This window comes from Aliivibrio wodanis, from assembly GCF_052920805.1.
In genome coordinates this window covers 1-57,671 of sequence record NZ_JBREXA010000011.1, presented here as the reverse complement: position 1 = coordinate 57,671, position 57,671 = coordinate 1, and the positions used below count along the sequence as shown (strand labels likewise).

The window sequence follows — 57,671 nt, the reverse complement described above, 5'->3', positions numbered from 1 at the left end:
TACAGGAAATCAGTAAGACAGTCTTTCATCAATTCCCATACGTCTACAAAAATTACTTTTATAATTGCTCTTTTAAACATCTTACTCTTTACAATCTTAGTGATTGTATTAATTAATAAATTAATCATTTAATTCCTTCCTTTGGTTTCTTATAACCACAAGAAAGGAGAACAAATACAAACAAATCTATTGCATTTTGCTTGTTCAGGATGTAATTTTGATACCGCGTTAAACGAAATAGTTTAAACTCTTGCACCGTAGGAAGTATTAGAATTTAAACATTTTGCTTAACAAAGAACATATCAAACTTTATCTGACTTCCCCATTATTGTGGTCGATTTCGGATTTCAAGAAAGCCCTGTCATCCATAAATTTGGAATCAGGGCTTTTTTGTTTTTAGCGTATTGAAAAACAAACCCTGTATTCCATTCCAATAAGATAGCACCATTATTTTTTTCAATCTACTCCTAACTGCTAAAACCCCAAAAAAACCCAGTATAACCCAACCTAAGCGGACATATAGTATAATTAACCAAACAGGTTAAGTTAATTGAATTAACTGCCGTATCAGCCATACAGCTCCAATTTGACAGCAAAAAGAAACATTACAAAGTAACTTTTAAAATACTGCATTTAATGATACCTAACAGCAAATGCGATAATAGTCGCCAAAAAAAACGGACAAATACCCTATATATAGTGCATTTAATTTTATTAAACACAACATAAGCAAATCCATAGTATTTACAAGGGTTATTAAGCTCGATCTATGGATAAATAACATTGATCTAGATCAATATAAAACTGAGGGTGATTCTACTTCCGCCACTGCTTTAATATAGTTCTCGATTTTGCTGCAATGTATAAAAATGAAACAATTTTTTGTGGGCTATACCTACATTTTCTAGCTACAGAACTTGTGGTTTAGCTGGGCCTTATAAATCAACGAATTGCTTATTTTTTAGTTTAATGTCTTCTTAAAAGCCCACTAACGAATCAAACAACGGGAAGACGTAATCTCTAGGCACATTAAAAACTACAGGGTAACGCGAATACTATTGTAAATAGTCGCTGTGAAACTGTAGGTTTTTAACTCGAAAAAGGTTGAGGGGCGTTTTCTCTGGGCTATCAGCGACCACTAACACAAACTTATTAATGCCGATGGTTGACGCACTTTGTTTGCGCTGTTTGCAAACAAGGTGCGCCGAAAATAGCTGGCACGAAGTGCGAGCGCCCCAAGCTTGGGGAAGGGGTTGGTAATAAAAAGCAACCCACGCTTTTGCGCCTCTTTGGAATGACGAACAAACAGGGACCATTGCTTTGCAAGCTGTCGCCGGTGTGCTTGCACACGTTGTTAGGCGATGGCTGTTTTGCAATGCAATGGTGGTGATGGGAATGGAAAAGTGGCGCAGTGGGTCACAATTAACGCAACATCACTTTCAGAAACTATTGTTGTTTATTTTAAATAGATAGCCGAGGGAATATAGCCCCCATTATCGGCGATCTCCGCTTTTATTCCTGACGTGATAACATCCCCACTAATTTTAAAAAATGCAAAGAGCATCTCTAACGTTGTAAAAAGGTGCTTCATATTGCTTATTCGTACGAGCAGCGTTCTCATAGTTAAAGCGTAATTTTCTCCCGCCTTTAAATTTACTTCTAAGTAATATTCGTAGTTTTCAGAAAGCAATAAAGCCATACTTACACTTTTAAACTGCCTTTGTCTGTAAATACCCTCTTCGCACGATCTTGGATCTACTCCCATTTCGCCTAGTATACTCTTTTCCATCCACTCCCCATGGACTTGAAGACGATCATTTGACTGCCATACTACTTTACCCACTATTACATATTCTCGATGTGGAGAGGCATTTTCAATTAACACAAGTTTACTCTCACACATCCATTCTTTAGGTGCCTGTACTAAGTGAGAATATCGACCAGATGTGACTAACTTTTTCACTTTATTTAACAGGTGTAAATGTCGTACTAATTTTTCTAGTTGGTGAGTAAATATACTAATACCGCTGTCTTGGCTGACATGTCGAAGTATGTCGTAAATAGTCCAATATTTATCTTGATGAACACTTGAATTACCGCAATTTATATCTATCTTGGTTGACAGTAGTATATTTTGAAAATGTTGACATTCAGATAATATATATTCTGCTGCTATCTTACTAAGAATAACTTCAATGGCGCTACACCATGCTGAAAAGTAATGAGAGTTGAGAAGCGCATTTATAGTTTTAAACTTTAAATCACGTATTAAACGTGCATTTTTATGCTCTATACCTTTGCGCCTATTCTCATCCGTAAAAATCGGATCTTGATAACCAGGAACGGAGATGCCATTAATGTTCAGGCTTTCGAGTATAAACGTTATGTTATCTTCATTATTCCAAGCATCCACTATCCTAAGTAAATGCAACTCGGAACTATTACTATCAAATTTATTTGTATCTCTCATATCCTCTGAATTGAATAATTCAGCTTCTAAATAGTAACCTTTGGAAGCCTCAGGTAAACCGAACTCTTGCTGTAAGATGTCAGCTTCTTCAAAAGTAAGTCTACGACGCCCTCCCTTTAGTTCACTAATGCGTGAAGGCTCTAACTTCAGTAATTCACCAACTAAATTGTTTCCCCCAATATTGCATGCGTGGTTTACATATAACATTGACTGTTGTTTATTGTATTTCTCGGCTTTCTGGTTCATAGCACTCTCCTTGTTTCAAAAAACAAGCTTATTATGATCTTAATTACAGATAAAGCGTAATTTATACGTAATAATTACGATTTAAGTAAGGATCGGAGGGTCTAATGCATTTTCTCTGGGCTTTCAGCAACCGATAAACCAATTTATTAATGCCGATGGTTGACGCACTTTGTTTGCGCTGTTTGCAAACAAGGTGCGCCGAAAATAGCTGGCACGAAGTGCGAGCGCCCCAAGCTTGGGGAAGGGGTTGATAATAGAGAGCAACCCACGCTTTTGCGCCTCTTTGGAATGACTAAATAAATAGGGACCATTACCTTGCGAGCTGTCGCTGGTGCGCTTGCACACGTTGTTAGGCGATGGCTGTTTTGCAATGCAATGGTGGTATGGGAATGGAAAAGTGGCGCTGTGGGTGGCTTAAACTATGTGATTGGATTCAATAATGTTCCCGTTCTCGCTTCATGTTCTACGCTATAGGCTTCAGAGTTAAATTTGAGTTACTAGAACAATATATAAAATACATACGTTTCAGGGTGATTATTGATTGAAATGAATCGAACATCATTTATCTATGATTTTGAGAAAAAAGTTTACGCTATTTGCTTATTATAGATATATAGAAAGGCTGCTAAATCTAGCGGGACTTTTCGCATCTGAACGTTATACGACCACGCGTTCTGAACTAATTTTAGGAATAAGTAATGAATTTAAAAAAAGAGATAGTTCAAAGAGCAAAAGAAAAGAACATTGACCCATATAAAGCACCATTTCGCCCAAGTTGCCTTGGTATAGATTCAAGTAAATATGGTTCATTTTCTGACTATTGTTCAAAAGAAGACACTTGCTCTGGAAAATGGAATGATAATGTTTTTTTAAAAGCAGTCGAATTTGATAAAGGAGGAAGACCAGTAAAATATGTCCTTCTTAAATAAAAGGTAGCAAGGTTTCTAGTTTAATTAACGTAACAGCCGTTATCTGCCCTGACAGCTAGAACAAAAAGGTCACCTATATTGGAGACCTTTTTATGCTACAACATCACCGCAACTGCACATCAATTTTTTCAATCCCCATTTCCCTGGCTTGGTTGACTAAAATATCTATTCGCCATACTCTTAACTCTGCTACCCGGCCATGACGCACGGCATAGCCAATGCCATTGACTTGATCGATACCAACCAGATGGAATTTATTTGGAAATTCAGTGGATTCTTGAGCAAGAATTTTCGTCATGGTTTTGGTTTCAGCTAACCGACGAAACTCCCCTTCTCTGACTTGATGAAAGACAATTGACATTCATAATGACCATTTGTAAATTACATATCGTCATTATGTATCGTTGTTAGCTCTAATTACAACGAATTATTTATACTTAGCTAACTGATCGTCTTTTTCAGATAACGACCTTTCATGACGTTTTATCGTCTCATTCTGTTGTGTAATGGTCGCTTTAAGCTGAGATAACTCATCTGTCGCCACACTCACTTTGTCTGACAGCTTTTGCTCACTGCTCTGCAGTGTAGTTAACGACGTTTGTAATCCATGACGCTCTTGGTTCGCACTTCGTAAATCTGCATCCATTACTTTATTTTGCTCAACCAATGTTGTTTTAGTTTCTTTAAGCTCAACAATTAACGCCTCTTGGCTCTCTTGTTTTGATTCAAGCTTGGTGATCTCTTTGGCATTTGATACCAATTCACTATTAAGCGATTTAATCTCTTCAGATAACTGAACGTTTTGCGCTTTAGTTGTTTCAACTAGCTCTTTATTACCATCAAGCAATAATTCATTTTTCGCTAAATCAGTTCGCAAGCGTTCATTACTGTCGCCTAATTCCGATACTTGTTTATTTAGTGATTCAATTTGCTGACGTAGCTCATTGGTTACCGCTTCTTGAGCTTTGGTGTTTTGGCTCATTTCAGATTGCAGTGTTTTGATCTGTTGCTCACGTTGTTCGAGCAATGCCGTTTGTTTATGTAAACGCTCTTCTGCACGTTCTAAATCTTCAATAGCTCGCATACTCTGATCTTTTGCATCTTCCGCAATATCACGATAACGACGCTCGGCCTCAGTAGCATGACGAGTGATTTCAGACATGAACACACGAGTAAACTCTTCTGAGAAGCCCATTTTTTCAAGCAATGACTTTTGATTAGCTTCTAATTCATCTTTCCATATTTTGTAGTATTTATGCACCGTACTAGTACTACTCACATCTGGAAGCATCGATAAGACAATACGAACACTTGTCTTCTGCCCTTTTGAATAAAGCTCATTACAAATTTCTGTGACTTTATCTTGAAGCTGATTACCCGTTAGTGCCGAACTCATAGCGATGCCTACATAATTAAGAAGAATTGGTTACATTATACACGATAAACGAACATAATCAACGAACGAACAGTGTTCGATTGTTCGTTTTTGTTAGGTATGCACACTTAATCCAAAATTAAAATGTTCCTTTATTTAGATCTGAAATCGTCTTTTTGAATCCTTAGTTGTGATCCATGGCTTCGCATTTAGCTTGGTTAAGCTAGCAACACGGCAATACCGTCGAGCAAAGAAGGAATAAACCATGAGTATTTACGTCACCATACGAGGTATTAATTACCATTTGGATAGCGACCATCCATTAGGCAATACCATTCATGATGGAAATGGGCTTATCGTGCATCAAAATGATGCTTTAGTAGATGGAAGAGAGTTAATGGATGAGTTTGTGGAGATGCTTTGTAATCAATTAGCAGAGTACTTTACCAGTTTTGAACCTGAAGATTTTTTAGAAGGTGATTTTCGCACATGGTAGTTAAAGAGTGGAACGGTGTTGGTTATCGTGCGTTCTACACACAAGATAAGTGGATCCATATTACCGATATGAATGGGATTATTTTGTGTGATATGACTCCTGATGAGTATGAATCACTTGAAGAAGCCTTACAGGGATACGTTGATTTTATGTCATCGCAAGGGCAAAGATATTTACATTAGTGGAAATGGTCTAATTGGGATTAAAACGCTCTGGTGGGAGCGTTTTATATGGATTCATAATCACTTGTTAGGTCTATTACCTTTTTATTCCATCAAACTCATCCGCAATTCTTAGGTATCGCTTAACACTCACTCGAACTGTTTGACTTGAATCTTGATTCCAGAATTCTGCAATAAATTGGTCAAGCAGATTTAATTCGATTAACTTTCGAATAACATATCCACGCCTTATAGATGATGAATAACTTTTTTCAGTCCAAGAATCAGTGTTTAATTCTTTAATATAGTGGATATTTACACCATGCCTTTCTAAGTATGGGTATGCTATTTTTAATGGTCATTGTATAGACAATTTAAATTCCTTTTCTGTAAAAACTAACGTACAACACTAATATAATGCAAATTAAAACTTTTTAAAATTTTGCCTAAATAATCACTTTGAATATCAAGTGTTATGTATAAACATTAAAATCTACTAATTAATTTCGTACATTAACCTTCCTTCAAAACACTATAAACCGTCGTCCGGCTGCACCCCAATTCTTTACTGATCGCGTTTTTATTCATCCCCTCACTCGCAAGCTCTTTAATGCGATTGTGAAGCGTCTTATTAGGAAAACGGCCGAGGTGTCTACCTTCTGCTTTAGCGCGCTCCCTACCCTCGTTACAGCGCTGTAGGATGCGTTTTCTTTCCATTTCAGCGAAGGCTGAAATGGTAGTATAAATCACTCGACCTACATCTGAATTTATATCGATGTTACCTAAATCATGAAACACCAAACCTGCGCCTTTAATTGAAAGCTGATCCGCGATTTGCAATGCATCAATAGTATTACGAGCAAGTCGATCTACTTTCATTACATGGATTACATCGCCATCACGCGAAAAATTGATCATCGCATTTAATTGGGTTCTCTCTGAATCTTTACCACTCGCGTTTTCTTGGAAGATTTTGTCACAGCCTAATTCTTGAAGCTGCTTTATCTGAATATCGACTGATTGTTCTTTTGAGCTGACTCGTGCGTAACCGATAAGCATAATTTGACCTAACTGTGTTCAAAAAGATATTAATTATATTATGGTCATGTTCAGTAATTATCAATGAGACTTTTTGAACGGATTTGGTGGGCGGTTGATAGAGTGCAAAAAAGTACACCTTTCTGAACATTGTAAATTTAGAAACACCTCTTAAGTAATTAACTTAATTGTAAGAGTTGATGTTTAGTTTATACACACTTCTTAACCCAGGTTTCATTTAAGTAATTTAAAGAATTAGCTAAGTTTAATTAATCTTGGAAATATCTCTGAAAAATTAAAAGCATTGATGGAATAAATCGATTCTCATTTTACTGTGTAGGTAATGACAGGAGAATGAAATGGAAAGAATAATGAAATGCCCAAACTACGGGCAACATAAAGAATGGTTTTATAATGAGCGACTTTCTATTTGGTTTTGCATTTGTGGCTCTGTCATTTTTACTGCTTGAGATCTTAGTTGGTGCCTACGAACATAATCACTTAATGTACTTGCTGATACTTCGAGTAACTTAGCAATTGATGCTTGGCTTAATCCCATTAATAAATATTCAGTTATCTTTTCTTTTTGTTTATCGAGTTTTAAATTTTTTGCTGGTCCTTTTGGTCTGCCACCAATGATCCCTAACTTTCGTTTTGCATCTAATGCTTCTTTTGTTCGTATAGAAATAAAATCCCGCTCTATTTCTGCAGCTAAACCAAGAACGGTTGCTATGATTTTAGACTGCATACTCCCATCCAATCTCATATTTTGTTTAATAATAAATACGTTAATCGATTTGTAGAGACAGAGCTCTAATACTTCTAGAACTTGAAGTGTTGATCTAGCAATACGACTTATTTCAGAAAACATTATTGTATCGCCAGCTCCCATTCCCTCAAGTAACTTGGCTAATCTACGTTTCTTCCATTTTTTAGTACCAGACAGAGTATCTTCGACAAATTGAATATCACAGATCCCCATTTGATTGGCGTATTCTAATATGCCGTGTTTTTGGTTTTGGACATCTTGTGCATCGGTTGATACACGAAGGTATGCATACGTTGTCATGGTTCTTCCTTGGTTGATTACCTTAGACAACATAACAAAGGTGGGAGTTATTCACTTATTCACATTGTATATAACAATATATATTCTCTATATGATCTATAAAGTATATAGAGTATATAGGGCGTTTTTAGTTCTTTATAATCAGCATGTTAATTAATGTTAGGTAACAAAAATTTCCGTAAAAAGATCATTTCTTTCCGTCAAATGATCTTTATCTTCCGTTTAAGGTAACAAAAATTTCCGGTTAATGATCAAATTTTTCCGTTTGTGGTATAAAAATTTTCCGGTGATTCTTATGTTATTAATGAATAACTTGGATTTATGTCTTAAAGATCATTATTTTCCGTACAGACCATTAAGGTAACACCTTTTTCCGTTATTTTTGATAATTAATCGATTATTCTTGCTTCTTTTTTCTGTAAGGTTACACTTATTTCTGTTATCTACGGAAAATGTTGTTACCATTATGAGATAACGGAATTTTATGTGACCTTTATCTCAATAACTGTTGTTGGTGAATATGACTAATCAAAATCAGACTGAAAATGAACAAAGAGTGATACGAACTGATGACAGTAAACAGTTACCAGGACAATTCTTTAAGAAATCTCATGAATTAGTTTTTAGTCAGCTAACGATGACACCAAAAGAACACGATATTATGGCTCTGCTGCTTACTCGTTTGCATAAAGACCATTGGGATTCATTTATTGATGGTACAGCTATTCGAGCACCTGTTTATCAATTTAACTCAGATGTACTAAGTGAATGGTTTGGTGTTAAGAAAGTCGATTTATACAATACATTAGTAGCGCCAAGTGAAGGTTTGAGTCGTAAACAAGTAGGGCTTAAAAATCCAGAAAAGAATGAGTTTGATTACATTAACTTGTTTAAACGCTTATCGTACAAAGATGCGACATTAACGATTATTCCAAATGATGAACTGTTGAATGAATATCTAGGGATCTCACAAGGCCATGCTCAGGTTGATCACCGTATTTTCCGGAAGTTAAAAAAAGAGCATTCAAAAAGACTCTACCCTCTTTTATGTAGATTTAAGAGTAAGAATACACAACTGCATACTTTTACTGTTGAGGAACTTCATCAATTCTTTGGATTGCTCGATCCAAAAGGAAATATGATTAAGAAGAGCTATGCCAGTAATAAAGTGTTTCTAGATCGATGTGTTCGTAATTCGATTGAAGAGATTGAAAAATTGGATTCTAACATTCGATTTTTAACGTGTGAGCAAACCGGTTCATTTGGTTATCAACCAATTAAGCATGGTCGGAAAATAGCTAAAATTAAATTCCTATTTACTTGGCATAAAGTGAAAGCAAAAGAAGAAATAGAACTAAGAGAAGAGCTATCTAAAGAGCAAGAAAGCCTGAAAAAATCGGAAATGATTTATCAATTAATTACTGACTTTGTTCCTAATGATGATGGTAACCCAACCGTTGAAGAACTAAATGAATTGATGGCAAATGCTTCTATGCTAACGAGCCAAGATTATAAGATGGATGGTGATTTTATGGTTAAGCTTGGTCAAGCAATGACTGAAGCACTAAGCAAAAAACCATAGATAAACTAAGGTTAATATTATGACTCATAATGCAAATGCTAATTCAATTTATGTAATTAATAATTTCCATATTAAATAAAGGATCGCAATGATCCTTTTGTTATCCCCCTTCCCCCTCCTTATCGTGCTAATCCTAAAAAAGAGTACCTTAGATAAATCAGTAGCGAGATAAGTCGTTTCTAGTTGTGGTATTCACTTAATAGGATTCATGCCTAGTCGATGCGGGTAAACCACGCCTACGACAATAAATAATAGGGTTGGCAATGAAGTTTTAAATATTCATTAAAGAAATTATGAATGACAATTCTCTTTTCGTCTGAGACGGAGACGTTCTGCATTGGCAGAGATAAACAAGTTAACGGTAATGATTTATTTTGGATGCGGTAGAGCATGAGGATGCGATAAATCATGAAGTGTGATTTAACCCAATGAAGAAATGAGTAAATGGAAAGGAGTTACGTCCTAACCTACAAATGGTGTGGCGAGCCATCAGTTATGCCCAGCCCTAACTAATACACTGATTAACTACGCGCTTGATAAAAAAACAGAATTGAAAAGCTACAATCTAATTTGGTCTTATCGATGGGATGAATTTTAGGTAGATGTTCACGTTTTAATGTGACATTACCCAGCCCGTCATAAGACCTTTTTTGCCTGAAGAAAATACGAATTAAACGATGGTTTTATTCGTATCATCAAATCATCAATCACTCATCATCTATCAATCAAATCATTTACCCCTAACTTCCGTTAAAAAAAATTTCCGCGTACGAAAAAACTCACGTGAGGCTCGGACGTTTTTTTCAACCTAGATCGCGGGGGAATTCTACTGTTAGAAAACGCAGTTACACGAAATGTTCGCGCTACTCGCAAAGCGCTACGCTGTCACACACTTTTAAAAATAAGCCACTAAGCTAATACTCATCGAATTAACGGAGGGCTCATGCGATTTTTAAAACTGCGAACTGATCATAAGCGTATTAGAAAAAATGGAAGCCCATACATAACCCCATTAATTGTCGATTCTCCGCGCCGCTTCGCTCCGTCTAAAGATCGAAAAGAAACTACGTTTAAACGAACTCAATGCCAGCTAATCACCGGCGCTCATGACTCAGGAAAAAGCCGGTGGGTTAGCCGACTAATTGAAAAACAAGATGGTATTTGGGGCAATAAAGCCAAGCCGGTGCATTTAGAAACTTTGCTACCAATGACGAGCTGGGTTGAAAATGAAGCGGTTGCAAAATGGTATGAAGCCAAGCGTAAAGCGCATGAAGATGGCCAATATCAAACAGAATGGCGAAAGTTAAATCTACAATTAAAAGCCGATGCCCTATCCGACTACTTACTTGATACTGGCGCACTATTGTTTGTCGATGATGCACACAAACTAACAGGCCGCAAAGCGCAAGTTGCTCGTGCTTGTTTGCTATCAAGTAAGATTTGGATCATGACATCGAGCGAAGAAGGAAGACTGCCGCCTTCAATACGTCCTGTTATCGAGCGTAGAAATCCACAACGAACCAATTTATTAACAGATGCCAGTTACGACACAACCAAAGCGCTGATTTGGTTTATTGTGGCCATGTGCGTCGTGTCTGGTGCATGGGAAGCAGGAGCTGTTGTCGGTGGGCTTCAAATGCTTGGAACTGGGCGGAGATCTGCCCGTGCCGAATAGACAAATACAATCGCTAAAAGCAACCTTCGTTTTGCTGTTGCTTGGGGCTACTTCAATGGTGAGTGCTACTGATTGGGGGATCAGCTCACCTTGGAGTGAACCTGAAGTTTTACCACCAGAAGCAAAGCCGTTCGAGCTGCCAACACTGCATGGTGATGAACCCCATTTTAATACCCCTATTCCTGCTATGCTGCCAGCGCCAAAAATTAACCCCGATGCTATTTTCAATTCTGTGCTGCATTGCTACCCAGAGAAAAGTAAATTCAAAATTGATATCGATATTGTTGCCGGTGTGAAATCTAACATCGATGAATACAATACCAGTGATTGGCCTGAGATCTCAGAGCACTACATTGGGATAGTTGGCAAGATGCCGCTGTACTCAACTACAGAGCAATCACGCGAACGCCAATGGGAATATCAACGCAGAACAGCCACGGCAACCGCTGTCGCTGCGTTTACCAAAGCCTTAGCGAGCAGAAACTACTCTTATCGAGCTATGGGGCTTTATCTAGCTTTAGAAGCGCGATCAAAAGCGCGAGTAATAAAAGGTATTGCTAATGTCGATGAGCAAATAGCTTTATTAGAAAAAGTGGCCACGTCACACCGTGATGTTTTAACCCACGAAGCCACTTTAGTTGAACAACGTTTGGCATTGGTTGCGATGTGTGAAGAAAGCCAAAGTGATGGTATGAATCGCTATCTTAAAAAAGTCGCTTACCTACCAAAACCTACACCTCAAGAAATAGCTCAATGAAATGGTTAAACCATACGTTAATTGCAGGAGCTATTTGTGCGGTGATTTCCCCGCCTCATGTCGCTGCGTGTGTCGCCGGTGCAACAGCACCCGATTGGATGGAGTATGTTTATAAACTTTCAGGGAAACATATTAAACACCGAGGCCCAACACATGTATTTACGCACTGGATCATAGCGGCAATTGCGTTTACTTTTATTTGGGATTATCACGGAATATTAGCGGCGTTTGCCTGGGGCGGAGTGAGTCATATTTTGACTGATGCCATGACGGTTTCTGGCGTGCCATTCTCTCCTTACAGTGACCGACGTTTTCATTTGTTTGGAGGACGATTTAGAACCGGTGACCCTGTTGAATATGCAATATCTGCAGCGGTAATTATTGCAGCTATTGGGTTTAACCATATAACTGGAGGCCAAGGCTTTGCGCCCTTTTTTTATGATTGGGGCGGATTATATAACCAAGGTTTGATTGATGGATTAGAGTGGAAAACCAACAGATTTAGGTTGATTTAAGTGATGGTTTCCAATTACAACCCCCATTGTCCCCAGAGTTTAGATATGGATGTTAACCATGGTTTCCAATTACAACCCCCATTGTCCCCAAAGTTAAATATGGGTTTTACGCTTTTTGAATTAATCATATCACTGACAATTATTAGTATTTTAGCTTCAGTCTCGGCCCCGAGTTTTACTGATTTTTTGAATCAAAGAAAAGTAGAACGATTCAGCTCTGAGCTAAATGGGATATATATGATGGCAAAATCAGAAGCGGTATTAAAAAATAAAGATGTCTATGTGCATTTTGTGAATTTAACAGCCAGTTATCAGCGTGGAACAGATTGGTGTATTGCTGTGACAACATCGCCAATATTCACTAACTGTAGTTCGAATACTGAATTGATATCAGTTATCGATGGTAGGTTGTTTAAAACATTACATATTAAAAGAGCCATGAATTATGGAAAAATTCGGTTGGATCCCGTTCGGTCACAACCTGAATTTGAACATGGTGAAGAATATGTAGATTTAATCAGTTTCTACATTAAAGACGAGAATAAAGTAAGGTCATTAAGAAGCCACTTTCTGGGAAGGTTTGGGATCGTTGGTAACTAGATTTTAGTGTTTATTTGTTGGTACTTTTTAATAAAAATGTCTTTTCTTAAAATATAGTTGTTATGTCTCACTTTTATTTTATGTAATTTATTACTGAATAATTACAGAAAGTTTGTAATTACACTTATCGCCTTTGGCTGATAGTATTTCCTGGTTAATTACTCAAAGGTGGCTATTATGAAAGTGAATAAAGAAGAATCAATTAGATGGATCAATCACGCAATTACGTTCTATAAAAATTTAGGTAAAACTCAAAAAGAATTGGCAGATTACTTGGGAATAACAGATACAAGAATTAGTGAATTAAAGAGTACTAATACATCTCTCAAAATCTCACCGAATCAAATGAAATTAATAATGGAGTTATGTGGTTCACCTAGAAGGGATCCTGGTCGATTTGAGTCAGCAGAACTTTATGACGATTTAGACAAGTTTTTCGAAAGTTATATACCTGTAACTATTAATCGATTTTATCGTGATGTTTACAGAAGCCTAACTAATAATGAAACGGTAAATAAAATTTTAAGTCGGTGTGACTTTGAAGAACAACTCAAAGAAAAGAAGCTTGAAAGTATTAATGGATTTGTTCGCTCGAAAGAATTTACTGAGTTATCTAACGATGGTGATTTTGCTAAAATAGTAAGAGGTGATTTAAAAGAGTTAACGAATAAATACGGTATAAAAAAAATCGAGCCAGACAATTTTTATATACTTCGTCAGCTAAATTCACTTGTTAGCGAAATCCCTGACTTTAAACTAGGTAGTAAAATTATTCATAGTTTATCCCCTGTTGTAGATACAATTCCGCTAGTAATTACAGGGGAGCGTATAGCTGCTTTTATGCCTGAACATACTACTCATAATTTCCCTATTAACACCTCTGTTAAGGATGTACTACAACAGTTTGTTCATAATCGGTCTTATTATAATCCTGAATTAGCTGTTTTGGATTTCTGGAGGGAGATCCGAGTTGAAGTGTATTTAAGTGAAAATATGAACTACCATATTTTGATTCACATGACTCATCAAAAGATGGAGCCTGAAGATTTTTTATATGAATCTACTTCTGTCGAAGGTTTTGAGTGGTGTAATTTTGATGCGATTGTTCGTAAGGAAGACCGAATTGCTATAATTCGAAATGTGAATACATTGGAATTATTTAACCAGATCGAGAAATTGAGAAAGTGGCAAGGACTAGAGCAAGATAATTTATATGAGCTAAAGAAAAATATTGCGAAAGCGGGTGGTTATATACCAGGGGCATTTGTTCTTATCTAATTAATTATTTCTAATCAGTTAACGTAATGAAACTCAGGCTATTCTGAGTTTCATTACTATATATTTAAGCTTTGTTATTAACCAATATTTTTCTAATCACACGAACCAATTCTGCCTGAATCTCTTTCAATAATACCCCAAACTCATACAAAAAATATTAGCCTCATCTTTTACAATTTGGTCCGCTTATACAGCTAAGGTTTGATGGATTGAAATGGAAAACCAATCGATTTAGGTTGATTTAAGTGATGGCATTTAAAAACAACCCTTATTGTCCCCGAAGTTAAGTGTAGGTTTACGCTTTTGGAGTTGTAAAACGTAAACTAAGATTTAAGAATGGTGAAAAGTTTGTGGATGTGCTGTAAGGGTAAAAATAAAGTGACTTCGTAACGAGGTCACTTTATGGGAAAGGTTGAGGCTCTATAATTACTTGTTTTTTTATAACTTGGCCTATAGATGTTTCATTTATATTGATTAGAACACGTTCTATTAGATTATTATTTTCTAGTCGTTACTTCCAGAATACTGGTCTACGCACTCACTACACAGTTGGATTTCGTCCGATATTAAACCTTCGTTATCAATTTCTTCTATGATGAGAGGTTTGAAATTTTCCTATTGGTTTCATGCTGAAAGAGTAAAAGCAAAACAAAGGATAAATATAGGTGATGCGGTTAAATTGTACGCAAAGCAAGATGATATTAAAGATAGTGCTACAACGGTTAAATTGTCTTTTGAAGCAATTAAACGAGCAGGGAAGCTAGAGCTAGCCACATTAATATCTAAGCAGATGATATGGCGTTTTAATAATGATATAGCGAGCATTAGCTATGTTTTTGAGCCATTGAATACCGATTTCTACCAAAAGGTGAGAGAATCACTCGATGGATTGATTGGAATAGTTGGTTCAAAAGGTAGTCCAGAAACCTATGGGCAATTTATTGAGTGGTTAGACGGTATTGACCAATCTCTGGAAAATAAAAATATGCCTGAGTATTTAGAGGCTGAGTTTGGTTTTAAACTCTCACGCTTTAACTCTAGAGATTCAGAAATTCTTGAAGATGATTTACGTAAAGTGATAATGCACAGAAAAGCCTTGTCTGTACTGATTTTAGGAGAATAAAAACAACCCCCATTGTCCCCAGATAAACAGACTAAAATCTCACAAATTAAACCATTTGAGATAAAAAACACACTCTAATGGTTTAATTTCTCGCTCTAGTGCTTTATCATGTATACATAGTTTTTTATGAATACCGAGGCAAATGGAATGGGCACAATTCTTGATTCTTTAGATCTTGTTTCAGAGCGAATGCAACAAGAGCAATCTGATTTAAAAGCAGTAATAAAAGAGCGAATGCAAATCAACGTGACTGACACTGAAATTAAAGACAGTGTTGATCGCCTTATTTACAACCACTGTTTAAAAAAGAAAGAGCTTCAAGAACTGTTTGGTTTATCTCGTGTGACATTTAATACTCGTATAGATGAAGCAATGGAAAAGGGCGTTATTGGCCAACCCATTATTCAAGGCCGAACCCATTTATACAACCGTTTTGATGTTGCCAATTTTATGGATTACATGGCATATCCAAAATATTCACAACGCTTTGAACCAACAACCATTGTTGTCGAAAATCACAAAGGCGGAACGGGTAAATCAACAACAACTGTTACGCTTGCGACTGCTGCCGCGTTAGACTTAAACCTAAATGCACGTTGCTTGATTATTGATTTAGATCCACAAGGTTCAACAGGACAAAATCTTATCCATCAAGCAGACGATGAATCGGTATACATGACAGCCGTTGATGTAGCCTTATCAGAATTAGAGCCTGAAGGTGATTTCGCGCAGTACTTAGCTTCTGGTTATGATTATGCTGAATTGGTAAAAGCAATTCCTTTCAAAACCCATTTACCGAATCTTGATGTAATTCCTGCTTTCCCATCAGACGAGCGTTTTGTTGATGCCTACTGGGGACAAGATGCAGAAGGGCAACAACAACTATTAACCTTGCTTCGTGAAAAAATCTTATCTGTACTAAAAGACGAATACGATCTTATCTTCATCGATACACCGCCGCAGAACTCGCCAATTTTGTGGGCCGTAAACGAAACTGCGGATGCGGTTCTTATTCCTGTCACACCACGTGAATTTGATTTTGCATCTACCAGTAATTACATGGCAACAATGCCAAGTACCTTTAGAGAGCTTCCATCAAAAGGTGAAAACCTTAAATGGGCAAAATTATTGCCAGTGAATTTTGATGAAAAGAGCGCTCATGAAGTGAAGGTATTCGATAAATTATTACGTGCCGCGCAAGGGCATTTATTATCAACCTCTATTCGACATTCAGAAGCTTTTGTTGCTGCTGCAGAAAGTAATAGAACCGTTTTAGATATTAGAAAATCAGAGCAGATATGCAGTGGAAAGCAATTCGATTTAGCAATGACTTCAGTGAACGCGGTTTACCACCAATTCATTACTGAGATTAAACAACTAGCAACCAAAGGACGATAAGATGTTAAGACCTCAAGATAAACGCACCGGTTTCAATCAAGGGAACAATCTTAGCAAATTACAAAAAAATGAAGGCGTAAAAAAAACCTTCACCTTTGCTAGTGGCAAGAAAGTAAGTGCAACACGCATTGTTGTGACTGCGAGCGAATTAAAAAGCAAAACAGCGATTCATAAGTTAAATCCAAGACGACAAGATTCACTGACACTAGATTCTGTGCGCGATATTTTAATCAGCATTGAACAAGAGGGCGTTCATACCGAAGGCGTTGCTACCAAAAACGAACAAGGCATTTATGAACTGCTTGATAGTTCACGCCGCCGTTTTAGCTGTCTTCATGCACAAAAAGATTTGCCGTTATGGGTGATTGAAGAGAGTATCGATGACGCGGATTTAATCGCTTTTATTCAAACGACTCAATCTGTAAAGCGTTTGTCTTACCGAGAACTTGGTGCAGATTATGAAAGGCTAATGAAAGAGGGCGGTTTTACCAAAATTGATGAGATTGCCGAATATCTTTCATTAGGCCGTGAAACCTGTCGTAAACGTTATGTTGCTGCGTCGATTAACCAAGCGTTGATTTCAGTATTTCCAGATTGTGAAGGTATCCCAAATGGTTACTATGCAAAATTGGCAAAGATTGAAAAGCAATTATCCAAAGAAAAGATAAGTGTTACTAAGTTTGTTGCATCACTAAAATTCAGTGACGCTGAAGAAGGGACGAGTGTTGAAGATAAGCAAAAAGCGATCTTGAACCTAATGGAAACCACACTTAAAAAGCCGACAGATAAAGTTACCTGGAATACGACAACACTAGCCGATTTTGATGATAAAAATACCTACGCTAAAGTACTAAAAAGCAGTGATAACCGTGGTTTAAAAATCGAGTTAAGCCGCTTACCATCTGAACTTTACGATGACATTATCAAATATGTTTCTGATAAAGTGAAAGCAGGATCAGTAGATAGCTAAAACGAAAAAAGCCACGTATAAAATACGTGGCTTTTCTCTTAACTTTTGTCTTCGGTAGTCTGCAAAGCAGTGATGTGCCGAAGCTCTCATTGGTAATAATAAGCCTTTTTGATTCGGGCGTCAAATTTCACTGTTGTAGAGATTGCTAAATGGATAATACTAAGATCATAAATACGCTTTCGACTTCTCGATTTAGCACTTATCTGTATGCCAGTAAAAAGCATACCGGTGTTGAAGATGAACAATTGGCACTACAGCTATATGAATGGAATGCAACGGTATCAAGCCATTACTTACTTCCTCTTCATGTGTTTGAAGTCTTTCTACGTAATTTAGTGAGTGAAGCCATTGAAAATCGATACGGTAAAGATTGGCCTATTGACGCTCAATTTAACTATACATTGAAACGCTATGAAAAAGCCGAATTAGAATCTACGGTTAAAAAGCAAAAACATTATCGAGATGCAAATCAAGTTATCCCTGAATTAAAGTTTTATTGGTTTGAACATCTACTGACTAAGAAACAAGATGTGCGTCTTTGGAAGCATAAAAAATTTCTTGAAAAGGCATTTCCTCACTCTCCATATGAAACAGCTGAAGAACTAAGGCAAGAGCTGAGAGATCGTTCAACTCTGATTCGAAACTTCAGGAATCGTTGCGCTCATCATGAACCAATTTTTTATCATCAACATGTACTGAATATCTATGAGTACATTGATGAAATCATTTCTTGGCGATGTGCTGATACTCGTTCCTGGCTAAACCAAATTGAAAAAATCACACCATTAATTAAGGAACCGATTATTTAAAATTAATGGTGTGGTTTCTGGGGACAATGGGGGTTGTTTTAATAAATAAAATAATATATCAACACCTAATTTTCGGCACATCGTTCCATCTTGTTGTATATTGCGGCGTTAATCTATCGCGCCGCATTCCCCATATATCACCCACTTCTAAAATGCCCAATACTTTTAAGCGCTCGTGCTTTGAATCCAGAACACAGACCCCGTTATATTGCTCGATTTTTTTGGCTGCGTGATTGGCCACCTTTGCTAATGTCAAAGTGGGACCCATTCCAATACACACCGGCAAACGGCACTCTTTCCAAACAGCTCGACGCAATTCGGATCCATGTTGTCGAAGACATTGGATAGCAGGGAAACAGCGTTTAAAAGAAAGAAAAGACTCATCGATAGAATAGATATGTTGCTCTGGTGCGAAGCGCCCGATCACTTCCATCATTTTGGCAGAGAGATCAGAGTAGAGTTCATAATTTGAAGATAGCGCAATAACCCCACGTTGCTCACATAGGGCTTTCATCTCAAAGTAAAGTTTAAACTTTTGGATACCAGCATCTTTGGCCAACCGGTTAGCCGCCACGATCATTCCGTCGTTATTAGACAAGACAACAATAGGGCGAGAGCGCCATTCAGGGCGAAACACTTGCTCAGCACTGCAATAAAACGCATTGGCATCGACAAGGGCAAACATCAATTAAAACTCAATAAATGGCTAGGGCGGTGACAGCGTATCGAGCGGATCACAAACCCTTCAATGCTGAACGTATCAAAATCATTAATCGGTACTGGTTGAATGCTTTCATTGGCAGAGACTAATAAACGTCGTTGCGTATCAAGTAACTTACACACAAATTCACCGTTTAGATTAGCCACTATCACATTATGGTTTGATACCGTCACGAAGCGGTCAACGATCAGTAAATCACCGTCAAAGATGCCCACGCCTTGCATCGAATCGCCACAGGCGAGACCAATAAAGGTAGAGCTAGGGTGATCTATTAGTAGCTCATCAAGATCAAACGCCAATTGAGAGTACTCAGCGGCAGGGCTTTCAAAGCCAGTAATACCGGCACTGGCAGAAATAGGGATCACATTCATAAAAATAACACTGTAATTATTCACAGTGTTATTTTGGTCGTGAATGCGTTAAATATCAAGATTATTCTGAAAATAGAAAGAAGGCAAAATCACAGTCTGTTATAAGCTAAACAGCTTCATAGAAATGTGTAAAATTTAATTCTTCACTTTCAAAAACAATATCTCCGCTGTTTGCGTATACTTCAGGTGAGATAGTATCCCCCTCGTTGCCTGCGCGTTGAATTGTATATCTCAGTGAATCTTCATTTTCACGTTGTTTCTGGTTTTGGTAATCAACCCATAAAATATAGAATTGGTCTTTATGACAAAAAAAGAAGCTAGGACAATCATCATTTCGATAGCTTTTATCTATTAGATATGGATGCTGTGATAATTCAAAGCCAAGTTGAAAACCTGACCCAAATTCGTGCTTGTATTGCATTATTTATCCTTAATAATAGAAAGCATAAAATGTTCTTGTTAATAAGAACATTTTACGCCTTACCCTTTCTTATACCAAGTGGGATATTTCGCCCATTGGCACATATTTTTCTTTTTGAGATTCATCAAAAAAGATAACCTTACGAACTTCCCAACCGTTACGGATATACTCAAGATCGGTTAAGTACGTCCCGTTGCCCATTGAGTAATTTTCACGATGTTCACTACTAAGTTCTTTGTTATTCAAAAACTCAGTTTCAGGATGATTAAGACACGCTTTACGCAATTCTGGAAATAACCGGCGCGTATAGGTAGACCACGCCAAAACGACAGTTTTGGTGGTAATCGATGCGTAATAATCACTATAGGGATCACTTCTCTCTTCATCGTATTCCGTAAACGTGGCCACAATCACCGCCTTAGCATTTTCAGGGATAACCAACCCCTCTTGAAAGGCTTTTTGTCGGCGTTCACGATCTGCCAATTCGTTACGGTGTAGCTCTAAAGCTGCTTGTTTTTCTGCCTCTTTCTGTGCCTGAACTTCTTTTACTTTTTCAAATACCATAGTGCGGCCAAGAGTTACCAATTGACGATCTAATTGGTAGGTTTTAACCAAGGTAACTAACTCAATATGATCGGGGTTATTCAAATACCAATGATTAGGGTCTGTCACTTTTAGCGATTCCGCATAATCTAAGACCTGGACACAATGATCGGTAAACCCAATTTCATTACCGCCACAACCTAAATCGATACGGCAAGTGTGCGCGTGGCCATTATCAAACGTTACTGTGATATTGGTTTTATCGTAGCCGCCTTTTGGGTTATCTAATGCAGCTTGTAATGCGACGCCTTCGAAGGTTTCAAAATTCATTTCTCGATTATCTTTAAAGCGGTTGGATTCAGACCAATTTACCAACACCGTGCGCGGTGAAACTTTCATTGTTGAGGAGCCTGAGTGATGCAACGGTGATACGTTGCTCGCCTCAAGCGGATTAGTGATGCTGTTTTTGGATAAAGTGGAATGTGACATAGTGCGCTCCTTTGTTTGAGTTTTCATCGTCGTTTTCGCCTAACATCCCGTAAGCCAACCTGGTTCTAGAGTGCAACTGTCTTTGATAAAGAAAAAAGCCTTCTTCCTTACTCTTTTATCAAAGAATTTATCTTCAGTTGCGCTCTAGGTTCTGGTGGGTAAGGATCAGATGTTAGCGATAAACGCACGATGTATACGGCTCTTCAAACAAAGGGGCAAACGAACCCATGGAGCAGACCAAAACATAGCAGCACTTATTCGATTGGGGTGAAAGCTCTTGCTCTGCTTTTGATTTTTCTTTTGATGTTTAGCCCGATAGAATCTGCAGGAATAAGAAACAGTTAAGTGTTATTTGCTTTAAGGAGATTCGAGAGATATAGTGTTATGAATTAATATTCAAAACTTAAATATACATTGATCGTTCATATAAAATATATAGATATCATTAGCTTATCTCTAAAGGATTGAACATGAACTACGATATCTTCAACGGTGACGCTGACGGAATCATCGCACTTCTTCAACTTCGTCTGGCTACTCCTCAAGAATCAACCTTAATCACTGGTGTAAAACGTGATATCAATTTAGTGGCTAAAATTGATACCAAAGCTGGTGATAAGCTCACTGTATTAGACATCTCAATGGAAAAGAACATGGTAGGTTTAGAGCTTGCTCTAAGTTCTGGCGCTGAGGTGTTTTATGCCGATCATCATAGATCTGGTGATGTTCCTGAGCACAAAAACCTATCTGCTCATATCTATTTAGATGCCAATACCTGTACTGCGTTAATTATTGATAATCTATTAAATGGTCAGTTCCATGAGTGGGCGATTACTGCTGCGTATGGCGATAACTTAATTGCTAAAGCCGATGAGTTGGCGGATGTTGCTGGCTTATCTGTTGAGCAAAAAGAACAGCTAAAAGAGTTAGGTACCTTAATCAACTATAATGGGTATGGAGCAAAGGTAGATGATCTTCATTTTGATCCAGCAGTGTTATACCAAGCTTTATTACAATACTCGTCTCCCTTTGATGTGATTGCCGATAAAGCATCGCCTTTTTATCAACTGCAAGCGGCGTATCAATCGGATATGGATAATGTGTTGGCGATTGAAGCGCTGCACAAAAGTGATAAATTAGGGTTATTTGAGTTACCAAACGAGGCGTGGGCACGTCGTATTAGCGGTGTTTATGGCAACCTTTTAGCAAATCAATCTCCTGACTCTGCTCATGCGGTATTAACGAAAAATGCCGATGGTACATATATGGTATCTCTTCGTGCACCATTAAATAATAAGCAAGGTGCGAGTGAGATCTGTACCTTGTTTGAAACTGGTGGCGGGCGTGAAGCGGCGGCGGGAATTAATATATTTCCAAAAATACTAATTAATGAATTCATAATTTTAGTTGAAAAAATGTATTAAGTTCACGCCATTAATTCTTGTGCCTTCTAGCATACGCTTAATAATTAGATGCTATTACCAATAGGTTCACAGCAGCTCACGAACCTTAGATGGCAGGTAGGTTATGTCCCATGCTTTGACCCTGTTGCTATAAGCTTGTTGTGCCATCGAGTTAGGAGTTGTTTGCTCTATTTTAAAATATAGCTTTAATACTTCCCATGCAGGGTGAAGGTGGCAATGTTGCTATATTCCTTATATTTTATCACGTTGTTTTCTTTTTCGTACAGATTCACATGCTTTACAATGGGGAGAAAGTTGTATTTTATTTTTAGTATTGAAGCAATGCCAAAACTCTTTGAATAAAGGAAAAAATAATAGACAACGAGAGCATTTTTTTTCTAATCCGAGTTCAGATATCTTCATATCACCTCGCTTAAAGTATCGATCTACAAGGTCACTTGTTAAGTCAAAATCACATCCATAGACTTTTTTAATTATCTCAAAAATATGAACATCAAACTTTTCAGCAATCTGCTGCATATCAATATTTGAGTTGATAAGTTCAATTATTAGTTCTTTATCATGATCTGATATCATATCAACATTCATTAAGTTATTAAGTTATTAACCAAAATTCAGAGAAGCGCATACTATCATCATTCAGATGTTACTAACTAGAAACTATTCATGAATAATGTACAATGAAGATTGACTTTTTAACCACTGGTCCGGATGATTGGTCATTTGAAGAGCTCGATTTAGAGCTCTTCAATCTTGATGCTATCAATAACGCTACTAAGATTACTTATTAATATTTAGTTGATGCTCATTTATTAACTCCTGCTTTTGGCGTTCCTTGACGTCATCCCAATTATCTTGAATATTACGCGCACTTACTCGTTCAGAGTATTTCTTCAAAGCTCGTCTAAATATTTGATCTTTAGCAACCTTGCCTTCTAGTTCTAAATGTTCAAGTAAACAAACATAATTCCAAAGTAAATCACCAAGTTCATCCTCTAAAAAACATTGCCTATCTGCTTTAATCTCATACTTAACTTCTTCAACTTCATCAATAAAAGCATCAAGATAAGTGAAACTATTTTTATACCAAGTACCTTTAAGATCGCGTTGGGCTTTGACTTTTGAAATTTTTTGTAGCTCTTCGAGATAGAACCCAATTTTATTTTGCATAAGCTTCGTTAAAATTAAAAGAAAACGCTTCAGAAGAAGATACAATATCTGACCTTAAATCAGTCCCAAACTCTTCATTAACTATTTCTGCCGTCAGTGCTGGTAATTCTTCATAAAGTTCATTAATAGCATCTGGGTTACCCGTTAATAATTCATAGAATGAACGTCCATCTATTTGACGAATGTCGTCACGAGGAGGTCTTTTTTCCTTAACTTTATTATCTGAAGGGGAAAAAGGGATGTTATATGACTTCTTCCCTTTAGGAAGGATTTCAACATAAAAGCCAACATAACCAGGGTTTTTAGTTAGCGCACTGGCTAAATCATCATAAATGGCAACCTTATGGTTACCTTTAGTTGTGTTATGTTTGTTTTTTATCTCGGCAATGATTTTTTTATCATGAGAAATAATATCAATTAATTGGCCTACAGCAAGGTTTTCAACACCTTTAATAGATCCTAGAACTTCTTCATGTAACGTTCCAATGGCATTCTGTTTTGTTTTTTGAATCTGACGTTCTTTTTCTTGTTTTAACCATTCATCCAGACTAATTCCTTGTACGACAGAATCAATCGAAGCAGAAAAACAATCTAAAGTATTACGGTATAAATCCAATTCACTAATTTGAGCTTCATAAACTCGCTTTATACTGCTTCTAATTGCTTCTTTTAAATTATTTCTATCAAATGCTTTCATTTATAACCTTTTGAAATAAAAGATTAGTATGCCATAAGGTTTTGTTTCCTAGTAGATGTACAAAAAAACAGTTAAAATACTGGACCAAAACATCGAAACACTGTATATTAACACAGTGTTGAATAACTAAATGGAAGCGTCATATGTTTGATGTCCAAAATAAACAAGAAATAAAATATAGTATTGCAGTTCTTGCCGATATTCTTTCTCAGTCTAAAGCGACAATAAACTCCCGGATCAAACGCGGAGAATTAACACCTTGCTCAAATACCGGACTTATCCCTCTTAAACAAGTGGAAGAATATCCTGAAATCCAAACGATGCTCTGCTCAAAATGGGATGATGAGCATGCAGTAAAGCCTAGTCGTAAATATAACTTAGTAGAGTTATTTGCTGGCGGCGGTGGTTTAGCAATAGGGATGGAGCAAGCGGGTTTAGAAAGTGTTCTTCTTAATGAAATGGATAAACACGCCTGTAATACATTGCGCCATAACCGACCTGATTGGAACGTTATCGAAGGTGATATTTCACAAGTAGATTTCACACAAATAAAAGAAGATGTAGATATCTTGACTGGCGGATTTCCTTGCCAAGCTTTCTCATACGCAGGTAAAAGCTTAGGCTTTGAAGATACTCGAGGAACCTTATTCTTTGAGATGGCACGTGCAATCAAAGAGACCAATCCAAAAATATTCATGGCTGAAAATGTAAAAGCACTCTTTACACATGATGAAGGGCGAACTCTTAAAACCATCAAAAATGTTATTGATGAGCTAGGTTATGAACTCGTAGAGCCACGAGTGTTGAAAGCCATATTCTATAAAGTCCCTCAAAAACGTGAACGGTTAATTTTAGTTGGGATCCGAAAGGATCTGGCCCAAGATGTTAAATTTCATTGGCCATCACCTTACAAACGAGTAATGACATTAAATGATGCTTTATACGCGGGTGAGCTATACGATACTGATGTAGCAGAATCTCCTGGTCAAGAATATCCTACTCGTAAAAAAGAGATAATGGCAGAAGTACCACAAGGCGGCTATTGGCGTGATCTTTCTGATGAGTTGCAACGAGAATATATGGGCGGAAGCTACTTTCTAGGCGGTGGTAAAACAGGGATGGCTCGTCGACTCTCTTTAAGTGAGCCGAGTTTAACACTAACAACCTCACCAGCTCAAAAACAAACAGAGCGTTGTCACCCTATCCACACTCGACCACTTCAAGTTCGAGAATATGCACGAATTCAGACCTTTCCTGATAACTGGGAGTTTCAAGGTTCAAAGAATGCCGCATATAAGCAGATAGGTAATGCTGTACCTGTAAATATGGCTAGAGCATTAGGTCACTCTCTAGTAAGACTACTAAATGATATAGAAGTATTTGATTGTGATACATCATCACTTAACAACAATGAATGCCAGCTATTTGATATCGTTAATGAAGTAGCGCTGCTTAAAGAAGATTTAACTAGAAAAGATGCATTAATAAAAGAGCTACAAGCTAAAAACAAGTCTATCACTATAGAAGCTGATAATTTAAGAGAAAAAATAAAATTAATTCAGAGTATTATTACTCAATAATATTATGAGTTTTTGTATTTAAAGGGCATCGAAAATGCCCTTTTGTATCAAAATATCATGTTCTCTTATAAATACCATTACTGTATAGGCATTGAAAAATAGCGTTATTTAGGTCAAAAACATAACTACCAGAAGAGTCTCCTGAGGAATATAGTTCACCATTGCTCATTGTATACCCTTTAGAAGCAATACCTTTAACAACTCCGTTCACTGATAGCCTCGGCTCAAACTTGATTAATTCAGCTACCCATTTTTTATCTTTCTCTGAAATACTACGAGTATCATATTCTGGAGGGTGACGAAAATTTTCATGGTACCAATGGATGGGGGCATTATGTTCTTTTTCAAACTTCCTTAGCTCTGAAAACTTAACTTTCCAAATTCCAGCTAGTTGCCTTACCGGGTCATAACGCTTCGTATAATTCCTCTGACCACCTTTATCTTTGTACATACTCATAGATTTAGCGGCCCATTTAACCCAGATATAAATTGAAATATCGACTCCCCTATCGAGGAATTTTGAATAATGAAAAGAGTCCTTCAGATCCATTGTTAAAGCATATTGAGGGTCAATTCCGTATTTCCTAGCAATAAATAAAGGAGATGCTTTTGACTTTAGCTCTCCAACATGTAAATGATTGACCGCTAAATCAGGATGGTAAGGGTTTGATTCCTTCTCCGGATGTATTGAGAGAATATCGGTTGAGGTGATAAAGCCATTGTTTTGTAGACGATTAAAAGTATGAACAAAAAGCTCCTCTTGGGTTTCTCCATGTTTGCATGCAAATGATTTTTTATTGAGTTCAGTAAATCCAATTTGGTTATCTTCAAAATCCCTTAGCTCATATGGCATACCTGGTATATTCCTTTAAATCAATCAAAGTGGTGAGAAAACTGAGCACCAAAGCCTTCATTTCCTAGTTTCTTAAACGTAGATTCAATTAAGCCAGTGGTCCCTTCTACTCTAGTTAACATGTTCCAAAACTCATCAGCAACATAGGCTTCTTGGCCAGGAATCAATGGCGAGACTTTTCCTCCTTCTTTAAACCAAAATCGACCACCGTGTGGATCGAAAGGAAAAGCAAGGAAACAAGTAGTATTGGCAGCCATATCCATAAGCGCGACATAAGCATACCAGTCTATAATATTTTTTAAGAACTTAGGGTCACCGCCTGCATTAAGTTGTGTGGTTTTAACGTTCATCTTTGCGAAGAAGAATATCTACTCCCTGACCCTTTGGCATTTTCTGAAAGCCAAGCTGTTCAAGTTCAACGTTTTCAGCGATAAATTTACTAAGCTCAATCCAATAACCAGAAAGTAAAAGAGACATATCACTGAGCTTTCTTTTCTCCCAAAGAGAAATGAATGCAGTGAGGTCATCAGGGATAACCGGCACTCTTTTATTAAATTGCTTTTCATCTAACACTTCAAAACCATTGCTTGCTGAGAACGCTTTGGCTAAGGGCTCCCAAACTCGAGTTCCCATCGAAGTTTCTAAGCCACCAATAAGAGAATGAATTTTTCGCTCTCTCGGAAAAATATGATCGAGCATATGAGTAGTTTTGATTTATTTGCCATTGAAAAATCGATGAATATTATGGCTGACAGTATCTGATATAAGAGCTTGAATTTGCTGATGAGTTAACACTTTAATTATCGTAACTAAATTATTGGTATGGTAAAAGTATCATATTGTGATATTTACATCACGTAAACTTGAGACTGCGCTGCTTTGGGTGAACAATATAATGCTAAGAGTCGTCGGTTCTTAAATCTTATACACAACTCTAAAAACAAACTAAATAGGAGTATAAGAATGTGTATAAGATACAGGTTTGTCCTGTTCAACATCGCCATAAAAAAGCAGTTGAAACACCAGAAGCTTATTACAGCATTAACGCACTTGCCGATTATATTATCCCTAATCAAAAGCAGCAGTAAACGCCACAAACAATAAATGAAGCCCATAAGCTAAGGATTACAATGGATAATGCAAAGGCACAAATAGTAGCCCAAAAACGCCTAGAAACGATGATCACACCTCAAAAGATAAAAGGATGGAAAACAAAAATCGACAAACGACTTAATCCTAAATTCGATGGAAGTCAGAATGTCAACATTTTGCCGGTATCTGAAGACCCTAAATCTGAAATTATTACGGATATATGTCGACAAGCCTCAGGGGTAGCCGCAGGGTTATATCTAGAAGACCTTATACCAATGTGCAATCAAAGCTTGCAACGCTCACCAACAGGCTCTGGACATGACTTGTATACCCCAAATATCGTAGGGATTGATGTTAAAATGTCGACAGAAACCGTAAAAAAAGGTGATAAGAAGAAGGTTTCTGCAACGTTAGAGCAAAGCTGTAACCAATTCGATGATAGTTATTGGGTTGAATTTTTCGGCGAAGCAAAGTCTGAGAATATCAATGGCGTGATGTGGTATTCCGGTTCGGATGCACATAAGAAGATGAAATTGAGTCAAGATAATGTGAACTGGATTTCTAAAAAGGTATACGAGTTTAGACAACAGTCATTCAAGAAAATCCGAGATTCCTTGGAATAAAAGAAACCATATCTCACGACACTGCCCACGCTGCGCCAACAAAAAAAACCAAATAAACCCATAGCAATCAAAAGCCTGACCACACCAACAATCCTTCCTTAACCAAAGAAGGGGCGCAGCATTGGGTGGGCGGGGGATGTGGGGGTGCTCTGCATAAAAGGGCGAAGCTATCTTTTATGATTGGGCGGCACGACCAAAAACCACACTTACCGCAGCAATCAACCCCAACAGAAACCCGATGAACATGACCGCAATAAGCACGCTGTTTGTGCTTTTTGCGCGTGCCGCTGCCCCGCTTTGCACGCGCTCTTTTGTGCAATGCGGGTAAAGCTTTTGATCACCAACTTGTTTGGTGGCCTATGAGCAATTTAACATAATATTTTTATGCTTGAATTTGTTCAGTGCCCGACAGCTTGCTGGCGACTAGGCACGTACAACTTCGCATAAATTATGTTATGTTAATATTGCGGTTGTTCCCCATGCTTGGGGTTAGGGGCTGGTAATAAATCTCTTGGTTGTGTGCTATGGAAGTGAGTGTCGGTTTGCATTGCCATTTATGACGCTACGTTATGGCCTGTTGAACGACGTTTAACGGCTTTTGGCCATTACGTGTTTAGCGTGGGAAATGGCAATAAGTAAACCAGAACGAACTGGAATGGTTGGCACACTGACCTTATTTCTTTGGATTTTGATCTTTTAGCCCTGATTGTTCCCCGGACGGGACAAGACCCAGCGAAGCGTTTTGTGGCTTGGTTGAGCCATTGGAATGTTGCGAAGTATGAGCATAAAGGCCAATTCGCGAAATAAGCATGGTTCCCGCAGGGGCTACTATTTCAACTTTAACTGGGTATAAGTACGTTTAATTATACATAGACATATAAGCAGTAAGCCAAGATAAATAACCAAACCAAAAGCCATAACCTTGCATACTTTTTTGAACCCGACTAACATAAAACAAGGTGGGTTCAAAAAAGTGTGTTTATATGTCTATTTATTTAAGCTTTGGTAAAGATAGTGATGGCAATTTCCATCATATTTCAGACCAAAAATCAGGAAGAACTAAACTCTACTGTCCGTTCTGCAACAGCATATTAATTGCGGTTAAAGGCACTAAAAAAGCTGCTCACTTTCGACATGATGGTGATACTTGTAACGAGTCTTTGACAGAGCTTCCAACGATTGCAGGGTGGCATCACTTTCATCTAAGCTATCCGATAAATGTCATCAAAGAACTTAACTCTGGCTATGATCCCAAAAGCAAATCACCAACAGTTTTTCAAAATTGGAATATTGAACGCTTTTATATCAAAGGGCAGTATCAACAAGAATTGCTAAAAAAAGATACCTGGTCTGAGAATTGGCTATTTACTGATGTTGCCCGAATTATTCTTGGAAGCTTGCCGTTACTTAGCTTTGGCCAATGGATGAGAAACACATTACAACAACGAATAATTGAGTTAAAAGAGCAAATATCATCAAACCATATTCACACTGCTTGGTTAGATATTGAAGCCCACAGACAACAATCTATCCTTAATGCTTCTCTTTACCTTTTTGAATATCACTTAGAAGATGGGACCATTATTCACAAAGTGGGACGAACGCAACGAGAACCCAAAGACCGTTTAAAAGAAACCATTTTTGACTTAGAAAGAGCACTGCAAAAGAAAATCAAAAGCAGCAAGGTATTGAGAGTCGTTGCTCATGCCGGCTATATTGAACAATACGTTTTTCACCGCTATCAACAACAAAAGCTGCAGATTGATTCTCATCGAGAATACCTGCTCTTAGATAATCAATCGATAAAGAACATCAAAAGTGAGTTCACCAAGCTCATAAATAACATTGAACCATTTAATAAAGATGAGCGATTCATTGCTACTGGTCGCTGGCGGTATGAAGAACGTCGGCTTTTAGCGTCAAAAAGAGGCATTAAACTAACTCAAAAAGAAGGCGGTAAGTTTGGTCGGCCAAAAGGAACAGCCTTAAAACAGGATGCATTTCTTGAAAAGCACGCTGACCTTGTTGCACTATTAAATAATGGCCAGCTATCAATGAGTAAGATAAGTGATGCTACACGGAAATCTCGCTCAACTATAAAGCGTGTGAAAGCAGCTATGGATAAGAGTTAACTTTATCTGGGAGAATAACGGAATTATGACAGCAAGATTAAATATCATTGTACGCGGTAAATAGCTGGCACACTGGCCTTATTGCTTTTGATTTTGATCTTTTAGCCCTGATTGTTACCCGGACGGGACAAGACACAGCGAAGCGTTTTGTGGCTTGGTTGAGCCATTGGAGCGTTGCGAAGCATGAGCATAAGAGCCAATTCGCGAAATAAAGCATGGTTTCCCGAAGGGGCTAGGAAAATAAGATAAACTAACGCATCATATTCTTTTCTTTTATTAAAATTCCCTTATGAACATAAATAAAATTGTACTTCCTCTTATTCTATTTGCATTTAGCTCTTCAGCGTTTAGTGCAGGTAACACTACCAATGCATCATTTAATAAAGCAAAAAAAATGCTTGAGCGTAAGGTCTATCATGATCACCGCGTGACTCTTTATTGTGATGCGCCTTTTGATGCAAAAAAGAATATCGACCTACCAAGTGGATTTAAAGCCGAAAAGCATAAAAAGCGCGCAAAGCGTGTCGAGTGGGAGCATGTCGTGCCGGCTCAAAACTTTGGTCAGGCATTTAGTGAATGGCGCAATGGCGATAGTGAGTGCGTAAACAGCAAAGGTAAGTCTTTTAAAGGCCGTAAGTGCGCGGAAAAGATGAATAAAGAATATCGATACATGCAAGCCGATATGCACAACCTTTTCCCTGCTATCGGAGCGGTGAACGCAACAAGAAGTAATTATAACTTCACGATGTTACCAGGGGAAAAATCTGATTTTGGTAGTTGTGATATGCGTATTGATAAGCAAAAAGCACAACCACCTGTTGCGTCTCGTGGTCGTATAGCAAGAACGTATATGTATATGGATAGCACTTATCCAAAATACCAAATGAGTAAGCAGCAACGCCAATTGATGCAAGCGTGGGATAAACAAGATCCAGTATCTAAGTGGGAATGTGTTCGTTCTAAGCGTATTGAGAAGCTACAGGGTAACGCAAATACTATTGTAAATAGCCGCTGTGATACTGCAGGTTTTTAACTTGTAAATAGTTTGCGGGCTCTTTCTCATCTACGCCGTATTAGTGAGAGAGTAATCCATAAAAAATCCAAGTGCATAAAATACACTTGGATTATGACATCTAAAAAGTTCTACCAACCAATCCAATTTCCCTTAATGATAGGCATCACTACAGAAGTAAGTTTTCACTTTTAGACAATTACAGGAAATCAGTAAGACAGTCTTTCATCAATTCCCATACGTCTACAAAAATTACTTTTATAATTGCTCTTTTAAACATCTTACTCTTTACAATCTTAGTGATTGTATTAATTAATAAATTAATCATTTAATTCCTTCCTTTGGTTTCTTATAACCACAAGAAAGGAGAACAAATACAAACAAATCTATTGCATTTTGCTTGTTCAGGATGTAATTTTGATACCGCGTTAAACGAAATAGTTTAAACTCTTGCACCGTAGGAAGTATTAGAATTTAAACATTTTGCTTAACAAAGAACATATCAAACTTTATCTGACTTCCCCATTATTGTGGTCGATTTCGGATTTCAAGAAAGCCCTGTCATCCATAAATTTGGAATCAGGGCTTTTTTGTTTTTAGCGTATTGAAAAACAAACCCTGTATTCCATTCCAATAAGATAGCACCATTATTTTTTTCAATCTACTCCTAACTGCTAAAACCCCAAAAAAACCCAGTATAACCCAACCTAAGCGGACATATAGTATAATTAACCAAACAGGTTAAGTTAATTGAATTAACTGCCGTATCAGCCATACAGCTCCAATTTGACAGCAAAAAGAAACATTACAAAGTAACTTTTAAAATACTGCATTTAATGATACCTAACAGCAAATGCGATAATAGTCGCAAAAAAAACGGACAAATACCCTATATATAGTGCATTTAATTTTATTAAACACAACATAAGCAAATCCATAGTATTTACAAGGGTTATTAAGCTCGATCTATGGATAAATAACATTGATCTAGATCAATATAAAACTGAGGGTGATTCTACTTCCGCCACTGCTTTAATATAGTTCTCGATTTTGCTGCAATGTATAAAAATGAAACAATTTTTTGTGGGCTATACCTACATTTTCTAGCTACAGAACTTGTGGTTTAGCTGGGCCTTATAAATCAACGAATTGCTTATTTTTTAGTTTAATGTCTTCTTAAAAGCCCACTAACGAATCAAACAACGGGAAGACGTAATCTCTAGGCACATTAAAAACTACAGGGTAACGCGAATACTATTGTAAATAGTCGCTGTGAAACTGTAGGTTTTTAACTCGAAAAAGGTTGAGGGGCGTTTTCTCTGGGCTATCAGCGACCACTAACACAAACTTATTAATGCCGATGGTTGACGCACTTTGTTTGCGCTGTTTGCAAACAAGGTGCGCCGAAAATAGCTGGCACGAAGTGCGAGCGCCCCAAGCTTGGGGAAGGGGTTGGTAATAAAAAGCAACCCACGCTTTTGCGCCTCTTTGGAATGACGAACAAACAGGGACCATTGCTTTGCAAGCTGTCGCCGGTGTGCTTGCACACGCTTGTTAGGCGATGGCTGTTTTGCAATGCAATGGTGGTGATGGGAATGGAAAAGTGGCGCAGTGGGTCACAATTAACGCAACATCACTTTCAGAAACTATTGTTGTTTATTTTAAATAGATAGCCGAGGGAATATAGCCCCCATTATCGGCGATCTCCGCTTTTATTCCTGACGTGATAACATCCCCACTAATTTTAAAAAATGCAAAGAGCATCTCTAACGTTGTAAAAAGGTGCTTCATATTGCTTATTCGTACGAGCAGCGTTCTCATAGTTAAAGCGTAATTTTCTCCCGCCTTTAAATTTACTTCTAAGTAATATTCGTAGTTTTCAGAAAGCAATAAAGCCATACTTACACTTTTAAACTGCCTTTGTCTGTAAATACCCTCTTCGCACGATCTTGGATCTACTCCCATTTCGCCTAGTATACTCTTTTCCATCCACTCCCCATGGACTTGAAGACGATCATTTGACTGCCATACTACTTTACCCACTATTACATATTCTCGATGTGGAGAGGCATTTTCAATTAACACAAGTTTACTCTCACACATCCATTCTTTAGGTGCCTGTACTAAGTGAGAATATCGACCAGATGTGACTAACTTTTTCACTTTATTTAACAGGTGTAAATGTCGTACTAATTTTTCTAGTTGGTGAGTAAATATACTAATACCGCTGTCTTGGCTGACATGTCGAAGTATGTCGTAAATAGTCCAATATTTATCTTGATGAACACTTGAATTACCGCAATTTATATCTATCTTGGTTGACAGTAGTATATTTTGAAAATGTTGACATTCAGATAATATATATTCTGCTGCTATCTTACTAAGAATAACTTCAATGGCGCTACACCATGCTGAAAAGTAATGAGAGTTGAGAAGCGCATTTATAGTTTTAAACTTTAAATCACGTATTAAACGTGCATTTTTATGCTCTATACCTTTGCGCCTATTCTCATCCGTAAAAATCGGATCTTGATAACCAGGAACGGAGATGCCATTAATGTTCAGGCTTTCGAGTATAAACGTTATGTTATCTTCATTATTCCAAGCATCCACTATCCTAAGTAAATGCAACTCGGAACTATTACTATCAAATTTATTTGTATCTCTCATATCCTCTGAATTGAATAATTCAGCTTCTAAATAGTAACCTTTGGAAGCCTCAGGTAAACCGAACTCTTGCTGTAAGATGTCAGCTTCTTCAAAAGTAAGTCTACGACGCCCTCCCTTTAGTTCACTAATGCGTGAAGGCTCTAACTTCAGTAATTCACCAACTAAATTGTTTCCCCCAATATTGCATGCGTGGTTTACATATAACATTGACTGTTGTTTATTGTATTTCTCGGCTTTCTGGTTCATAGCACTCTCCTTGTTTCAAAAAACAAGCTTATTATGATCTTAATTACAGATAAAGCGTAATTTATACGTAATAATTACGATTTAAGTAAGGATCGGAGGGTCTAATGCATTTTCTCTGGGCTTTCAGCAACCGATAAACCAATTTATTAATGCCGATGGTTGACGCACTTTGTTTGCGCTGTTTGCAAACAAGGTGCGCCGAAAATAGCTGGCACGAAGTGCGAGCGCCCCAAGCTTGGGGAAGGGGTTGATAATAGAGAGCAACCCACGCTTTTGCGCCTCTTTGGAATGACTAAATAAATAGGGACCATTACCTTGCGAGCTGTCGCTGGTGCGCTTGCACACGTTGTTAGGCGATGGCTGTTTTGCAATGCAATGGTGGTATGGGAATGGAAAAGTGGCGCTGTGGGTGGCTTAAACTATGTGATTGGATTCAATAATGTTCCCGTTCTCGCTTCATGTTCTACGCTATAGGCTTCAGAGTTAAATTTGAGTTACTAGAACAATATATAAAATACATACGTTTCAGGGTGATTATTGATTGAAATGAATCGAACATCATTTATCTATGATTTTGAGAAAAAAGTTTACGCTATTTGCTTATTATAGATATATAGAAAGGCTGCTAAATCTAGCGGGACTTTTCGCATCTGAACGTTATACGACCACGCGTTCTGAACTAATTTTAGGAATAAGTAATGAATTTAAAAAAAGAGATAGTTCAAAGAGCAAAAGAAAAGAACATTGACCCATATAAAGCACCATTTCGCCCAAGTTGCCTTGGTATAGATTCAAGTAAATATGGTTCATTTTCTGACTATTGTTCAAAAGAAGACACTTGCTCTGGAAAATGGAATGATAATGTTTTTTTAAAAGCAGTCGAATTTGATAAAGGAGGAAGACCAGTAAAATATGTCCTTCTTAAATAAAAGGTAGCAAGGTTTCTAGTTTAATTAACGTAACAGCCGTTATCTGCCCTGACAGCTAGAACAAAAAGGTCACCTATATTGGAGACCTTTTTATGCTACAACATCACCGCAACTGCACATCAATTTTTTCAATCCCCATTTCCCTGGCTTGGTTGACTAAAATATCTATTCGCCATACTCTTAACTCTGCTACCCGGCCATGACGCACGGCATAGCCAATGCCATTGACTTGATCGATACCAACCAGATGGAATTTATTTGGAAATTCAGTGGATTCTTGAGCAAGAATTTTCGTCATGGTTTTGGTTTCAGCTAACCGACGAAACTCCCCTTCTCTGACTTGATGAAAGACAATTGACATTCATAATGACCATTTGTAAATTACATATCGTCATTATGTATCGTTGTTAGCTCTAATTACAACGAATTATTTATACTTAGCTAACTGATCGTCTTTTTCAGATAACGACCTTTCATGACGTTTTATCGTCTCATTCTGTTGTGTAATGGTCGCTTTAAGCTGAGATAACTCATCTGTCGCCACACTCACTTTGTCTGACAGCTTTTGCTCACTGCTCTGCAGTGTAGTTAACGACGTTTGTAATCCATGACGCTCTTGGTTCGCACTTCGTAAATCTGCATCCATTACTTTATTTTGCTCAACCAATGTTGTTTTAGTTTCTTTAAGCTCAACAATTAACGCCTCTTGGCTCTCTTGTTTTGATTCAAGCTTGGTGATCTCTTTGGCATTTGATACCAATTCACTATTAAGCGATTTAATCTCTTCAGATAACTGAACGTTTTGCGCTTTAGTTGTTTCAACTAGCTCTTTATTACCATCAAGCAATAATTCATTTTTCGCTAAATCAGTTCGCAAGCGTTCATTACTGTCGCCTAATTCCGATACTTGTTTATTTAGTGATTCAATTTGCTGACGTAGCTCATTGGTTACCGCTTCTTGAGCTTTGGTGTTTTGGCTCATTTCAGATTGCAGTGTTTTGATCTGTTGCTCACGTTGTTCAAGCAATGCCGTTTGTTTATGTAAACGCTCTTCTGCACGTTCTAAATCTTCAATAGCTCGCATACTCTGATCTTTTGCATCTTCCGCAATATCACGATAACGACGCTCGGCCTCAGTAGCATGACGAGTGATTTCAGACATGAACACACGAGTAAACTCTTCTGAGAAGCCCATTTTTTCAAGCAATGACTTTTGATTAGCTTCTAATTCATCTTTCCATATTTTGTAGTATTTATGCACCGTACTAGTACTACTCACATCTGGAAGCATCGATAAGACAATACGAACACTTGTCTTCTGCCCTTTTGAATAAAGCTCATTACAAATTTCTGTGACTTTATCTTGAAGCTGATTACCCGTTAGTGCCGAACTCATAGCGATGCCTACATAATTAAGAAGAATTGGTTACATTATACACGATAAACGAACATAATCAACGAACGAACAGTGTTCGATTGTTCGTTTTTGTTAGGTATGCACACTTAATCCAAAATTAAAATTTCCTTTATTTAGATCTGAAATCGTCTTTTTGAATCCTTAGTTGTGATCCATGGCTTCGCATTTAGCTTGGTTAAGCTAGCAACACGGCAATACCGTCGAGCAAAGAAGGAATAAACCATGAGTATTTACGTCACCATACGAGGTATTAATTACCATTTGGATAGCGACCATCCATTAGGCAATACCATTCATGATGGAAATGGGCTTATCGTGCATCAAAATGATGCTTTAGTAGATGGAAGAGAGTTAATGGATGAGTTTGTGGAGATGCTTTGTAATCAATTAGCAGAGTACTTTACCAGTTTTGAACCTGAAGATTTTTTAGAAGGTGATTTTCGCACATGGTAGTTAAAGAGTGGAACGGTGTTGGTTATCGTGCGTTCTACACACAAGATAAGTGGATCCATATTACCGATATGAATGGGATTATTTTGTGTGATATGACTCCTGATGAGTATGAATCACTTGAAGAAGCCTTACAGGGATACGTTGATTTTATGTCATCGCAAGGGCAAAGATATTTACATTAGTGGAAATGGTCTAATTGGGATTAAAACGCTCTGGTGGGAGCGTTTTATATGGATTCATAATCACTTGTTAGGTCTATTACCTTTTTATTCCATCAAACTCATCCGCAATTCTTAGGTATCGCTTAACACTCACTCGAACTGTTTGACTTGAATCCTTGATTCCAGAATTCTGCAATAAATTGGTCAAGCAGATTTAATTCGATTAACTTTCGAATAACATATCCACGCCTTATAGATGATGAATAACTTTTTTCAGTCCAAGAATCAGTGTTTAATTCTTTAATATAGTGGATATTTACACCATGCCTTTCTAAGTATGGGTATGCTATTTTTAATGGTCATTGTATAGACAATTTAAATTCCTTTTCTGTAAAAACTAACGTACAACACTAATATAATGCAAATTAAAACTTTTTAAAATTTTGCCTAAATAATCACTTTGAATATCAAGTGTTATGTATAAACATTAAAATCTACTAATTAATTTCGTACATTAACCTTCCTTCAAAACACTATAAACCGTCGTCCGGCTGCACCCCAATTCTTTACTGATCGCGTTTTTATTCATCCCCTCACTCGCAAGCTCTTTAATGCGATTGTGAAGCGTCTTATTAGGAAAACGGCCGAGGTGTCTACCTTCTGCTTTAGCGCGCTCCCTACCCTCGTTACAGCGCTGTAGGATGCGTTTTCTTTCCATTTCAGCGAAGGCTGAAATGGTAGTATAAATCACTCGACCTACATCTGAATTTATATCGATGTTACCTAAATCATGAAACACCAAACCTGCGCCTTTAATTGAAAGCTGATCCGCGATTTGCAATGCATCAATAGTATTACGAGCAAGTCGATCTACTTTCATTACATGGATTACATCGCCATCACGCGAAAAATTGATCATCGCATTTAATTGGGTTCTCTCTGAATCTTTACCACTCGCGTTTTCTTGGAAGATTTTGTCACAGCCTAATTCTTGAAGCTGCTTTATCTGAATATCGACTGATTGTTCTTTTGAGCTGACTCGTGCGTAACCGATAAGCATAATTTGACCTAACTGTGTTCAAAAAGATATTAATTATATTATGGTCATGTTCAGTAATTATCAATGAGACTTTTTGAACGGATTTGGTGGGCGGTTGATAGAGTGCAAAAAAGTACACCTTTCTGAACATTGTAAATTTAGAAACACCTCTTAAGTAATTAACTTAATTGTAAGAGTTGATGTTTAGTTTATACACACTTCTTAACCCAGGTTTCATTTAAGTAATTTAAAGAATTAGCTAAGTTTAATTAATCTTGGAAATATCTCTGAAAAATTAAAAGCATTGATGGAATAAATCGATTCTCATTTTACTGTGTAGGTAATGACAGGAGAATGAAATGGAAAGAATAATGAAATGCCCAAACTACGGGCAACATAAAGAATGGTTTTATAATGAGCGACTTTCTATTTGGTTTTGCATTTGTGGCTCTGTCATTTTTACTGCTTGAGATCTTAGTTGGTGCCTACGAACATAATCACTTAATGTACTTGCTGATACTTCGAGTAACTTAGCAATTGATGCTTGGCTTAATCCCATTAATAAATATTCAGTTATCTTTTCTTTTTGTTTATCGAGTTTTAAATTTTTTGCTGGTCCTTTTGGTCTGCCACCAATGATCCCTAACTTTCGTTTTGCATCTAATGCTTCTTTTGTTCGTATAGAAATAAAATCCCGCTCTATTTCTGCAGCTAAACCAAGAACGGTTGCTATGATTTTAGACTGCATACTCCCATCCAATCTCATATTTTGTTTAATAATAAATACGTTAATCGATTTGTAGAGACAGAGCTCTAATACTTCTAGAACTTGAAGTGTTGATCTAGCAATACGACTTATTTCAGAAAACATTATTGTATCGCCAGCTCCCATTCCCTCAAGTAACTTGGCTAATCTACGTTTCTTCCATTTTTTAGTACCAGACAGAGTATCTTCGACAAATTGAATATCACAGATCCCCATTTGATTGGCGTATTCTAATATGCCGTGTTTTTGGTTTTGGACATCTTGTGCATCGGTTGATACACGAAGGTATGCATACGTTGTCATGGTTCTTCCTTGGTTGATTACCTTAGACAACATAACAAAGGTGGGAGTTATTCACTTATTCACATTGTATATAACAATATATATTCTCTATATGATCTATAAAGTATATAGAGTATATAGGGCGTTTTTAGTTCTTTATAATCAGCATGTTAATTAATGTTAGGTAACAAAAATTTCCGTAAAAAGATCATTTCTTTCCGTCAAATGATCTTTATCTTCCGTTTAAGGTAACAAAAATTTCCGGTTAATGATCAAATTTTTCCGTTTGTGGTATAAAAATTTTCCGGTGATTCTTATGTTATTAATGAATAACTTGGATTTATGTCTTAAAGATCATTATTTTCCGTACAGACCATTAAGGTAACACCTTTTTCCGTTATTTTTGATAATTAATCGATTATTCTTGCTTCTTTTTTCTGTAAGGTTACACTTATTTCTGTTATCTACGGAAAATGTTGTTACCATTATGAGATAACGGAATTTTATGTGACCTTTATCTCAATAACTGTTGTTGGTGAATATGACTAATCAAAATCAGACTGAAAATGAACAAAGAGTGATACGAACTGATGACAGTAAACAGTTACCAGGACAATTCTTTAAGAAATCTCATGAATTAGTTTTTAGTCAGCTAACGATGACACCAAAAGAACACGATATTATGGCTCTGCTGCTTACTCGTTTGCATAAAGACCATTGGGATTCATTTATTGATGGTACAGCTATTCGAGCACCTGTTTATCAATTTAACTCAGATGTACTAAGTGAATGGTTTGGTGTTAAGAAAGTCGATTTATACAATACATTAGTAGCGCCAAGTGAAGGTTTGAGTCGTAAACAAGTAGGGCTTAAAAATCCAGAAAAGAATGAGTTTGATTACATTAACTTGTTTAAACGCTTATCGTACAAAGATGCGACATTAACGATTATTCCAAATGATGAACTGTTGAATGAATATCTAGGGATCTCACAAGGCCATGCTCAGGTTGATCACCGTATTTTCCGGAAGTTAAAAAAAGAGCATTCAAAAAGACTCTACCCTCTTTTATGTAGATTTAAGAGTAAGAATACACAACTGCATACTTTTACTGTTGAGGAACTTCATCAATTCTTTGGATTGCTCGATCCAAAAGGAAATATGATTAAGAAGAGCTATGCCAGTAATAAAGTGTTTCTAGATCGATGTGTTCGTAATTCGATTGAAGAGATTGAAAAATTGGATTCTAACATTCGATTTTTAACGTGTGAGCAAACCGGTTCATTTGGTTATCAACCAATTAAGCATGGTCGGAAAATAGCTAAAATTAAATTCCTATTTACTTGGCATAAAGTGAAAGCAAAAGAAGAAATAGAACTAAGAGAAGAGCTATCTAAAGAGCAAGAAAGCCTGAAAAAATCGGAAATGATTTATCAATTAATTACTGACTTTGTTCCTAATGATGATGGTAACCCAACCGTTGAAGAACTAAATGAATTGATGGCAAATGCTTCTATGCTAACGAGCCAAGATTATAAGATGGATGGTGATTTTATGGTTAAGCTTGGTCAAGCAATGACTGAAGCACTAAGCAAAAAACCATAGATAAACTAAGGTTAATATTATGACTCATAATGCAAATGCTAATTCAATTTATGTAATTAATAATTTCCATATTAAATAAAGGATCGCAATGATCCTTTTGTTATCCCCCTTCCCCCTCCTTATCGTGCTAATCCTAAAAAAGAGTACCTTAGATAAATCAGTAGCGAGATAAGTCGTTTCTAGTTGTGGTATTCACTTAATAGGATTCATGCCTAGTCGATGCGGGTAAACCACGCCTACGACAATAAATAATAGGGTTGGCAATGAAGTTTTAAATATTCATTAAAGAAATTATGAATGACAATTCTCTTTTCGTCTGAGACGGAGACGTTCTGCATTGGCAGAGATAAACAAGTTAACGGTAATGATTTATTTTGGATGCGGTAGAGCATGAGGATGCGATAAATCATGAAGTGTGATTTAACCCAATGAAGAAATGAGTAAATGGAAAGGAGTTACGTCCTAACCTACAAATGGTGTGGCGAGCCATCAGTTATGCCCAGCCCTAACTAATACACTGATTAACTACGCGCTTGATAAAAAAACAGAATTGAAAAGCTACAATCTAATTTGGTCTTATCGATGGGATGAATTTTAGGTAGATGTTCACGTTTTAATGTGACATTACCCAGCCCGTCATAAGACCTTTTTTGCCTGAAGAAAATACGAATTAAACGATGGTTTTATTCGTATCATCAAATCATCAATCACTCATCATCTATCAATCAAATCATTTACCCCTAACTTCCGTTAAAAAAAATTTCCGCGTACGAAAAAACTCACGTGAGGCTCGGACGTTTTTTTCAACCTAGATCGCGGGGGAATTCTACTGTTAGAAAACGCAGTTACACGAAATGTTCGCGCTACTCGCAAAGCGCTACGCTGTCACACACTTTTAAAAATAAGCCACTAAGCTAATACTCATCGAATTAACGGAGGGCTCATGCGATTTTTAAAACTGCGAACTGATCATAAGCGTATTAGAAAAAATGGAAGCCCATACATAACCCCATTAATTGTCGATTCTCCGCGCCGCTTCGCTCCGTCTAAAGATCGAAAAGAAACTACGTTTAAACGAACTCAATGCCAGCTAATCACCGGCGCTCATGACTCAGGAAAAAGCCGGTGGGTTAGCCGACTAATTGAAAAACAAGATGGTATTTGGGGCAATAAAGCCAAGCCGGTGCATTTAGAAACTTTGCTACCAATGACGAGCTGGGTTGAAAATGAAGCGGTTGCAAAATGGTATGAAGCCAAGCGTAAAGCGCATGAAGATGGCCAATATCAAACAGAATGGCGAAAGTTAAATCTACAATTAAAAGCCGATGCCCTATCCGACTACTTACTTGATACTGGCGCACTATTGTTTGTCGATGATGCACACAAACTAACAGGCCGCAAAGCGCAAGTTGCTCGTGCTTGTTTGCTATCAAGTAAGATTTGGATCATGACATCGAGCGAAGAAGGAAGACTGCCGCCTTCAATACGTCCTGTTATCGAGCGTAGAAATCCACAACGAACCAATTTATTAACAGATGCCAGTTACGACACAACCAAAGCGCTGATTTGGTTTATTGTGGCCATGTGCGTCGTGTCTGGTGCATGGGAAGCAGGAGCTGTTGTCGGTGGGCTTCAAATGCTTGGAACTGGGCGGAGATCTGCCCGTGCCGAATAGACAAATACAATCGCTAAAAGCAACCTTCGTTTTGCTGTTGCTTGGGGCTACTTCAATGGTGAGTGCTACTGATTGGGGGATCAGCTCACCTTGGAGTGAACCTGAAGTTTTACCACCAGAAGCAAAGCCGTTCGAGCTGCCAACACTGCATGGTGATGAACCCCATTTTAATACCCCTATTCCTGCTATGCTGCCAGCGCCAAAAATTAACCCCGATGCTATTTTCAATTCTGTGCTGCATTGCTACCCAGAGAAAAGTAAATTCAAAATTGATATCGATATTGTTGCCGGTGTGAAATCTAACATCGATGAATACAATACCAGTGATTGGCCTGAGATCTCAGAGCACTACATTGGGATAGTTGGCAAGATGCCGCTGTACTCAACTACAGAGCAATCACGCGAACGCCAATGGGAATATCAACGCAGAACAGCCACGGCAACCGCTGTCGCTGCGTTTACCAAAGCCTTAGCGAGCAGAAACTACTCTTATCGAGCTATGGGGCTTTATCTAGCTTTAGAAGCGCGATCAAAAGCGCGAGTAATAAAAGGTATTGCTAATGTCGATGAGCAAATAGCTTTATTAGAAAAAGTGGCCACGTCACACCGTGATGTTTTAACCCACGAAGCCACTTTAGTTGAACAACGTTTGGCATTGGTTGCGATGTGTGAAGAAAGCCAAAGTGATGGTATGAATCGCTATCTTAAAAAAGTCGCTTACCTACCAAAACCTACACCTCAAGAAATAGCTCAATGAAATGGTTAAACCATACGTTAATTGCAGGAGCTATTTGTGCGGTGATTTCCCCGCCTCATGTCGCTGCGTGTGTCGCCGGTGCAACAGCACCCGATTGGATGGAGTATGTTTATAAACTTTCAGGGAAACATATTAAACACCGAGGCCCAACACATGTATTTACGCACTGGATCATAGCGGCAATTGCGTTTACTTTTATTTGGGATTATCACGGAATATTAGCGGCGTTTGCCTGGGGCGGAGTGAGTCATATTTTGACTGATGCCATGACGGTTTCTGGCGTGCCATTCTCTCCTTACAGTGACCGACGTTTTCATTTGTTTGGAGGACGATTTAGAACCGGTGACCCTGTTGAATATGCAATATCTGCAGCGGTAATTATTGCAGCTATTGGGTTTAACCATATAACTGGAGGCCAAGGCTTTGCGCCCTTTTTTTATGATTGGGGCGGATTATATAACCAAGGTTTGATTGATGGATTAGAGTGGAAAACCAACAGATTTAGGTTGATTTAAGTGATGGTTTCCAATTACAACCCCCATTGTCCCCAGAGTTTAGATATGGATGTTAACCATGGTTTCCAATTACAACCCCCATTGTCCCCAAAGTTAAATATGGGTTTTACGCTTTTTGAATTAATCATATCACTGACAATTATTAGTATTTTAGCTTCAGTCTCGGCCCCGAGTTTTACTGATTTTTTGAATCAAAGAAAAGTAGAACGATTCAGCTCTGAGCTAAATGGGATATATATGATGGCAAAATCAGAAGCGGTATTAAAAAATAAAGATGTCTATGTGCATTTTGTGAATTTAACAGCCAGTTATCAGCGTGGAACAGATTGGTGTATTGCTGTGACAACATCGCCAATATTCACTAACTGTAGTTCGAATACTGAATTGATATCAGTTATCGATGGTAGGTTGTTTAAAACATTACATATTAAAAGAGCCATGAATTATGGAAAAATTCGGTTGGATCCCGTTCGGTCACAACCTGAATTTGAACATGGTGAAGAATATGTAGATTTAATCAGTTTCTACATTAAAGACGAGAATAAAGTAAGGTCATTAAGAAGCCACTTTCTGGGAAGGTTTGGGATCGTTGGTAACTAGATTTTAGTGTTTATTTGTTGGTACTTTTTAATAAAAATGTCTTTTCTTAAAATATAGTTGTTATGTCTCACTTTTATTTTATGTAATTTATTACTGAATAATTACAGAAAGTTTGTAATTACACTTATCGCCTTTGGCTGATAGTATTTCCTGGTTAATTACTCAAAGGTGGCTATTATGAAAGTGAATAAAGAAGAATCAATTAGATGGATCAATCACGCAATTACGTTCTATAAAAATTTAGGTAAAACTCAAAAAGAATTGGCAGATTACTTGGGAATAACAGATACAAGAATTAGTGAATTAAAGAGTACTAATACATCTCTCAAAATCTCACCGAATCAAATGAAATTAATAATGGAGTTATGTGGTTCACCTAGAAGGGATCCTGGTCGATTTGAGTCAGCAGAACTTTATGACGATTTAGACAAGTTTTTCGAAAGTTATATACCTGTAACTATTAATCGATTTTATCGTGATGTTTACAGAAGCCTAACTAATAATGAAACGGTAAATAAAATTTTAAGTCGGTGTGACTTTGAAGAACAACTCAAAGAAAAGAAGCTTGAAAGTATTAATGGATTTGTTCGCTCGAAAGAATTTACTGAGTTATCTAACGATGGTGATTTTGCTAAAATAGTAAGAGGTGATTTAAAAGAGTTAACGAATAAATACGGTATAAAAAAAATCGAGCCAGACAATTTTTATATACTTCGTCAGCTAAATTCACTTGTTAGCGAAATCCCTGACTTTAAACTAGGTAGTAAAATTATTCATAGTTTATCCCCTGTTGTAGATACAATTCCGCTAGTAATTACAGGGGAGCGTATAGCTGCTTTTATGCCTGAACATACTACTCATAATTTCCCTATTAACACCTCTGTTAAGGATGTACTACAACAGTTTGTTCATAATCGGTCTTATTATAATCCTGAATTAGCTGTTTTGGATTTCTGGAGGGAGATCCGAGTTGAAGTGTATTTAAGTGAAAATATGAACTACCATATTTTGATTCACATGACTCATCAAAAGATGGAGCCTGAAGATTTTTTATATGAATCTACTTCTGTCGAAGGTTTTGAGTGGTGTAATTTTGATGCGATTGTTCGTAAGGAAGACCGAATTGCTATAATTCGAAATGTGAATACATTGGAATTATTTAACCAGATCGAGAAATTGAGAAAGTGGCAAGGACTAGAGCAAGATAATTTATATGAGCTAAAGAAAAATATTGCGAAAGCGGGTGGTTATATACCAGGGGCATTTGTTCTTATCTAATTAATTATTTCTAATCAGTTAACGTAATGAAACTCAGGCTATTCTGAGTTTCATTACTATATATTTAAGCTTTGTTATTAACCAATATTTTTCTAATCACACGAACCAATTCTGCCTGAATCTCTTTCAATAATACCCCAAACTCATACAAAAAATATTAGCCTCATCTTTTACAATTTGGTCCGCTTATACAGCTAAGGTTTGATGGATTGAAATGGAAAACCAATCGATTTAGGTTGATTTAAGTGATGGCATTTAAAAACAACCCTTATTGTCCCCGAAGTTAAGTGTAGGTTTACGCTTTTGGAGTTGTAAAACGTAAACTAAGATTTAAGAATGGTGAAAAGTTTGTGGATGTGCTGTAAGGGTAAAAATAAAGTGACTTCGTAACGAGGTCACTTTATGGGAAAGGTTGAGGCTCTATAATTACTTGTTTTTTTATAACTTGGCCTATAGATGTTTCATTTATATTGATTAGAACACGTTCTATTAGATTATTATTTTCTAGTCGTTACTTCCAGAATACTGGTCTACGCACTCACTACACAGTTGGATTTCGTCCGATATTAAACCTTCGTTATCAATTTCTTCTATGATGAGAGGTTTGAAATTTTCCTATTGGTTTCATGCTGAAAGAGTAAAAGCAAAACAAAGGATAAATATAGGTGATGCGGTTAAATTGTACGCAAAGCAAGATGATATTAAAGATAGTGCTACAACGGTTAAATTGTCTTTTGAAGCAATTAAACGAGCAGGGAAGCTAGAGCTAGCCACATTAATATCTAAGCAGATGATATGGCGTTTTAATAATGATATAGCGAGCATTAGCTATGTTTTTGAGCCATTGAATACCGATTTCTACCAAAAGGTGAGAGAATCACTCGATGGATTGATTGGAATAGTTGGTTCAAAAGGTAGTCCAGAAACCTATGGGCAATTTATTGAGTGGTTAGACGGTATTGACCAATCTCTGGAAAATAAAAATATGCCTGAGTATTTAGAGGCTGAGTTTGGTTTTAAACTCTCACGCTTTAACTCTAGAGATTCAGAAATTCTTGAAGATGATTTACGTAAAGTGATAATGCACAGAAAAGCCTTGTCTGTACTGATTTTAGGAGAATAAAAACAACCCCCATTGTCCCCAGATAAACAGACTAAAATCTCACAAATTAAACCATTTGAGATAAAAAACACACTCTAATGGTTTAATTTCTCGCTCTAGTGCTTTATCATGTATACATAGTTTTTTATGAATACCGAGGCAAATGGAATGGGCACAATTCTTGATTCTTTAGATCTTGTTTCAGAGCGAATGCAACAAGAGCAATCTGATTTAAAAGCAGTAATAAAAGAGCGAATGCAAATCAACGTGACTGACACTGAAATTAAAGACAGTGTTGATCGCCTTATTTACAACCACTGTTTAAAAAAGAAAGAGCTTCAAGAACTGTTTGGTTTATCTCGTGTGACATTTAATACTCGTATAGATGAAGCAATGGAAAAGGGCGTTATTGGCCAACCCATTATTCAAGGCCGAACCCATTTATACAACCGTTTTGATGTTGCCAATTTTATGGATTACATGGCATATCCAAAATATTCACAACGCTTTGAACCAACAACCATTGTTGTCGAAAATCACAAAGGCGGAACGGGTAAATCAACAACAACTGTTACGCTTGCGACTGCTGCCGCGTTAGACTTAAACCTAAATGCACGTTGCTTGATTATTGATTTAGATCCACAAGGTTCAACAGGACAAAATCTTATCCATCAAGCAGACGATGAATCGGTATACATGACAGCCGTTGATGTAGCCTTATCAGAATTAGAGCCTGAAGGTGATTTCGCGCAGTACTTAGCTTCTGGTTATGATTATGCTGAATTGGTAAAAGCAATTCCTTTCAAAACCCATTTACCGAATCTTGATGTAATTCCTGCTTTCCCATCAGACGAGCGTTTTGTTGATGCCTACTGGGGACAAGATGCAGAAGGGCAACAACAACTATTAACCTTGCTTCGTGAAAAAATCTTATCTGTACTAAAAGACGAATACGATCTTATCTTCATCGATACACCGCCGCAGAACTCGCCAATTTTGTGGGCCGTAAACGAAACTGCGGATGCGGTTCTTATTCCTGTCACACCACGTGAATTTGATTTTGCATCTACCAGTAATTACATGGCAACAATGCCAAGTACCTTTAGAGAGCTTCCATCAAAAGGTGAAAACCTTAAATGGGCAAAATTATTGCCAGTGAATTTTGATGAAAAGAGCGCTCATGAAGTGAAGGTATTCGATAAATTATTACGTGCCGCGCAAGGGCATTTATTATCAACCTCTATTCGACATTCAGAAGCTTTTGTTGCTGCTGCAGAAAGTAATAGAACCGTTTTAGATATTAGAAAATCAGAGCAGATATGCAGTGGAAAGCAATTCGATTTAGCAATGACTTCAGTGAACGCGGTTTACCACCAATTCATTACTGAGATTAAACAACTAGCAACCAAAGGACGATAAGATGTTAAGACCTCAAGATAAACGCACCGGTTTCAATCAAGGGAACAATCTTAGCAAATTACAAAAAAATGAAGGCGTAAAAAAAACCTTCACCTTTGCTAGTGGCAAGAAAGTAAGTGCAACACGCATTGTTGTGCCTGCAGTGATTGCTATCGTTGTCTGCATTTTTCCTATTTTGCTATTAAAAAATGCGATTAACATAGCAGCAGCTGCAAGAAAGCAGAGTGTGTTATATACGGACATTGTTAACCTCTATATATCTTATTTATGTAACAAAATGTGATTCAGGTCATTTTCCACTCAAATTGATAAATATCAAACTTTATTTCTAATTTGGATAAATAAATCTATTTTGGACGTCTAGATTCCTATTCGATGTGTGATAGGATTGTAACAGAAACGTATTATGGATGAGGCAGTACCGTGGCAGGAAGCAATAAGAAAACTGAAATAGAAAAGCACCTTCTGGAACGTATACTTTTGATCGATGGTGGCATGGGAACCATGATCCAAGAGTATAAGTTTGAAGAACAAGATTATCGTGGAGAGCGCTTTAGTGATTGGCATTGTGACTTAAAAGGTAACAATGATCTTCTAGTGCTTTCTCGTCCTCAAATTATTAGAGATATTCATTCTGCTTATTTAGAAGCGGGTGCAGATATCTTAGAGACTAACACCTTTAACTCAACAACGATCGCAATGGCTGACTATGATATGGAAAGTCTGAGCGAAGAAATGAACTTCGAAGCTGCAAAATTAGCAAGAGAAGTCGCAGATGAATGGACATTAAAAACGCCTCATAAACCGCGTTATGTTGCAGGTGTTTTAGGCCCAACGAATCGAACGTGTTCTATTTCTCCTGACGTAAATGACCCTGGTTACCGAAATGTCTCTTTCGATGAATTAGTCGAAGCTTACTCTGAATCAACTCGTGCATTAATCAATGGTGGTTCTGATTTAATTCTTATTGAAACCATCTTTGATACTTTAAATGCAAAAGCGTGTTCTTTTGCCGTTGAATCTGTTTTTGAAGAAATGGGTATTACATTACCGGTGATGATTTCAGGTACGATTACAGATGCTTCAGGTCGTACGCTTTCAGGACAAACTACAGAAGCGTTCTACAATGCTTTGCGTCATGTTAAACCAATCTCATTTGGTTTGAATTGTGCATTAGGACCTGATGAATTACGTGAATATGTAAGTGAGCTGTCTCGTATTTCTGAGTGCAGTGTTTCAGCACACCCGAATGCAGGCTTGCCTAATGCCTTTGGTGAATATGATCTCTCTCCAGAAGAAATGGCAGAACACGTAAAAGAGTGGGCCGAGAGTGGTTTTCTAAACTTGATTGGAGGTTGTTGTGGTACGACTCCAGAGCATATTCGTCAAATGGCACAAGTGGTAGAAGGGGTTAAGCCACGTCAATTACCGAGACTTCCTGTTGCTTGTCGTTTATCTGGTTTAGAACCATTAACTATTGAGAAAGACTCTCTTTTTGTGAACGTAGGTGAAAGAACCAATGTTACCGGTTCTGCTCGTTTTAAGCGTTTAATCAAAGAAGAGTTATACGATGAAGCCTTGAGTGTCGCTCGTGAGCAAGTAGAAAATGGCGCTCAAATTATTGATATCAACATGGATGAAGGCATGCTTGATGCTGAAGCGTGTATGGTTAAATTCTTAAATCTATGTGCTTCAGAACCAGAGATATCTAAAGTTCCTGTGATGGTCGATTCTTCTAAGTGGGAAGTTATCGAAGCTGGCCTTAAATGTATCCAAGGTAAGGGTATTGTTAACTCGATATCGCTTAAAGAAGGTAAAGAAAAATTCTTACAGCAAGCTAAGTTGATCCGTCGTTATGGTGCAGCTGTGATTGTGATGGCTTTTGATGAAGTGGGTCAGGCCGATACTCGTGAGCGAAAAATTGAAATATGTACTAACGCTTATAATATCTTAGTAGATGAAATTGGTTTCCCGCCAGAAGACATTATTTTTGACCCAAATATCTTTGCTGTTGCTACGGGAATCGATGAACATAACAACTACGCTGTTGATTTTATTGAAGCAGTTGCCGATATAAAAAGAACGCTTCCTCATGCCATGATTTCAGGTGGCGTATCTAACGTATCATTCTCATTCCGAGGTAATAATTACGTACGTGAAGCGATTCATGCTGTGTTCTTATATCACTGCTTTAAGAATGGTATGGATATGGGGATAGTGAACGCTGGTCAATTAGAGATTTACGATAACTTACCAGAAGATTTACGCGAAGCGGTAGAAGATGTCGTTCTTAACCGTCGCAATGATTCAACAGAACGACTACTAGATATCGCGACAGAGTATCTAGAGCGTGCTGTCGGAAAAGTCGAAGATAAATCAGCACTTGAGTGGCGCTCATGGTCGGTTGAAAAACGTCTTGAGCATTCATTAGTAAAAGGGATTACTGATTTCATTGTTGAAGATACCGAAGAAGCTCGTGTAAATTCTGAACGTCCAATTCATGTTATAGAAGGTCCATTAATGGATGGTATGAATGTGGTTGGTGACTTATTTGGTGAAGGTAAGATGTTTCTTCCTCAAGTAGTTAAATCTGCTCGTGTAATGAAGCAAGCGGTAGCGCATTTAGAGCCATTCATTAATGCAACTAAAGATGTGGGATCTACTAACGGAAAAATTCTTTTAGCTACAGTAAAAGGTGATGTTCATGATATCGGAAAGAACATCGTAGGCGTAGTACTACAATGTAATAACTACGAGATTATTGATCTAGGTGTAATGGTTTCTTGTGAGAAAATACTAAAAGTAGCAAAAGAAGAGAATGTCGATATTATCGGACTTTCAGGTCTTATTACTCCATCACTTGATGAGATGGTTCATGTCGCTAAAGAGATGGAGCGTCAAGGGTTTGATTTGCCACTTTTAATTGGTGGAGCAACAACCTCTAAAGCACATACTGCTGTTAAGATAGAACAAAACTACTCCCAACCTGTGGTTTATGTTAATAATGCTTCTCGTGCTGTTGGTGTTTGTACGTCATTGCTTTCTAATGAATTGAAACCAGCATTTATTGAGAAGTTGGATTTAGATTACGAGCGTGTGCGTGATCAACATAGCCGTAAAACACCACGAACAAAACCCGTTTCACTAGCAAGAGCACGAGAAAACCAAGTCGATATTGATTGGGTAAACTACACGCCTCCTGTACCTGTAAAGCCGGGTGTGCATATTATTGATGATATGGATGTTGCTACGTTACGCCAATATATTGATTGGACCCCTTTCTTTATGACATGGTCTTTAATGGGAAAATATCCTGCAATTTTAGATCATGAAGAAGTGGGTGAAGAGGCGAAGCGTTTATATAAAGATGCGAACGATCTGTTGGATCGTGTAGAAAAAGAAGGCTTACTAAAAGCGCGAGGAATGTGTGCTATTTTTCCTGCTAACAGTGTTGATGATGATATTGAAGTGTATACCGATGAATCACGTACTGTGGTATTGAAAGTTCTACATAATTTACGCCAACAAACAGAAAAGCCAAAAGGGTTTAACTATTGTCTATCTGATTATATCGCGCCGAAAAAGAGCGGAAAAGCCGATTGGATAGGTGGCTTTGCTGTGACTGGAGGTATTGGTGAGCGAGATCTAGCGGATGAGTATAAAGCCAAAGGTGATGACTATAACGCCATTATGATCCAAGCCGTAGCAGATCGCTTAGCCGAAGCATTTGCTGAGTATTTACACAAAGAAGTTCGTAAAGATATCTGGGGATATTCACCAGATGAAGATCTTTCTAATGATGATCTTATCCGTGAAAAATACCAAGGTATTCGCCCTGCTCCTGGTTATCCTGCCTGCCCTGAGCATACGGAAAAAGGAAGCTTATGGGAGTTGATGAATGTTGAAGAATCGATTGGTATGTCATTAACCTCAAGTTATGCGATGTGGCCAGGCGCATCAGTGTCGGGTATGTATTTCTCACACCCAGACTCTCGTTATTTTGCTATTGCTCAAATACAGCAAGATCAAGCTGAAAGTTATGCAGAGAGAAAAGGTTGGGATATGTTAGAAACTGAAAAGTGGCTAGGGCCAAATCTAAACTAAGATCTTTTTCATAATAAACATTAAAAATCCCATTAATAATCAATTAATGGGATTTTTTAGTTTAATAGGTTTAGAACATGATTTTCTACTTTTCAAATAGTTCTTTATGTAGAACTTGAACCGCACGTTTAGATTCTGATTCATGTAACAAGAAACATAAATTATGCTGACTTGCTCCATAACAAATCATGCGTAGATTGAAATCTTCTAAAGCTCCAAACACTTGCTTAGCATATCCTTTAGAGTCACTCATTTGATTACCAATAAGTGCAATTAGACATAGATCGTTTTCTATTTCAACCGTGCATAATTTTTCTAATTCTTGTTGGGCTTCAAAAGGTAATTCTGGCGCTTTACCGTTGGTATTAGTTTGGTCAAGAGTAAGAGCGACACTTACTTCAGAGGTGGTAATTAAATCGACTGAAATCTGATATTTAGCTAATATTTTAAATACTTCAGCTAGAAAACCATAAGCATGGAACATGTTTGGACTATGTAATGTCACCATGGTTTGATTGCAACGTAAGGTTAGCGCTCTAAATAATGGAGAGCTGTCTACTTTTTGCTTTATCCACGTACCGCCTTTTTCTGGTTCTTTTGATGAACCAACAAACACAGGGATTTGATGACGTAGAGCGGGTAATAGTGTTGATGGGTGTAAAATTTTAGCACCATAGTTTGCCATCTCTGAAGCTTCACTAAAGCTAATTTCTGGGATTGGAGATGCAGCAGGTGCAATGCGAGGGTCGGTAGTATAAATACCAGGAACATCAGTCCAAATTTCTAATCCACAAGCATTTACAGATTCAGCTATTAATGCCGCACTATAATCACTGCCACCTCGACCTAATGTCGTTGTATTTCCTTCATTATCAGACCCAATGAAACCTTGTGTTACGACAATATGTTTCTGGCAAAGAGGTGCGAGTTTAGCTTGAGCTAGCTGAGATATTTCTTCAAGTTGTGGCTCACCTTTACCAAATTGTGCATCGGTGCGAAGAACTGTTCTGATATCAAAGCGAACGGCAGAGTTACCGCGTTCAATTAATAGTTGAGTAAATAGGTGAGTTGACATGAGCTCACCGCAAGAAACAAGATGATCAGTGAGTTTATCACTTGATTGAAATGAAGCTGCATCGGCCGCTTTTTTTATGTCTTCAAGGATTTCAAGAATAGCTTTCTCTGGATAAATAGGATCAGAGAGTTGATCTAATACAGAAAAGTGAATGGACTTTAACTCTTCAAAAATATCTTTTTTTCTTTGGTTATCTTGTACACCGTTAGCGAGCTCTACCAATAAATTAGTAACGCCAGAGCAAGCACTAATAACCACAAGGTGAGTTTTTTGATTCTGCTCGACAACATGAGCGCTGCAGCTCATTGCTTCGAAATTGGCAACGCTAGTGCCACCAAATTTAGCAACATTAATAGGGTTCACTTTCCTGTCTCCCGACTACATCCAATGTGTAAAATAAAGGTGAAGGGGTGATAGCAAGAAATAAATAGTTGCTAGAAGCCCTTCACTTAAAAAATAAGTGACAATCGTTAGGATTCAGCCTAAACGACCGACGAAGTTTTCCCAATAAAGTTCGTCTCGGCATTACTCTCCCTCACTTAGTTGACTAGGAGTTTGGACTCCACAAATTAAGTTACCTAGGTAATGCTCCTCTTCTTTATGTATTTCAAAGGAACAAAATACGTATTAATAATGTGCTTTTTTATGGCTTAAATGTCAACAAGTGGTAACAACTTTATTTGTATTTCTTCTCTTTAAAGTAAAAGTAGGTGTTTTGATGGTGTTTTTTCTAGTTTAGTCACTCTAATGACTTAGTCTAATTGAGTTTAATTATTTTTGTGTCTATTCTTTGTACACCCTATATTTCAAGGAGTGAATAATGCAAAGTTTTATCCCACCAAGAAGAACCCTTATGGGACCTGGTCCATCAGATATTTCACCACAAGTATTACAAGCCTTAAGCCGACCTACAATTGGCCATCTTGACCCATTATTCATAAAAATGATGGATGAGGTTAAAGAGTTACTTAAATACGCATTTCAAACAGAAAACGAGTTCACGATTGCAGTATCAGCCCCTGGAAGTGCAGGAATGGAAACTTGTTTTGTTAACTTAGTTGAAGCTGGCGAGAAGGTTTTAGTTTGTCGTAATGGTGTTTTTGGCGAACGAATGCGACAAAATGTTGAGCGTTGCGGCGGTACTGCAATTGTTATTGATGATAAGTGGGGAGAACCAGTTTCGTTAGATAAAGTGAAACAAGCGTTAGAACAACATCCTGATATTACTATTGTCGCTTTTGTGCATGCAGAAACGTCTACAGGAGTATTGAGTGACGCTAGAGCTATTTCTGAACTTGCACGTAAGCATGGATGCCTAACCATTGTGGATGCGGTGACGTCATTAGGTGGCGTTCCATTATTGGTGGATGAATGGCAATTGGATGCGGTGTATTCTGGTTCCCAAAAATGTTTATCTTGTACACCAGGTTTGTCTCCTGTGACGTTCTCGAATAAAGCCGTTGAGAAGATGACATCGAGAAAGACGCCCGTACAGAGTTGGTTTTTAGATCAAAGTTTGGTGTTAGGTTATTGGAGTGGTGAGGGAAAAAGAAGCTATCACCATACGGCCCCAGTCAATAGTTTATACGCCTTACATGAAGCATTATTAATGCTAAAAAATGAAGGAATAGAAGAAGCGTGGAGTAGACATGCATATTATCATCAAGAGCTAAAACAAGGTTTAGAAGCTCTAGGTATTCAATTTATTGTTGATGAAGCTTATCGGTTGCCACAATTGAATGCAGTTTATATTCCGGAAGGTGTTGATGATGCTGCGATTAGGTCACGCCTACTGAATGAATATAATTTAGAAATTGGTGCTGGACTGGGAGATTTAGCAGGGAAAGCATGGCGTATTGGTTTAATGGGGTATGCGGCTAAGAAAGAAAATGTGGCTCTTTGTCTTAAGGCTTTATCTGATGTTCTTTAAGAATTAACCAAAAAACCGCTGAATAATCAGCGGTTTTTATGAATCGTTTATTTATTTTTCTCTTTTAATACAGAGGAGTTCTGGCGAAGTTTTTCATCTAATTCTACCGATTCAAATTTATTATTTGGAAATAAGAAAATCGCCTCTCTTCTTATATCTTCTGCATTTTGAACTTGCCCAAGAGCTTGATAAGCAATGATTAGGTTTTGATAAAATGCAGGTCTAGGCTTTGTTTTTATAAGCTCTTTTGACCATGTTATATAGGGTGTAATTAATTCTGATTTTTTATTCATAATCCCTATAGTTAGCTGAGCTGAAAGCACATCCCAATTAAATCTATCTTCCCAAGCAACAGGGTTAGTCACTTGATTTAAAATATCAGGGTTCATTGGGCGGGTGGTTTCAAATTTCGTTAATACCCAATTGGTATGCAGCGTTGAAAGCATATAGAAAGCAGTAACAATTGGGAGAACTAACGAACTTATACGTAAAGCTACTTTTATGATATCGCCGATATGGCGCTTTTTGTGTACTTACAGCTAAGTTGATCTATCCAAAAGAGAAGAATAATAAAAGTGAACCAATGAACCATTGAGTGATAGAACGGGTACTCTAATTGGCTATGAATAAAAATAGGAGCAATTAAGGCAAGTAAAGCAAACTGTGTATCTAGTTTACTTTTTCTTATCTTTAGCAGTACGCCACCAGCAGCAATAAGCAAACCTAAAATAGCGACAACACCTCCTTCTACTCCCCAATATAGAACTTCGTTGTGAGGGTGTTCCATCGAAGGAAGCCCAGGTCTATAGGTCGTTGAGAGTTGATGTTGTTTAGCTGTATACAAGGTGTATTCTGCTTCAAAATTCCCGTAACCATACCCTGTGATTGGTTTCTCTAAGAACATATCGAGAGCTTGAGGGAAAATGTATTGTCTCGCATTCGCTAAACTGGTTTTTTGAATGATAGTTGATGCGTTATTCGTCTCTTTTTCTTTTGATATTTCGAGGAGAGCATAATGACCACTAAAACCTATAACTATTGCTAATATCCAAGAAAAAAATCGTTGTTTAGTACAGTATTTCCACATATAGGGTGTTAATAAAGTAATACTAAAAATGGTAGCAAGCCATCCTGTACGAGATGCCAAGACGATAATCAGCGGTACTGTAAATATGATAGTTGCATAAAGCAGGGTTAGTGCAATGATGTTTTCACGGTATTTAGTCGGTTGTCTAGCTAGGAAATAAGAGGCAATAGCAAGCCCTGTAGCTAAGAAACTTGCCATAACATTAGGTTGTTGAAAAATACCATAAGGTCGATTAACGATAACGTTATAGCCAAAGCCATTACCTTCTTTTAGAAAGATATATTGGATGTAACCTATACTAGTCTCAATTAAAACAGAGCCAATAATACACCATAAAAGCCATTGCTTTTGTTTATTTGAAAAAGCGAATTGTTGCAATGTAATGAAAAAAATTAGCCCAGCCCATAAGCCTAAGAACTTACCGAGTGCTAATTCTGGTGAGGCATCATGATAAAATAAGGGGATAGAGAGTAGTATTACAGACAATGATAAAACAAGTGTTAAAGTTGAATATTTAAGGAGTCCTTGTTTGGCTATATGAAATACACCAATAGCAATAGCAATACTAGCAGGGATCCAAGAGATGGCATTAAATGCAAGGTGTAAGCCTGAACCGCCAGGGTTTGGTTGAAAGAAGTGAGCACAGACAAAGAAAAGAGTACTAAGGCTAAATAAAAAAGATTTAGTTAATGGTTTTCTAACCTTTCTTGCTTCTAGTTGCGTTCCTTGGGTAAGTAGCGTTGCCATGTATTAATCAATTCCTATTGCGAGCATGAATATAAAAAGTAAAGCCAACAAAATGCTGGCTTTATTCTATCGTATTCACCTTATAAAGTGCGGAATTTATTGCTTATTCAACATTGGTTTTAAGAAGCGTGCAGTATGAGAGCCTTCAACAAGAGCCACGTTCTCAGGTGTTCCTTCAGCTACAATCTCTCCTCCAC

Annotated in this window: 54 protein-coding genes, 3 pseudogenes and 1 riboswitch; of the genes and pseudogenes, 35 read left to right on the top strand and 22 right to left on the bottom strand. The window is 37.4% G+C overall.

What is annotated here, in order from left to right:
• Positions 1-1,456: 1,456 nt before the first annotated feature.
• The gene (locus tag ACU5DF_RS23855) at positions 1,457-2,716 is read right to left on the bottom strand and encodes a hypothetical protein (protein WP_446714364.1); all 1,260 of its coding nucleotides are present in this window, start codon (positions 2,714-2,716) and stop codon (positions 1,457-1,459) included.
• 698 nt (positions 2,717-3,414) lie between these two features.
• Here ACU5DF_RS23855 and ACU5DF_RS23850 point away from each other — a divergent pair.
• Entirely contained in the window at positions 3,415-3,645 is a 231-nt protein-coding gene (locus ACU5DF_RS23850; protein ID WP_446714363.1) for a hypothetical protein, read from the top strand.
• 103 nt (positions 3,646-3,748) lie between these two features.
• On the opposite strand, the gene ACU5DF_RS23845 is transcribed toward ACU5DF_RS23850, so the two are convergent.
• Both ACU5DF_RS23845 and ACU5DF_RS23840 read right to left on the bottom strand, forming a co-directional pair.
• Entirely contained in the window at positions 3,749-4,006 is a 258-nt protein-coding gene (locus ACU5DF_RS23845; RefSeq protein ID WP_446714362.1) for a hypothetical protein, read from the bottom strand.
• A 66-nt stretch (positions 4,007-4,072) separates the two neighbouring features.
• Entirely contained in the window at positions 4,073-5,041 is a 969-nt protein-coding gene (locus ACU5DF_RS23840) for a coiled-coil domain-containing protein (protein ID WP_446714361.1), read from the bottom strand.
• A 244-nt stretch (positions 5,042-5,285) separates the two neighbouring features.
• On the opposite strand from ACU5DF_RS23840, the gene ACU5DF_RS23835 reads away from it, so the two are divergent.
• Positions 5,286-5,516 (top strand): hypothetical protein, encoded by a 231-nt coding sequence (locus ACU5DF_RS23835; RefSeq protein WP_446714360.1) that lies wholly within the window; start codon positions 5,286-5,288, stop codon positions 5,514-5,516.
• On the top strand, positions 5,510-5,698 hold the full coding sequence (locus tag ACU5DF_RS23830; protein ID WP_446714359.1) for a hypothetical protein: 189 nt from the start codon (positions 5,510-5,512) through the stop codon (positions 5,696-5,698). The genes ACU5DF_RS23835 and ACU5DF_RS23830 overlap by 7 nt, the downstream gene beginning before the upstream one ends.
• A 492-nt stretch (positions 5,699-6,190) precedes the next feature.
• Here the strand turns inward: ACU5DF_RS23830 and ACU5DF_RS23825 are convergent, their stop codons facing one another.
• Together ACU5DF_RS23825 and ACU5DF_RS23820 are read right to left on the bottom strand one after the other, a co-directional pair.
• Entirely contained in the window at positions 6,191-6,736 is a 546-nt protein-coding gene (locus ACU5DF_RS23825; RefSeq protein ID WP_446714358.1) for a recombinase family protein, read from the bottom strand.
• 388 nt (positions 6,737-7,124) lie between these two features.
• Positions 7,125-7,784: a recombinase family protein gene (locus ACU5DF_RS23820; RefSeq protein ID WP_446714357.1), complete on the bottom strand. Its 660-nt coding sequence runs from the start codon at positions 7,782-7,784 to the stop codon at positions 7,125-7,127.
• A gap of 520 nt (positions 7,785-8,304) precedes the next feature.
• Between ACU5DF_RS23820 and ACU5DF_RS23815 the strand changes: the two genes are divergently transcribed.
• The 11 genes and pseudogenes from ACU5DF_RS23815 to ACU5DF_RS23765 all read left to right on the top strand — a co-directional run bounded on the left by ACU5DF_RS23815 (position 8,305) and on the right by ACU5DF_RS23765 (position 18,491).
• Positions 8,305-9,366: a replication initiation protein gene (locus tag ACU5DF_RS23815; protein WP_446714356.1), complete on the top strand. Its 1,062-nt coding sequence runs from the start codon at positions 8,305-8,307 to the stop codon at positions 9,364-9,366.
• A 943-nt stretch (positions 9,367-10,309) separates the two neighbouring features.
• A complete protein-coding gene (locus tag ACU5DF_RS23810) occupies positions 10,310-11,041 on the top strand; it encodes a hypothetical protein (protein WP_446714355.1) in 732 nt (243 codons plus the stop codon).
• Positions 11,042-11,096: 55 nt separating this feature from the next.
• On the top strand, positions 11,097-11,798 hold the full coding sequence (locus ACU5DF_RS23805) for a hypothetical protein (RefSeq protein ID WP_446714382.1): 702 nt from the start codon (positions 11,097-11,099) through the stop codon (positions 11,796-11,798).
• Entirely contained in the window at positions 11,795-12,313 is a 519-nt protein-coding gene (locus ACU5DF_RS23800) for a metal-dependent hydrolase (RefSeq protein WP_061014246.1), read from the top strand. The genes ACU5DF_RS23805 and ACU5DF_RS23800 overlap by 4 nt, the downstream gene beginning before the upstream one ends.
• Positions 12,314-12,316: 3 nt before the next feature.
• Positions 12,317-12,472: pseudogene (locus ACU5DF_RS23795) on the top strand (prepilin-type N-terminal cleavage/methylation domain-containing protein); the annotation flags it as partial.
• Between the two features lie 78 nt (positions 12,473-12,550).
• Positions 12,551-12,913, top strand: coding sequence for a hypothetical protein (locus ACU5DF_RS23790; RefSeq protein WP_446714386.1), 363 nt, complete (start codon positions 12,551-12,553; stop codon positions 12,911-12,913).
• 177 nt (positions 12,914-13,090) lie between these two features.
• Positions 13,091-14,191, top strand: coding sequence for a helix-turn-helix domain-containing protein (locus ACU5DF_RS23785; RefSeq protein ID WP_446714354.1), 1,101 nt, complete (start codon positions 13,091-13,093; stop codon positions 14,189-14,191).
• A gap of 604 nt (positions 14,192-14,795) precedes the next feature.
• Positions 14,796-15,314, top strand: a complete 519-nt coding sequence (locus ACU5DF_RS23780; RefSeq protein WP_446714353.1) for a hypothetical protein — start codon at positions 14,796-14,798, stop codon at positions 15,312-15,314.
• A gap of 147 nt (positions 15,315-15,461) precedes the next feature.
• Entirely contained in the window at positions 15,462-16,712 is a 1,251-nt protein-coding gene (locus ACU5DF_RS23775) for a ParA family protein (protein WP_446714352.1), read from the top strand.
• Position 16,713: 1 nt separating this feature from the next.
• Positions 16,714-17,682, top strand: coding sequence for a ParB family protein (locus ACU5DF_RS23770; protein ID WP_446714380.1), 969 nt, complete (start codon positions 16,714-16,716; stop codon positions 17,680-17,682).
• Positions 17,683-17,831: 149 nt separating this feature from the next.
• A complete protein-coding gene (locus ACU5DF_RS23765) occupies positions 17,832-18,491 on the top strand; it encodes an Abi family protein (RefSeq protein WP_446714379.1) in 660 nt (219 codons plus the stop codon).
• A 58-nt stretch (positions 18,492-18,549) separates the two neighbouring features.
• Here ACU5DF_RS23765 and ACU5DF_RS23760 read toward each other — a convergent pair whose 3' ends face one another.
• The 4 genes from ACU5DF_RS23760 to ACU5DF_RS23745 form a co-directional block, all read right to left on the bottom strand.
• A complete protein-coding gene (locus ACU5DF_RS23760) occupies positions 18,550-19,176 on the bottom strand; it encodes a Y-family DNA polymerase (protein ID WP_446714384.1) in 627 nt (208 codons plus the stop codon).
• Positions 19,176-19,583, bottom strand: coding sequence for a S24 family peptidase (locus tag ACU5DF_RS23755; protein WP_446714383.1), 408 nt, complete (start codon positions 19,581-19,583; stop codon positions 19,176-19,178). Before ACU5DF_RS23755 ends, ACU5DF_RS23760 begins: the two co-directional genes overlap by 1 nt.
• A gap of 106 nt (positions 19,584-19,689) precedes the next feature.
• The gene (locus ACU5DF_RS23750) at positions 19,690-20,004 is read right to left on the bottom strand and encodes a hypothetical protein (protein ID WP_446714378.1); all 315 of its coding nucleotides are present in this window, start codon (positions 20,002-20,004) and stop codon (positions 19,690-19,692) included.
• Positions 20,005-20,073: 69 nt separating this feature from the next.
• Complete coding sequence (locus ACU5DF_RS23745) at positions 20,074-21,036, bottom strand: LPD25 domain-containing protein (RefSeq protein ID WP_446714377.1); 963 nt, start codon at positions 21,034-21,036, stop codon at positions 20,074-20,076.
• A gap of 470 nt (positions 21,037-21,506) precedes the next feature.
• Between ACU5DF_RS23745 and ACU5DF_RS23740 the strand changes: the two genes are divergently transcribed.
• On the top strand, positions 21,507-22,460 hold the full coding sequence (locus ACU5DF_RS23740; protein ID WP_446714376.1) for a DHH family phosphoesterase: 954 nt from the start codon (positions 21,507-21,509) through the stop codon (positions 22,458-22,460).
• A 231-nt stretch (positions 22,461-22,691) separates the two neighbouring features.
• Here ACU5DF_RS23740 and ACU5DF_RS23735 read toward each other — a convergent pair whose 3' ends face one another.
• The 3 genes from ACU5DF_RS23735 to ACU5DF_RS23725 form a co-directional block, all read right to left on the bottom strand.
• Positions 22,692-23,036 (bottom strand): hypothetical protein, encoded by a 345-nt coding sequence (locus tag ACU5DF_RS23735; protein WP_446714375.1) that lies wholly within the window; start codon positions 23,034-23,036, stop codon positions 22,692-22,694.
• A gap of 204 nt (positions 23,037-23,240) precedes the next feature.
• Entirely contained in the window at positions 23,241-23,630 is a 390-nt protein-coding gene (locus ACU5DF_RS23730) for a MazG nucleotide pyrophosphohydrolase domain-containing protein (RefSeq protein ID WP_446714374.1), read from the bottom strand.
• The gene (locus ACU5DF_RS23725; protein WP_446714373.1) at positions 23,620-24,327 is read right to left on the bottom strand and encodes an Eco47II family restriction endonuclease; all 708 of its coding nucleotides are present in this window, start codon (positions 24,325-24,327) and stop codon (positions 23,620-23,622) included. The genes ACU5DF_RS23730 and ACU5DF_RS23725 overlap by 11 nt, the downstream gene beginning before the upstream one ends.
• 143 nt (positions 24,328-24,470) lie before the next feature.
• On the opposite strand from ACU5DF_RS23725, the gene ACU5DF_RS23720 reads away from it, so the two are divergent.
• Entirely contained in the window at positions 24,471-25,907 is a 1,437-nt protein-coding gene (locus tag ACU5DF_RS23720) for a DNA cytosine methyltransferase (RefSeq protein ID WP_446714372.1), read from the top strand.
• Between the two features lie 55 nt (positions 25,908-25,962).
• Here ACU5DF_RS23720 and ACU5DF_RS23715 read toward each other — a convergent pair whose 3' ends face one another.
• From ACU5DF_RS23715 to ACU5DF_RS23705, 3 genes are read right to left on the bottom strand one after another with little or no spacing between them, the layout of a single operon-like run.
• On the bottom strand, positions 25,963-26,760 hold the full coding sequence (locus ACU5DF_RS23715) for a hypothetical protein (RefSeq protein ID WP_446714371.1): 798 nt from the start codon (positions 26,758-26,760) through the stop codon (positions 25,963-25,965).
• Between the two features lie 20 nt (positions 26,761-26,780).
• A complete protein-coding gene (locus ACU5DF_RS23710; RefSeq protein WP_446714370.1) occupies positions 26,781-27,110 on the bottom strand; it encodes a hypothetical protein in 330 nt (109 codons plus the stop codon).
• Positions 27,100-27,393 carry a hypothetical protein gene (locus tag ACU5DF_RS23705; protein ID WP_446714369.1) on the bottom strand — a complete coding sequence of 98 codons (294 nt, stop codon included), beginning with the start codon at positions 27,391-27,393 and terminating at the stop codon, positions 27,100-27,102. Before ACU5DF_RS23705 ends, ACU5DF_RS23710 begins: the two co-directional genes overlap by 11 nt.
• A gap of 332 nt (positions 27,394-27,725) precedes the next feature.
• Here ACU5DF_RS23705 and ACU5DF_RS23700 point away from each other — a divergent pair, with 332 nt between their 5' ends.
• The 4 genes from ACU5DF_RS23700 to ACU5DF_RS23685 all read left to right on the top strand — a co-directional run bounded on the left by ACU5DF_RS23700 (position 27,726) and on the right by ACU5DF_RS23685 (position 31,640).
• Positions 27,726-27,848 carry a hypothetical protein gene (locus ACU5DF_RS23700; protein ID WP_446714368.1) on the top strand — a complete coding sequence of 41 codons (123 nt, stop codon included), beginning with the start codon at positions 27,726-27,728 and terminating at the stop codon, positions 27,846-27,848.
• Between the two features lie 42 nt (positions 27,849-27,890).
• Positions 27,891-28,475: a hypothetical protein gene (locus tag ACU5DF_RS23695; RefSeq protein ID WP_446714367.1), complete on the top strand. Its 585-nt coding sequence runs from the start codon at positions 27,891-27,893 to the stop codon at positions 28,473-28,475.
• Between the two features lie 983 nt (positions 28,476-29,458).
• Positions 29,459-30,607, top strand: coding sequence for a competence protein CoiA family protein (locus ACU5DF_RS23690; protein ID WP_446714366.1), 1,149 nt, complete (start codon positions 29,459-29,461; stop codon positions 30,605-30,607).
• A 289-nt stretch (positions 30,608-30,896) separates the two neighbouring features.
• Positions 30,897-31,640, top strand: coding sequence for an endonuclease (locus ACU5DF_RS23685; protein ID WP_446714365.1), 744 nt, complete (start codon positions 30,897-30,899; stop codon positions 31,638-31,640).
• Between the two features lie 1,635 nt (positions 31,641-33,275).
• On the opposite strand, the gene ACU5DF_RS23680 is transcribed toward ACU5DF_RS23685, so the two are convergent.
• Positions 33,276-34,535, bottom strand: a complete 1,260-nt coding sequence (locus ACU5DF_RS23680; RefSeq protein ID WP_446714364.1) for a hypothetical protein — start codon at positions 34,533-34,535, stop codon at positions 33,276-33,278.
• A gap of 698 nt (positions 34,536-35,233) precedes the next feature.
• Between ACU5DF_RS23680 and ACU5DF_RS23675 the strand changes: the two genes are divergently transcribed.
• Complete coding sequence (locus ACU5DF_RS23675; protein WP_446714363.1) at positions 35,234-35,464, top strand: hypothetical protein; 231 nt, start codon at positions 35,234-35,236, stop codon at positions 35,462-35,464.
• 103 nt (positions 35,465-35,567) lie between these two features.
• On the opposite strand, the gene ACU5DF_RS23670 is transcribed toward ACU5DF_RS23675, so the two are convergent.
• Together ACU5DF_RS23670 and ACU5DF_RS23665 are read right to left on the bottom strand one after the other, a co-directional pair.
• A complete protein-coding gene (locus ACU5DF_RS23670) occupies positions 35,568-35,825 on the bottom strand; it encodes a hypothetical protein (RefSeq protein WP_446714362.1) in 258 nt (85 codons plus the stop codon).
• A gap of 66 nt (positions 35,826-35,891) precedes the next feature.
• Positions 35,892-36,860 carry a coiled-coil domain-containing protein gene (locus tag ACU5DF_RS23665; protein ID WP_446714361.1) on the bottom strand — a complete coding sequence of 323 codons (969 nt, stop codon included), beginning with the start codon at positions 36,858-36,860 and terminating at the stop codon, positions 35,892-35,894.
• A 243-nt stretch (positions 36,861-37,103) separates the two neighbouring features.
• On the opposite strand from ACU5DF_RS23665, the gene ACU5DF_RS23660 reads away from it, so the two are divergent.
• Positions 37,104-37,334: a hypothetical protein gene (locus ACU5DF_RS23660; RefSeq protein WP_446714360.1), complete on the top strand. Its 231-nt coding sequence runs from the start codon at positions 37,104-37,106 to the stop codon at positions 37,332-37,334.
• Positions 37,328-37,516 carry a hypothetical protein gene (locus tag ACU5DF_RS23655; protein ID WP_446714359.1) on the top strand — a complete coding sequence of 63 codons (189 nt, stop codon included), beginning with the start codon at positions 37,328-37,330 and terminating at the stop codon, positions 37,514-37,516. The genes ACU5DF_RS23660 and ACU5DF_RS23655 overlap by 7 nt, the downstream gene beginning before the upstream one ends.
• A gap of 493 nt (positions 37,517-38,009) precedes the next feature.
• Here the strand turns inward: ACU5DF_RS23655 and ACU5DF_RS23650 are convergent, their stop codons facing one another.
• Both ACU5DF_RS23650 and ACU5DF_RS23645 read right to left on the bottom strand, forming a co-directional pair.
• The gene (locus ACU5DF_RS23650) at positions 38,010-38,555 is read right to left on the bottom strand and encodes a recombinase family protein (protein ID WP_446714358.1); all 546 of its coding nucleotides are present in this window, start codon (positions 38,553-38,555) and stop codon (positions 38,010-38,012) included.
• A 388-nt stretch (positions 38,556-38,943) separates the two neighbouring features.
• A complete protein-coding gene (locus tag ACU5DF_RS23645) occupies positions 38,944-39,603 on the bottom strand; it encodes a recombinase family protein (RefSeq protein ID WP_446714357.1) in 660 nt (219 codons plus the stop codon).
• A gap of 520 nt (positions 39,604-40,123) precedes the next feature.
• Between ACU5DF_RS23645 and ACU5DF_RS23640 the strand changes: the two genes are divergently transcribed.
• From ACU5DF_RS23640 to metH, 11 genes and pseudogenes are all read left to right on the top strand, one after another.
• Complete coding sequence (locus ACU5DF_RS23640) at positions 40,124-41,185, top strand: replication initiation protein (RefSeq protein ID WP_446714356.1); 1,062 nt, start codon at positions 40,124-40,126, stop codon at positions 41,183-41,185.
• A gap of 943 nt (positions 41,186-42,128) precedes the next feature.
• Positions 42,129-42,860: a hypothetical protein gene (locus tag ACU5DF_RS23635; protein ID WP_446714355.1), complete on the top strand. Its 732-nt coding sequence runs from the start codon at positions 42,129-42,131 to the stop codon at positions 42,858-42,860.
• 55 nt (positions 42,861-42,915) lie between these two features.
• Complete coding sequence (locus ACU5DF_RS23630; protein ID WP_446714382.1) at positions 42,916-43,617, top strand: hypothetical protein; 702 nt, start codon at positions 42,916-42,918, stop codon at positions 43,615-43,617.
• Complete coding sequence (locus tag ACU5DF_RS23625; RefSeq protein ID WP_061014246.1) at positions 43,614-44,132, top strand: metal-dependent hydrolase; 519 nt, start codon at positions 43,614-43,616, stop codon at positions 44,130-44,132. The genes ACU5DF_RS23630 and ACU5DF_RS23625 overlap by 4 nt, the downstream gene beginning before the upstream one ends.
• A 3-nt stretch (positions 44,133-44,135) precedes the next feature.
• A pseudogene (locus ACU5DF_RS23620) lies at positions 44,136-44,291 on the top strand (prepilin-type N-terminal cleavage/methylation domain-containing protein); the annotation flags it as partial.
• A gap of 78 nt (positions 44,292-44,369) precedes the next feature.
• Positions 44,370-44,732, top strand: a complete 363-nt coding sequence (locus ACU5DF_RS23615) for a hypothetical protein (RefSeq protein WP_446714386.1) — start codon at positions 44,370-44,372, stop codon at positions 44,730-44,732.
• A gap of 177 nt (positions 44,733-44,909) precedes the next feature.
• A complete protein-coding gene (locus tag ACU5DF_RS23610) occupies positions 44,910-46,010 on the top strand; it encodes a helix-turn-helix domain-containing protein (protein ID WP_446714354.1) in 1,101 nt (366 codons plus the stop codon).
• 604 nt (positions 46,011-46,614) lie between these two features.
• Positions 46,615-47,133: a hypothetical protein gene (locus tag ACU5DF_RS23605; protein WP_446714353.1), complete on the top strand. Its 519-nt coding sequence runs from the start codon at positions 46,615-46,617 to the stop codon at positions 47,131-47,133.
• A gap of 147 nt (positions 47,134-47,280) precedes the next feature.
• Positions 47,281-48,531 carry a ParA family protein gene (locus ACU5DF_RS23600; RefSeq protein ID WP_446714352.1) on the top strand — a complete coding sequence of 417 codons (1,251 nt, stop codon included), beginning with the start codon at positions 47,281-47,283 and terminating at the stop codon, positions 48,529-48,531.
• Position 48,532: 1 nt separating this feature from the next.
• Positions 48,533-48,814 (top strand): hypothetical protein, encoded by a 282-nt coding sequence (locus tag ACU5DF_RS23595; RefSeq protein WP_446714385.1) that lies wholly within the window; start codon positions 48,533-48,535, stop codon positions 48,812-48,814.
• 140 nt (positions 48,815-48,954) lie between these two features.
• Positions 48,955-52,635: a methionine synthase gene (gene metH, locus ACU5DF_RS23590; RefSeq protein ID WP_446714012.1), complete on the top strand. Its 3,681-nt coding sequence runs from the start codon at positions 48,955-48,957 to the stop codon at positions 52,633-52,635.
• A gap of 85 nt (positions 52,636-52,720) precedes the next feature.
• Here the strand turns inward: metH and lysC are convergent, their stop codons facing one another.
• On the bottom strand, positions 52,721-54,073 hold the full coding sequence (lysC, locus tag ACU5DF_RS23585; protein ID WP_446714013.1) for a lysine-sensitive aspartokinase 3: 1,353 nt from the start codon (positions 54,071-54,073) through the stop codon (positions 52,721-52,723).
• 67 nt (positions 54,074-54,140) lie between these two features.
• Positions 54,141-54,314, bottom strand: a riboswitch (Lysine riboswitch).
• A gap of 216 nt (positions 54,315-54,530) precedes the next feature.
• On the opposite strand from lysC, the gene ACU5DF_RS23580 reads away from it, so the two are divergent.
• Entirely contained in the window at positions 54,531-55,640 is a 1,110-nt protein-coding gene (locus ACU5DF_RS23580) for a pyridoxal-phosphate-dependent aminotransferase family protein (protein ID WP_446714014.1), read from the top strand.
• 47 nt (positions 55,641-55,687) lie between these two features.
• Here ACU5DF_RS23580 and ACU5DF_RS23575 read toward each other — a convergent pair.
• Positions 55,688-57,474, bottom strand: a pseudogene (locus ACU5DF_RS23575) (PglL family O-oligosaccharyltransferase).
• Positions 57,475-57,671 lie beyond the last annotated feature (197 nt).

Coding starts and splice junctions, on each gene's coding strand:
- ACU5DF_RS23830 (WP_446714359.1), top strand. CDS start 5,510: ATGGTAGTTAAAGAGTGGAACGGTGTTGGTTATCGTGCGTTCTACACA.
- ACU5DF_RS23705 (WP_446714369.1), bottom strand. CDS start 27,393: ATGGGAACTCGAGTTTGGGAGCCCTTAGCCAAAGCGTTCTCAGCAAGC.
- ACU5DF_RS23685 (WP_446714365.1), top strand. CDS start 30,897: ATGAACATAAATAAAATTGTACTTCCTCTTATTCTATTTGCATTTAGC.
- ACU5DF_RS23695 (WP_446714367.1), top strand. CDS start 27,891: ATGGATAATGCAAAGGCACAAATAGTAGCCCAAAAACGCCTAGAAACG.
- ACU5DF_RS23665 (WP_446714361.1), bottom strand. CDS start 36,860: ATGAGTTCGGCACTAACGGGTAATCAGCTTCAAGATAAAGTCACAGAA.
- ACU5DF_RS23680 (WP_446714364.1), bottom strand. CDS start 34,535: ATGAACCAGAAAGCCGAGAAATACAATAAACAACAGTCAATGTTATAT.
- ACU5DF_RS23675 (WP_446714363.1), top strand. CDS start 35,234: ATGAATTTAAAAAAAGAGATAGTTCAAAGAGCAAAAGAAAAGAACATT.
- ACU5DF_RS23790 (WP_446714386.1), top strand. CDS start 12,551: ATGATGGCAAAATCAGAAGCGGTATTAAAAAATAAAGATGTCTATGTG.
- ACU5DF_RS23630 (WP_446714382.1), top strand. CDS start 42,916: ATGGTGAGTGCTACTGATTGGGGGATCAGCTCACCTTGGAGTGAACCT.
- ACU5DF_RS23650 (WP_446714358.1), bottom strand. CDS start 38,555: ATGCTTATCGGTTACGCACGAGTCAGCTCAAAAGAACAATCAGTCGAT.
- ACU5DF_RS23820 (WP_446714357.1), bottom strand. CDS start 7,784: ATGACAACGTATGCATACCTTCGTGTATCAACCGATGCACAAGATGTC.
- ACU5DF_RS23735 (WP_446714375.1), bottom strand. CDS start 23,036: ATGATATCAGATCATGATAAAGAACTAATAATTGAACTTATCAACTCA.
- ACU5DF_RS23715 (WP_446714371.1), bottom strand. CDS start 26,760: ATGCCATATGAGCTAAGGGATTTTGAAGATAACCAAATTGGATTTACT.
- ACU5DF_RS23725 (WP_446714373.1), bottom strand. CDS start 24,327: ATGAAAGCATTTGATAGAAATAATTTAAAAGAAGCAATTAGAAGCAGT.
- ACU5DF_RS23645 (WP_446714357.1), bottom strand. CDS start 39,603: ATGACAACGTATGCATACCTTCGTGTATCAACCGATGCACAAGATGTC.
- ACU5DF_RS23655 (WP_446714359.1), top strand. CDS start 37,328: ATGGTAGTTAAAGAGTGGAACGGTGTTGGTTATCGTGCGTTCTACACA.
- ACU5DF_RS23800 (WP_061014246.1), top strand. CDS start 11,795: ATGAAATGGTTAAACCATACGTTAATTGCAGGAGCTATTTGTGCGGTG.
- ACU5DF_RS23845 (WP_446714362.1), bottom strand. CDS start 4,006: ATGTCAATTGTCTTTCATCAAGTCAGAGAAGGGGAGTTTCGTCGGTTA.
- ACU5DF_RS23840 (WP_446714361.1), bottom strand. CDS start 5,041: ATGAGTTCGGCACTAACGGGTAATCAGCTTCAAGATAAAGTCACAGAA.
- ACU5DF_RS23835 (WP_446714360.1), top strand. CDS start 5,286: ATGAGTATTTACGTCACCATACGAGGTATTAATTACCATTTGGATAGC.
- ACU5DF_RS23810 (WP_446714355.1), top strand. CDS start 10,310: ATGCGATTTTTAAAACTGCGAACTGATCATAAGCGTATTAGAAAAAAT.
- ACU5DF_RS23775 (WP_446714352.1), top strand. CDS start 15,462: ATGGGCACAATTCTTGATTCTTTAGATCTTGTTTCAGAGCGAATGCAA.
- ACU5DF_RS23660 (WP_446714360.1), top strand. CDS start 37,104: ATGAGTATTTACGTCACCATACGAGGTATTAATTACCATTTGGATAGC.
- ACU5DF_RS23745 (WP_446714377.1), bottom strand. CDS start 21,036: ATGTCACATTCCACTTTATCCAAAAACAGCATCACTAATCCGCTTGAG.
- ACU5DF_RS23770 (WP_446714380.1), top strand. CDS start 16,714: ATGTTAAGACCTCAAGATAAACGCACCGGTTTCAATCAAGGGAACAAT.
- ACU5DF_RS23670 (WP_446714362.1), bottom strand. CDS start 35,825: ATGTCAATTGTCTTTCATCAAGTCAGAGAAGGGGAGTTTCGTCGGTTA.
- ACU5DF_RS23615 (WP_446714386.1), top strand. CDS start 44,370: ATGATGGCAAAATCAGAAGCGGTATTAAAAAATAAAGATGTCTATGTG.
- ACU5DF_RS23815 (WP_446714356.1), top strand. CDS start 8,305: ATGACTAATCAAAATCAGACTGAAAATGAACAAAGAGTGATACGAACT.
- ACU5DF_RS23635 (WP_446714355.1), top strand. CDS start 42,129: ATGCGATTTTTAAAACTGCGAACTGATCATAAGCGTATTAGAAAAAAT.
- ACU5DF_RS23765 (WP_446714379.1), top strand. CDS start 17,832: ATGGATAATACTAAGATCATAAATACGCTTTCGACTTCTCGATTTAGC.
- ACU5DF_RS23755 (WP_446714383.1), bottom strand. CDS start 19,583: ATGAATGTGATCCCTATTTCTGCCAGTGCCGGTATTACTGGCTTTGAA.
- ACU5DF_RS23855 (WP_446714364.1), bottom strand. CDS start 2,716: ATGAACCAGAAAGCCGAGAAATACAATAAACAACAGTCAATGTTATAT.
- ACU5DF_RS23595 (WP_446714385.1), top strand. CDS start 48,533: ATGTTAAGACCTCAAGATAAACGCACCGGTTTCAATCAAGGGAACAAT.
- ACU5DF_RS23690 (WP_446714366.1), top strand. CDS start 29,459: ATGTCTATTTATTTAAGCTTTGGTAAAGATAGTGATGGCAATTTCCAT.
- ACU5DF_RS23805 (WP_446714382.1), top strand. CDS start 11,097: ATGGTGAGTGCTACTGATTGGGGGATCAGCTCACCTTGGAGTGAACCT.
- ACU5DF_RS23760 (WP_446714384.1), bottom strand. CDS start 19,176: ATGTTTGCCCTTGTCGATGCCAATGCGTTTTATTGCAGTGCTGAGCAA.
- ACU5DF_RS23625 (WP_061014246.1), top strand. CDS start 43,614: ATGAAATGGTTAAACCATACGTTAATTGCAGGAGCTATTTGTGCGGTG.
- ACU5DF_RS23580 (WP_446714014.1), top strand. CDS start 54,531: ATGCAAAGTTTTATCCCACCAAGAAGAACCCTTATGGGACCTGGTCCA.
- ACU5DF_RS23850 (WP_446714363.1), top strand. CDS start 3,415: ATGAATTTAAAAAAAGAGATAGTTCAAAGAGCAAAAGAAAAGAACATT.
- ACU5DF_RS23710 (WP_446714370.1), bottom strand. CDS start 27,110: ATGAACGTTAAAACCACACAACTTAATGCAGGCGGTGACCCTAAGTTC.
- ACU5DF_RS23640 (WP_446714356.1), top strand. CDS start 40,124: ATGACTAATCAAAATCAGACTGAAAATGAACAAAGAGTGATACGAACT.
- ACU5DF_RS23720 (WP_446714372.1), top strand. CDS start 24,471: ATGTTTGATGTCCAAAATAAACAAGAAATAAAATATAGTATTGCAGTT.
- ACU5DF_RS23600 (WP_446714352.1), top strand. CDS start 47,281: ATGGGCACAATTCTTGATTCTTTAGATCTTGTTTCAGAGCGAATGCAA.
- ACU5DF_RS23730 (WP_446714374.1), bottom strand. CDS start 23,630: ATGCAAAATAAAATTGGGTTCTATCTCGAAGAGCTACAAAAAATTTCA.
- ACU5DF_RS23740 (WP_446714376.1), top strand. CDS start 21,507: ATGAACTACGATATCTTCAACGGTGACGCTGACGGAATCATCGCACTT.
- ACU5DF_RS23750 (WP_446714378.1), bottom strand. CDS start 20,004: ATGCAATACAAGCACGAATTTGGGTCAGGTTTTCAACTTGGCTTTGAA.
- ACU5DF_RS23785 (WP_446714354.1), top strand. CDS start 13,091: ATGAAAGTGAATAAAGAAGAATCAATTAGATGGATCAATCACGCAATT.
- ACU5DF_RS23610 (WP_446714354.1), top strand. CDS start 44,910: ATGAAAGTGAATAAAGAAGAATCAATTAGATGGATCAATCACGCAATT.
- ACU5DF_RS23825 (WP_446714358.1), bottom strand. CDS start 6,736: ATGCTTATCGGTTACGCACGAGTCAGCTCAAAAGAACAATCAGTCGAT.